Here is a 54,531-nt window from a genome sequence, read left to right on the forward strand (position 1 = left end):
GGATGACGCTCGGCCTCGCCCGGCTGGACGCGCCGCCGCACGGCCCGCTGGCCGCCCGCCTCGCCGAGGCGCACCGCGAGGCGGGCGAGGTGCTGGCCGGGCTGCGGGAGTTGATCAACGGCATCCACCCCCAGGTGCTCACCGACCGGGGCCTGCCGGAGGCCTGCGCGGACGCCGCCGACCGCTCGCCGGTCCCGGCCACCACCCGCTTCGCGCTGCCCGGCCGCCTCCCGGCGCCGGTCGAGTCGGCCGGCTACTTCGCCGTCACCGAGGCCCTCGCCAACATCGCCAAGCACAGCGGCGCGCGCACGGCGAGCGTCCACGGCCGGTACGCGGACGGGCGGTTGACCATCGAGGTGACCGACGACGGCCGCGGCGGCGCCGACCCGGGGCGCGGCACCGGCCTGACCGGGCTGGCCGACCGGGTCGCGGTCGTGGACGGCACACTGACCGTCAGCAGTCCGCCCGGCGGACCGACCCTGGTGCGGGTGGAGATCCCCTGCACCCCGGCCGACGGAGGAGCGGGACGATGGGCCTGAGGATCGTGCTCGCCGAGGACGGCGTGCTGCTCCGCGAGGGGCTGGTCGGCCTGCTGGCCCGGTTCGGGCACCGGGTGGTGGCCGCCGTCGGTGACGCCGGGGCGCTGCGCACGGCGGTCGAGGGGCACGAGCCGGATCTCGTGGTCACCGACGTCCGGATGCCGCCCGGCCAGAGCGACGAGGGGCTGCGCGCGGCCGTCGCCCTGCGCGAGCGGCGACCCCGCCTGCCGGTCCTGGTGCTCAGCCAGTACGTGCAGCGCTCCTACGCGGCGGAGCTGCTGGACTCCGGGGACGGCTCCGGCGTCGGCTACCTGCTGAAGGACCGGATCGGCCAGATCGAGGAGTTCACGGCGGCGGTCGCCGAGGTGGCGGCCGGCGGGACGGTGGTCGACCCGGAGGTGGTCCGCCAGCTGCTGCGCCGCCGCCGGGACCCGCTGGAGCGGCTGACCCCGCGTGAGCGCGAGGTGCTGGCGCTGATGGCCGAGGGCCGGTCGAACGCGGCGATCTGCCGGGAGCTGGTGGTGTCCGAGGCGGCGGTGGGCAAGCACATCGGCAACATCCTGATGAAGCTGGACCTGCCCCCGGCGGAGGAGACGCACCGCCGGGTGCTGGCGGTGCTGGAGTTCCTGCGGTCCTAGGGCGCGACCGCCTCACGGAGCTCGGCGAACTCCGCCGCCAGCGCGTCCAGGGTGTAGTGGGCGTTGAGCCCGCTGGGGTTGGGCAGTACCCAGACCTCGGTGTCCCCGACGGCCTGCTCCTGCCGCCCGATCGACGCCGTCCGCCGGCCGAAGGCCGTGCGGTAGGCGCCGATGCCGAGCACCGCCAGCACCCGGGGACGCAGCCGCAGCACCCGTTCGGTGAGCGCGGCGCCGCCCGCGCGCAGCTCGTCGGCGGTCAGCTCGTCGGCCTTGGCGGTGGCGCGCGGGGCGACGTTGGTGATGCCGAGGCCGAGGTCGAGCAGCCCGCGCTGCTCGTCCGGGCGGAACTGGCGGGGCGTGAAGCCGGAGCGGTGCAGGGCGGGCCAGAACCGGTTGCCCGGGCGGGCGAAGTGGTGGCCGGTGGCCCCGGACCAGAGCCCGGGGTTGATGCCGCAGAACAGGACGCGCAGACCGGGGGCGGTGACGTCCTCGATCGTGGTGTCGCGGGCGGCGAGCAGCTGTTCGGCGGTCGGCCTCGACGGAGCGGGCGGCTTCTCGGTCACCGCTCCAGTGTGCCGGTGGACGCGGCCGCCCCCACGCCCGCCCCCGGCTCTGCCTCGACGCCCGCCGGCACATCCGCCCCCGCAGCCGCCGGCACGGCCGCCGCCGCCCGGCTCGCCGTCAGCGACCTGGCCCGGCGCCGCTCCCGCAGCCACCGCACGCCGTACACCGCCGCGGCCGCGTACGCCCAGCCGACGAAGACGTCCAGCAGGAAGTGCTCGGCCCCGTACACCAGGGCGAAGGTCATCGCCAGCGGGTAGGCGACCAGCAGCACCCGCACCCACCGCGCGGCCGTCGGCCAGAAGAAGAACAGCAGCATCGCCGGGTACGCCGAGTGCAGCGAGGGCATCGCGGCGACGTCGTTGGCGAACTGGCTGCCGTTCTCGAACACCGACGCGGCCCGCGGCAGCCCGCTCTCGGTGAGCACGTCCGAGACCACCCGGGTGAGGGCCGGCAGGTGCCCCTCCTGGGAGGACAGCCACGGCGGCACCGCCGGGTAGAGGATGTACGTCGCGAAGCCGGCGAAGGTCAGCACCAGGTAGCAGGTGAGCAGGTGCCGGAACCGGTCGTGGCGGCGGCGCCACAGCACCGCGAGGATCGTGAAGACCGCGAAGAAGTGCGACATGTAGACGGTGACCGAGGCGTAGTCCCACCACTGCGGCGAGCCGGGCGTGTAGAGCCCGTGCTGGAGCCGGACGGTGAGCGTCTCGCCGAAGCCGAGGATCTCGTCGAAGCGCTGCTGCGGCCACAGGTACGGGCCCCAGGGGGTGTGTGCGCCGTAGCCGCGCAGCAGCGAGTACGTCCAGACGACGGCCATCACCGGGACCCAGTCGCGCAGCACCAGCAGGAAGCCGCGCGCGCCGTGCCCGCTGTGCACACCGGCGGCCACCAGGGCGCCCATCAGCCACAGGAAGACCAGGTCATTGGTGTACGGCAGGCCGTAGGTGCGCAGGTACCACAGCAGGGCGGCGAGGTAGAGCGGCCACGCCAGCAGCCGGAGCCGGGCCAGGGCGCCGGTGCGCGCGCCGGTCGGGGAGCCGGTCGCCGGGCGCAGCCGCCCGGCGCTCGCGGGAGGGGTGGGCGGCGCCGGGCGGAGCATTCTGGTCATGCCGGTCGAAGCTAGCAAGGCATTCTTGGAGAACTCTCGGTGCGAACGGCGGTCCGTTCAGGAAGGGCTCAGAATTGCCCCGGCCGGCGCAGCGAACGCGGCTCGGGGGTGACTCAGGACACGATGCCCAGCTCGTGCGGAGTGTTGTTGAACCGCCGCCCGCCCTGCTCGGTGACCGTCACGATGTCCTCGATCCGCACCCCGAACCGGCCCGGCAGGTAGACGCCCGGCTCGATCGAGAAGCACATGCCCGGCACCAGCGGCCGCTCCTCGCCCTCGACCAGGTACGGCGGTTCGTGCGTGGTGATGCCGATGCCGTGGCCGGTGCGGTGGATGAAGAACTCGCCGTACCCGGCCTCGGTGATGACCCGTCGGGCGATCCGGTCGATCTCCTGGCAGCTCACCCCGGGCCGGACGGCCTCGAACGCGGTCTGCTGGGCCTGCCGGACGACGTCGTGGACCTTGCGCACCTCGTCCGGGACGTCGGCGCCGACGTGCACGGTGCGGGTGGTGTCGGAGCCGTAGCCGTCCTTGAGCCCGCCGAAGTCCAGCACGACGGTGTCGCCGGTCCCGATGACCCGCTCGCCGGCCTCGTGGTGCGGGTCGGCGCCGTTGGGGCCGGAGCCGACCACGGTGAAGTCGACCTGGCTGTGCCCGTACTGGATGAGCAGGGCGGCGAGGTCGGCGGCGACGTCGGTCTCCCGGCGGCCGGCGAAGGTGACCTCCAGGATGCCCCGGTAGGCGGCGTCGGCGGCGCCGCCGGCCGCGGCCAGGCGTTCCAGCTCGTCCGCGTCCTTGACCGCGCGCAGCATCGGCAGGGTCTCGGTGAGCGAGGTCCAGCCGGTGCCGGGCAGGGCGGCCTGGAGGCCGAGCAGGTGCATCGCCCAGGCGTTGTCGGAGATCCCGTACCGGCCGGAGCGGTCGATCAGCGGGACGGCGGCGGCGTACGGGTCCTGGCCGTCGGTCCAGTCGACCAGCCGGACGGCGGGGGCGCCGACGGCCTTCTCGGCGTCGGGGCGCTCCAGGGCGGGGACGATCAGGGCGGGCTCGTGGCCGGCGGTGAGGACGAGGGCGGTGAGCCGTTCGGTGATCGCGGTGGGCCGGTAGCCGGTCAGGTGGAGGAGGTCGGGGCCGGGGGCGACGACCAGGCCGGCCAGCCCGGCGTCCGCGGCGGCGGCGGTGGCCCGCTCCAGGCGGGCGCGGTAGTCCTCGGTGGTGAACTCTCGGGGCATGCGGGGTCTCCTGGTGGGGGAGCTCGGCGATGACTGTGCCTGGGGGTGCTTCAACTCCATCATGGGCGGCGGGAGTTGGCGTAGTGTCGGAGGAACAGTGCCTCGACGTGGGCCATCTGCTCGATCTCGCCGGGGTCGACGCTCTCGTTGGGCGCGTGGATGAGGCAGCGCGGCTCCTCGACGCCCATCAGGATGATCTCCGACTCCGGGAAGGTCGTGGCGAACACGGTGCAGAGCGGGATCGAGCCGCCCTGGCCGAGGAAGGACAGCGGCCGGCCGTAGACCTCCTGCGTGGCCTTGTCGAGCGCCGCGTACGCGGATCCGCCGGTGGCGGCGCGGAACGGCGAGCCGACGCTCTCCGGCGCCACCGCGATGCGCACCCCCCACGGGGCCGCGGCCTCCAGGTGGGCGCCGAGCGCGGCCTGGGCGGCGCGCGCGTCGGTGCCGGGCGGGACGCGCAGGCTGACCCGGGCCCGGGCGGTGGCCGGGATCGCGGCGGCGGAGCCGACCACCGGCGGGCAGTCGATGCCGAGCACGGTGACGGCGGGCCGGGCCCAGAGCCGGTCGGCGACGGTGCCGGAGCCGGTCAGCCGCACGCCGTCCAGGACGCCCGCGTCGGCGCGGAACCGCTGCTCGTCGTAGCCGACGCCGCTCCAGGTGCCGTCGTTGTCCAGACCGTCGATCCGGGTGCCGCCGTCGGCGTCGCGCAGCGAGTCGAGGACGCGGATCAGCGCGGCCAGCGCGTCCGGGGCCGGGCCGCCGAACATGCCGGAGTGCATGTCGCCCTGAAGCGCGGAGACGGTGACCACGACGTTGGTGACGCCGCGCAGCGAGGTGGTGGCGGTGGGGACGCCGACCGCCGCGTTGCCGGTGTCGCAGACCAGCAGCGCGTCGGCGTGCAGCTCGCCGGCGTGCGGCGGCACGTAGGCCTCCAGCCCGCCGGTGCCCTGCTCCTCCGAGCCCTCGACGACCAGCTTGAGGCCGACCGGCAGGTCGTCGCCGAGCGCCCGCAGCGCGGTGAGGTGCATGACGATGTTGCCCTTGCAGTCGGCGGCGCCGCGCCCGTACCAGCGGCCGTCGCGTTCGGTGAGCTCGAACGGCGGGGAGGTCCAGGCGGCGTCGTCGAGCGGGGGCTGGACGTCGTAGTGCGCGTAGAGCAGGACGGTCGGCGCGCCGGGCGGGGGCGGGCGGTGGCCGACCACGGCGTGGCTGCCGTCCGGGGTCTCCTCCAGGTGGACGTCGCGCAGTCCGGCGTCGGCGAAGGCGGCGGCGACCCACTCGGCGGCCTGGCGGCACTTCTCGGGCGGGTACTGGCGGGGGTCGGCGACAGAGGGGATGGCGACCAGCTCGGCCAGGTCGGCCTTGGCCTGTGGCATCAGGGCGGCGATCCGGCGGGCGAGTTCGTCGGTCATGGTGACGGCTCCTCTGGGAACTGTGGGCCGGGGCGTCAGTGGCGGACGGCGTCGATGGCGCCGGTGTCGGTTGCGGACGGTGTCGGTTGCGGACGCTGTCAGTTGCGGACGGTGTCCTCGAGCTTGAGGTCGTCGATCTTGTCCTTGATGGCGGCGAGCTTGTCGGGGCAGTAGACCGAGAGCACGATCGCCTCCGCGAAGATCACCTCGCGGTCGGAGAGCACCGGCCGCTGGCCGGGGCCGCCCGCGCCGTTGGCCATGCCGTACTTCCACTGCGCCTGCTGCAGCGCGCCGGCCGGGTCGTCGCAGACGGCGCCGCCGTCCTGGCCCAGGGTGTGCACGATCTGGTCCTGGGACGGCACCGGATAGCCGGCGGCGGTCAGCGCCTCGGAGAGCTGCTTGGCCTTGCGGTTGGCCTCGTTGGTGTCGCGCAGCTGGGTGTAGGTGAGCAGGCCGGTGATCAGCATGCCGATCAGCAGGACGATCGCGCCGAGGTAGATCCAGCGGTGGCGGGAGGCCATCAGGCTGCGGGTCATGCCGCACCCCCTTCCCGCTCGGTGCCCTCCGCCGCCGCACGTTCGGCGGCCTCCTGGGCGGCGAGCTCGGCCTGCGCGTCGGGTGAGCGCCACTCCGGTTTGCGCAGCCGCAGGAACAGATAGGGGATCACCAGGCCCAGGATCACCAGGCCGCCCCCGACGATCGCGAGGTACGACCAGACCGAGCCGCTGCCGAACTGCGAGGAGGGCACGAACCCGATCGCCATCGCCGCCGCCGAGGCCACCAGGCCGGTGACGGCGATCGGCACCAGTGCGGGTGCCCGGTAGCCGCGCGGATGGTCGGGCTGGGTGCGGCGCAGCCGGACCGCGGCGGCGAACATCAGCAGGTAGACGATCAGGTACACCTGCGTGGTGATCACCGAGAAGATCCAGTAGGCGCTGGAGACGTTCGGGATCAGGGCGTACGCGAGGGCGATCACCGTGGTGACCACACCCTGGGTGACCAGCAGGTTCTGCTGGATGCCCTCCTTGTTGAGCCGTTGCAGGAACGGCGGGAGGTAGCCCTCCTGGCGGGAGATCATCAGCAGGCCCTTGGACGGTCCGGCGAGCCAGGTGAGCATGCCGCCGAGCGAGGCGGAGACCAGCGCCACCGCGATCACCGGGGTGAGCCAGCCGATGTGGAAGTACTGGAAGAAGGCGTCGAAGGCCTGCATCACGCCGGCCGTCAGGCTCAGCTCGCTGGACGGCACCACCCAGCTGATCGCCAGCGCGGGCAGGATGAAGATCGCCAGCACCATCCCGGAGGCGGTGAACATCGAGCGCGGGAACTCCCGGGCCGGGTCGCGCAGCGAGGAGACGTGCACCGCGTTCATCTCCATGCCGGAGTAGCTGAGGAAGTTGTTGACGATCAGCACCAGGCTGGCCAGGCCGGTCCACTCCGGGAACAGGTGCGCGGCGTTCATCGGGGCGGCGGACTCGTTGCCCTGGCCGAGGAAGACGAAGCCGAGCACGACCAGCAGCGTGCCGGGGATCAGCGTGCCGATGACCAGGCCCGCCGAGGAGAGGCCGGCCACCGCCTTGGTGCCCCGGGAGGAGACCCAGACGCCGGTCCAGTACAGCACCATGATCACGATCGCGGTGTACGGGCCGTTGCTCGCCAGGGAGGGGTTGACCACGTAGGCGATGGTGGAGGCCACGTAGGCGAGCAGGGACGGGTAGTAGAAGATCGTCATCGCGAACTGGCACCAGACGGCCAGGAAGCCCAGCGGCTTCGACAGGCCCTCCGACACCCAGCGGTAGACGCCGCCCTCCCAGCCGGACGCCAGCTCGGCGGAGACCATCGCGGTCGGCAGCAGGAAGACGACGGCCGGGAGCAGGTAGAGGAAGACGCAGGCGAGGCCGTAGACCGCCATGGTCGGGGCGGAGCGGAGGCTGGCCACCGAGGCGGTGGTCATGAAGGCCAGCGTCAGCCAGGACATCCGGGGCGCGTTCGCCAGCCTGGTGGCCGCCGCGCCGGTGCGTTCCCGGGCGGCGGACTCCTGGCCGCCGCCGGCGGCGGCTCCGCCTCCGCCGGGGCCGCCGGGGCCGCCAGGGCTGTCCTGGCCGGACGACGGTATGTCCATCGAACTCATGCGTCCTCCTGGGGTGGCCCGTCGGCGCTGGGCCGTACCCGGCCAGTTCACCCGGTTGGCGATGGGGCCGCATGCGGCGTGCACCCGCACGGGTGAGCGAACGTCAGGAGGGCGGGGCGGGAGCGGGGGCCTGCTCGGGCGCCGGGGCCTGTTCGGGTGCCGGGGTCTGTTCGGGCCTCGGGCCCTGTTCGGGCGTCGGGGTCTGCTCCGGCCAGCCGGCGCGGCGCAGCGTCCGGCCGGCCGTCGCCGGGACCAGGCCCACCGCGAGCAGCGCGGCCACCGCGCCCAGCACCGCCGCGGGGGAGAAGTGGTCGAGCAGCAGCCCGCTGCCGACCATCCCGGCCGGCATCCCGACCGTGAACATCGTCATCGTGGCGGCGACCACCCGCCCGCGGAGCCCGTCGGGGACCCGGCTGAACACCAGCAGGTCGATCATCACCCGCAGCGTCGGCGTCCCCAGGCCCACCGTGAACAGCGCCGCGAAGACGGCGACCGCCCCGCCCGGCAGCAGCGGCGCGAGCAGCACCGGGACGGTCAGCCAGGACACCGCGAGCAGCAGCACCCCGGGCCCGGCCAGCCGGTGCAGCCGGCTCACCAGCAGCGCGCCGGCCAGTGCCCCGACGGCCTCGCCGGCCAGCGCCAGGCCGATGCCGGCGCTGGAGGTGCCCTGGCCGCGGAGCAGGACCATCACCGGCAGCAGCATCGCGGTGCCCGCGACGTTGATGAGCAGGACGACGGCGAGGATCGGGCGGAGCAGCGCGTTGCGGGACAGGTAGCGGTAGCCGGCCAGGGCGCCGCCCGCCGCGGCGTCGGCCCGGCCCGTCCCGGACTCCGGCCGGCTCGGGAAGCGGACGAGCAGCGCGGCGGTCAGCGCGAGCAGCGAGGTGACCGCCGTGCCGACGAACGGCGCGCCCCGGCCGAGCCCGAACAGCGCGCCCGCCAGCGGCGGCCCGACCAGGCCCGCCCCGCTCATCCGCGCCTCGTCCTGCGCCAGCGCCTGCCGCAACTGCTCCGGCGGGACGACCGAGCGCACCGCGATCAGCCGGGTCGGGCCGGTGTAGGCGATGGTCGCGCCGATCACCACGGCCACCAGCAGGGTGTGCGCGACGGTCAGCCGGTCCAGTGCCAGGGCGAGCGGGACGCTGGTGCAGGCGAGCAGCCGGACGGTGTCGCCGACGATCAGCACCAGGCGGCGGTCGTAGCGGTCGGCGGCCGCCCCGCCGTGGAGACCGAAGAGGACGGCGGCGCCGATCTGCAGCGCCCCGAACGCCCCGGCGATCGTCGAGGAGCCGGTGAGCGCGAGCAGCAGCAGCGGGTACGCGGTGTCGGCGAGCTGCAGGCCGAGGGTGGAGCCGGCCTGTCCGGCCCAGAGCGCCTGGAAGCGCCAGTTGCGCCGCAGCGGGACGGGCGGCTCCGCCGCCTCCGGCGTCCTGCTCGCGGTTGCTGTGTCCGTCGTCATCCGCTGTCTCCCCCTCGGCCAACGCTCACCATGGCATCATCATTCATGCTTTCGTGAATGATGACGTTGGTGTGATCGGTCGCGCAAGGGTGAATGTGCGATTGCCCGGGTCGGCGGCCATCTGCGAGGGTGGGCCCGTGGTCGAGAACGCCGAGAGTGCCGTGAACGCGGAGAGCGCCGTGAACGCCGTGAGCGCCGACGAGGGCCCCGTCGCCCCCGCCGTCCTCAAGGAACGCCGGGTGGAGGACGCCGCCACCCTCAAGGCCCTGGCCGACCCGCTCCGCCTGGCGATCCTCGACGTCCTGATGGCCGCCCTCGGCTCCGGACCGCTCACCGCCAAGGAGATCGCCGCCGCGCTCGACGAGCCGCAGACCAAGCTCTACCGGCACATCAAGCAGTTGGAGAAGGTCGGCCTGATCCGCGTCGCGGGCACCCGCCTGGTCTCCGGCATCGTCGAGAGCCGCTACGCACCGGCCCAGGACTCGCTGCGGCTCGCGCCCGAGATCTTCTCGCCCGGCTCGCCGACCCGGGGCGACGCCTACGGCGCCATGCTCGCCGCGATGGACCGCGTCCGCGGCGAGTTCCGTGCCCATGTGATGGCCGACCGCATCGACTTCACCACCTCGCGGGACGCCTCGGCGGTCGGCCTGCCCGGCATGTTCTCGCACTTCACGTACCGGCTCACGCCCGAGCGGATGCTCCGGCTGCGCCGTCAGCTCGACGAGATCTTCCACGAGTTGACCGCCGAGGGGGAGAGCGACGCCGAGGACGCGGTGGAGGCGACCCTGTTCACCCTGCTCTACGGCGTCCGCCCCGAGCGGGAGGCCGACTCTCGGACTGATACCCGACCGGGCACGGAATCGTAAACGCCGGGCGGACTGTCGGTGCCATGGTTCACGATGACTGAATGTCATACGAACTTCAGGCGCTGATCGGCCCGGCGGAGCTGGTCGCGGTGGCGGCCGCCGAGGTTTCGGCGGCCCGCCCGCGACCGCTCGCCCAGGGCCTGGCGCTGATCCCGGCCACCCCCGAGTTCCTGGCGGCCCTCCGGTTCGGCGACGAGGGGCCCGCCTCCCCGGGCGCCGCCGGCTTCGGCTGGTTCTCCGACGGCCTCGAACGCCGGCTCGCCGCCTGGTCCAAGGCCGGCCCGATCGCCTGCGTGGAGGCCGAGTACTTCGGCGGCGACGGCACCCAGCGCGCCGCCCTCTGGGCCGACGGCCGACTCGCCCTCGGCCCGCTCACCAGCGCCGAGCTCGAACCCTTCCCGCCCGAGGGCAGCCCGATCTCCCACGTCCTGCGCCGCCTCGGCGTCCGCCTGGCCGACACCGACCCCGCCGCCCACGACGAGTTCGAAGCGGCCGGCCTCGGATCCCACCGCACCACCGCCGCCTGGGCCGCACCCCGCTGACGGCCCCGAGAACGACGGCGGCCCCGGTCGGAAGCCCTCTCCGGGGCTTCCGACCGGGGCCGCCGCTCGGCTCAGCGGTAGTTCACGAACTGGATCGCGAAGTCCAGGTCCTTGCCCTTGAGCAGCGCCTGGACAGCCTGGAGGTCGTCACGGCTCTTCGAGGTCACCCGGAGCTCGTCGCCCTGGACCTGGGCCTTCACGCCCTTCGGACCCTCGTCCCGGATGATCTTCGCGATCTTCTTGGCATCGTCCTGGGAGATGCCCTCCTTCACGTCCGCGAAGATCTTGTACTCCTTGCCGGACAGCTGCGGGTCCTTGGTGTCCAGCGCCTTCAGCGACAGGCCGCGCTTGATGAACTTGCTCTGCAGCACGTCCAGGATGGCCTTGGCGCGCTCCTCGCCGTTGGCCTTCATCTCGATCGTCTCGCCGGAGCGCTTGATGTCGGCGCCGACGTTCTTGAAGTCGAAGCGCGTGGCGATCTCGCGGGAGGTCTGGTTGATCGCGTTGTCGACCTCCTGCCACTCGACCTTCGAGACGATGTCGAAACTGGAGTCGGCCATGGGTGTTGGTCTCCTTGATGCTCTGGCTGCACTGACACGGCCCGCCCCACCGGACGCCCGCCGCCCCAGCCTATCCAGCCCACCCCCGCCCCCGCCCCGGACAGCCACGCCACACCCGTCGATCCCGCCCCAAGAACCGGGTGGCGAACCACCCCCCGGCATCGGGTAAGGTTTACCCAGTCGAACGGGGCAAGCCCCCCGGGAGGCAAACATCCTGGCTGGTTGCCCGAGCGGCCAAAGGGAGCAGACTGTAAATCTGTCGCGCAAGCTACGCAGGTTCGAACCCTGCACCAGCCACAGGATAGAGAAACAGCCCCTGACATGCGGAAACGCACGTCAGGGGCTGCTTTCGTTTATTCGAACACTCGCGGCGCCCCTGTGGCCGTTTCGCGAGGTTTGTCCCACCTGTTCCCGCCCGGATCCCGACGCTGACCAGCGGTTCCGGACCAGGCTCGGACCAGGGTCAGCCGGGCCGGCGCTGGAGGCGTTCGGCGATCAGCCGGTTGGCGTGGTCTTCGTCACCGTGGATGCACTTCGCGTAGACGCGGAGGAGGACGGCGATGCTGTGCCCGGCGCGCCGCGCGCACTCGGCGGGCGCCACCCCGGAGGCCAGCCACAGCGAGATCCCGGCGTGCCGGCCGTCATACGGCCGCTTCGCCAGCGGAGTGGCCTGCTCGTCCGGGCTCAGCACCTCGGCCCGGGCGGCGGCCCAGACCACCCCGTAGCCGCTCTCCTGCACCATGCCGTCGCGGAAGGTCCGGAACAGTCGGCCGTCCGGCGCCGTGCCGTACGCCTCGATGTGCTCCCGCAGCAGCGCCACCAGCTCCGGCGGGATCGGGACCGGGCGGGTGGCCTTCTCCGCGCGGTGCTTCAGGCCCCGGGGGTCGTGTGAGGCGCCGGTGTCCGTCCAGGCCGACCCGACCCGGGGGCTGTTGCCGTTGAGGTTGAGCTTCCCCCACCCCTCTGCGGGCAGCACGCAGCGGTCCCTACGCAGGTGGACGACCTCCCCAGGGCGCATCCCCGCGTAGTAGATGCACGCGAAGAACGCCACCAGCCGCGGCCCGCGCCGCCCCTGGCGCCTGACCGCCTCCAGCATCGCGGCGGCCTGCTCCGGGCTCATCACGTACTCGGGGTCGACCTCCTCCTCGACCTGCGGCGGCTGCCACTGGACCAGCGGCAGCGGATTGGCGGTCAGCAGCCCGTCCTCGACGGCCCGGCCGATGACGTGGTGGACGATCCGGCGCTTGCGCAGGACGGTGGACGCGGCGGCCTTCGTACCGTCCAGCTTCACGGACAGTGCGGAGAGCAACTTGCGGACCACCTTCGGGTCCTCCAGCGCCGAGACGTCCACCGAGTGCCGCGCGACCCACGCGAGCGCCCTGGCGACCTCGGCCGGCGGCTCCTCCGTCCACCGGTTCACGTTGAACGCCCAGCCGTACAGCGCCCGCCGGACGACCCGCTTGTCCGGCATCCCGACCTTGCTGCTGACCAGCTCGAACGTCACGCTGGCCAGCGCGTCGGCCCACGTCGTCCGCGTCTTCGCCGGAGCCCCGTCCCACCGGGCCTCCACGTAGTTCCGGCCGTGCTGGTACCAGGTGACGGCGTTCTCCTCCTGCTGGCGCTTCCGCAGCTCGGCCAGCGGCAGCCCCGTCTCGACGTCGAACGGCTGGTGCGAGGCGACGGCGACCAGCAGCTCGGCCTTCCTGCCGTCGGCCTGGGTCTTCGTCAGGTACGACTCGGAGAACTCCCGGCCGGCCACCGTCCACCGCACCATCCACGGCGTCCGCCTGTCCGGCCGGTGACGGTGCTCCCAGAACTTCACCTTGTACGAGGTGGGCATCAGGCGGCGACCTCCTGCTCGGCCCACCACGCGTCGAGGGCGCTGCGGCGGACGCGGATCTGGTTGTTGGGGAGCTTCATGAGCTTCGGGCCCTTCCTGCGGGCGACCATGCGGTAGAAGGCGGAGCGGGACATCTCCAGCTCTTCGAGCACCTCGGCGAGCTTGAGCTTCGGGTCCTGCGTGGGCATGGCGGCGACTCCATCGGCGGGTGCGAATGGTGGTTGCGGAGTGTTACTGGCCCTCTCGCGGACGGAGACGGAGGGCGGAAAGTGTCAGGGATGTCAGGGAAAATCGCTGACCTGCGACTTTGGCTCCTGGCAGAGCGTCAGGGATTGTCAGGGATGTCAGGGAAATTCGGCGTTTCCCTGACATCCCTGACGTGCCCTGACAGGCCGTCCGGCGGTGTTTTGGCTGGTCAGGGATTTCCCCTGACATCCCTGACGGTTACGGGGCTTCGGCCCCGTCCGTGGGGGTGCTCACGGCCGGGTGGACACGGAACGTGATAGCCGGGGTCCGGCCGCGCTGGCCGCCGGCGGGCGGCTGGTCGGTGCGGAGCCAGCCGTGCTGTTCGAGGAGGGCGAGGGCGGGTTCGACGTCGGCGACCTTCTTGAAGCGGCGGCTGCTGGCGACGGCGTCGTGGGCCTTGATGTGGGTGCGGTGGGTGCCGTCCTTCTTCGGGCGCTGGAGCCACTGGAGGAGGGTATGGGCGTCGTCGGTGGCGGGGTCGGCGGCGATGAGGTCGAAGACGGCGAGGGTGTGGGCGGTGTAGTAGTCGGCGATCTCGGCGGCCCGGTTGACGACGTCGGCCTGCAGGTCGGCGCGCCAAGCGTTGCTGTCCTGGTCGCTGGCGATGTGGTCGGCGAGGTGGAGCAGGACGGCGATGCGGGCGATGTGGCCGACGAGCTTGCCGGCCCAGTCCTTGATGTGGGCGAGCGGCTGGTCGGGGCGGAGCTGGACTTCGACGCGTTCCTGCAGCTTCTCAATGGCGAGGTCGGCGGCCTGGTCCATGACGACGATCACGGGTTCGGGGAGGTCGGTCATGGCGCGGAGCAGGCGGGTCAGGTTGCGGTCGTAGGCGTTCGCGACCTTGTCGGGGATCGGGTCGGTGCGGACCTTGCGCCAGCCGAGGTTGGAGGGCGGCAGGGAGTACAGGAAGCGGGCGAGCAGGCCGCGGTCCCGGGCGCCGGGGGCGGCGCCGAGCTCCTGCAGGACGGCGGGCTGCGGGGTGACGCCGATGGTGAGGGCGGGCTTGTCGGCGGTGGGCTGCTCGCGGGTGATCCGGTCGGCCTGCAGTCGCTCGCCCTTGTGGGCCTGCAGGAACACGCCCAGGTTCGGCTTGCTGCTGTAGCGGCCGACGATGCTGTCGAACAGGTCGCCCTCGGGGGAGAGCGCGGCCAGGCAGCGGTGCACGCCGAGCTGGTGGGTGACGGTTTCCGGGGTGATGTCCCCGGACAGCGTTAGACGCGGGTTCGGTGGGACGACGATCTGCTCGGCGAGCAGCTTCGCGGCGGAGATCTCCGCGACGAGCTGGGTGCGGTCGGCGTCGGGGTTCTTGCGAGCCTTGGCCATCAGGGCCTCGACCTCGGCCAGGGCGGTGTCCCGGGTGGTCTCGGCCTCGATGATCGCGGCCCGGGCGTCTGCCTGCTGCTGGGCCTCGACCTTGTAGACCGGGCCCATGGTGAACGCGAAGACGTCGGACTTGCGGCTGGCCGGCGGCATCGCGCAGGTCAGGTAGAGGTTGGACTGCTCGCGCCAGCCGGGCCGGATCTCCACGCCGACCCGCCCGCCGGCCGCGGTCGAGAGCGCGGCGAGTGCCATGGTGGCGGCGGCGTCGGGCGGGGTCTGCGTGAACTCGGCGACTGCGTCGACGTAGGCGCCGACCCACCGGGGCAGGGCCTTGACGGGGAAGGTGGGCAGGCCGGTGTGGGAGCCGAGGGGAACGGGGTCCAGCCAGCTCTCGCCGGTGGCGAGGTCGGCGAGCGCGGCCAGGGCGGCGGCGCGCACGTCGTCCAGGTCGGCCGCTCCGTCGCCGGCCATGTGGGCCAGGCGGCTGGTGGCGGTGTTGATCCGGCGCCGCTCGGCGGCGACGCGCACGATCTCGGCGTAGTAGTCGCCGTTCGCCGCGGTGGGGGTGGCCTCGATGCAGGTGTGCAGGTAGCCGGGGCCGCCGATGCGCCCGAGGTCGCCCTGCGCACGCAGGACACCGGTCAGCAGCAGCGGGTCCACCGGCCGCTCACCGTTGGCCATACGGGTGATGGCCCGCCAGATCGTCTCGTGCGCGGGGTGGTAGAACGCCCCGGGGCCGCCGAGCTGGACGGCGAGCGCGGGGATCTGGACGGGGTCGAGCAGGGCTGCGCCGATGACGGCCTGTTCGGCGGCCTTGATCTCGGCGGGCTCGGGCCGGAACGGGATCACGTTCGGGTGCGCGGACTCAGCGCTCAAGATGGGCTCCTTTCGTACGGAGCTGGCGGCCCGCGCCCTGGCGGTGCCGGGTGCGGGCCGCGAGAGGGCGGGAGGTCAGAACAGGGCGTCCGGCTCGGCGGCCGGGGCGGTGGCCTGCCGGGCGGCACGGGCGCGGCGGCGGGTGGCGTCGTGGCAGGCCGGGCACCACGCGGCCAACTCCCGCTTCGGCAGGGCGGCGGCGCGGTGCGCGGGCAGCAGCAGGCCGTCCGGGTCGGCGGGTGCGGCGAGCAGGTGCACGGGGCCGGTGCCGTGGCGGGCGTAGCCGCCGTGGACGGCGGGGCAGCGCCCGCCGTCCTTGTCGTGCTCCTTGCCGCAGGTGCCCCGGCACTGGCAGCGGCCGGCGGCTGCGGCGAGGACGGCCTGCCACAGGCCGCCGGTGTCGCCGAGCGGCGGGGTCCGCTCGGTCACCGCTCGTCCTCGGCGAACGGCTGGTGGTGGTCGAGCCAGGCGAACGCGGAGGTGGCGCGGGAGAGTTCGCGGACCTCGGTGTCCGCGCCGGGGACGCTGCCGGGCAGCACATGCGCGTCGGTGAGGCTGGCGTGCAGGCGGATGCCGTGGGGCACGCAGGCCTTGGTGGAGTGGCCGTGGCGGTCGACGACGGTCACGGCGTCGCGCGGGCCCTCGCAGGGGCTGGGGTCGCCGAGGTCGACGGCCTCGCAGATGGGCTGCGGGCCGGGGGCGTTTCCGGGCATGCTTGTCCTCTGGTCTCTATGAAGGGATCGGATTGCCCCGCACCAGCCGTCTCTCTGCCAAGGTCGGCGGCTGGTGCGGGGTTTGTGTTACGCGGGGCGGGTTCAGCCGGTGGCGCCCTCATCGGGGCCGGTCCCGGCGTTGCGGGTCAGCTCCTCCAGCGCCGGATAGGTGGACGACGAGGCGTCCTCGCCGCGCAGGGGAAGCCCGGTGTCGCGTCCGATCAGGAGGGTGTGGACGGCGGCGGCGATGCTGGCGGGGGTGGCGACTAGGGCGAGGAGCAGGGGCTGCTCGTTGGAGTGGCGGCCGTCGCTCGTGCCGCGCATCCACAGCCAGCCGGTGACCTGGTTCCAGAACAGGCCGAGGCCGTGCGGGTAGCCAGCGGCGTCGGCCCGGTTGTCGTCGAGCTGGATGAAGATCTCGGCGAGCATCTGCTCGCCGTCGTCGTTGCAGTACTGGGCGAACGACTCGGCGGGGTCGGCGTTGGCGCCGAGCGCGGTCAGGACGTCCTCGAAGTACGGCGTGTGCGGGTCGGCCATGTGGTGCCTCCGGGGTGTGCGGATCCGGTCTGTCCGGTCCCCGCGCCGTCCGCGCCCCGGGCCGCTGGCTGCGGCAGGGATGCGGACGGCACGGCCGACCGGGCGGGCCTGGTCAGTCCCGGTGGGTCTCGCAGGTGCCGTCGCAGTCGTAGTAGCCGCAGCCGCCGCACTCGGGGCAGTGGTCGTAGTCGACGGTGACGACGTCGCGGACGTCGTGGTCCCAGGCCTCGTCCTCGTAGCCGCCGCCGGATCCGTGGCAGCCCTCGCACATCTCGGTGTGACCGGGCTGCGGGCCGGCGGCCTGCTCGGCCTCGAAACGGCGCTGTTCGTCGGCGACGTCGAGGGCGATCTCGTACGCCTTGTCCTCGGCGCGCGTCGGCCCGTCGATGTCGCCGTCGTCGTCCCAGGTGTCGTACGGGTCTTCGTACTCGGTGGTCATTCAGTTCTCTTCCAGGCGGTGGGTCAGGCCTGGGCGGCGGCGATCAGGTCGTCGGTGGCCCGGACGGCGGTGGCCCGGCGGGTCTCCAGGACGTCGGCGTCGTGGGCGCCGCGGATGGCGTAGGTGGCGTTGACGGCGGCCTGTGCGGCGGGGGCGAGGTCGGGGGCGAGGATCGCGAGAGTGGTGTGCGGGGTGGTGACGGCGGATCGGGTTCGGTGGCTGCGCTCCCGGGCGGCGGCGTAGACGGGGGAGTCGACGCCCCAGCCGAGGAGGGCTTCCTCGCGCAGGACCATCGCGAGGCGGTGATCGGCGAGGGCGGTCAGGAGCGCGGTGACGGCCTGGGCGCGCTGGGCGCGGGCGGCGTCGGCCCGGCCGACCTCCCGCTCGGCGCGGGCGCCGCGCTGCTGGACCAGGCCGGTGGTGACGGCCCCGGCGAGGGTGCCGACGATCGCCACGATGCTCTGCCACATGGTGCGGTTCTCCTTTTGGGGAGGCGTAGTCGGGGGTGTAGTCGGCGTGTTGTCGGGGGTGTTGTCGTGTTGTTGTCGCAGGTCAGCGAACGGGTGTAGTCGGGCGGGAAGAGGTCTGGGGTGGGGTAGGGGAGAGGGGCCGAGAAGGGGCACACAGAGGTCCGGGAGAGCCCCCGCCCGGCGGGTGCGGACGGGGGACTCTGGACGGGTGCCGACCGGGGGTCAGACGGCGGCGGGGGTGTGGTCGGCGACCGCCTCGGGCGGGAGCCGGGGGGTGTGCCCGAGCCGGTCTTTCAGGCCCGCTGCCGTGAGGCCGACGGAGACCCCCTTTCCCTTTACCCGGACGCCCTTCTCGATGGGCAGGCCGACGGCCCGCACGAGGGCCCCGAAGTCGCGGGAGTCGAACCCGTCGTAGAGGCCGTGGCGCTGGAGGCTGGCGAGGACCTCGGCGAGGTGGACCTTCCCGGCGCCGCCGTCGCTCAGCGCGCGGATCGCCACCATGCGCTCGATGGCGGTCACCAGCTGGTCGGGGGAGAGAGTGGTGGAGGGCGGCTCGGGCTGGTCCTGGTCGGCGTCGTCGGCCAGGGCGTCGAAGTCCTCGTCCACGTCCTTCCCGGTGTTGGCCTTGGACGGGGTCTTCGCCGAGGCCGGGGCGTGGATGAGTGCGGCGATCCACCACCCTCCTATGAGCAGGCCGATCCCGGGCCTGACCCAGGGGCCGACGAGGGACCAGACGAGCGGGCCGCCGACGATCAGCATCAGGGCCGCCGCGCCGGCGGCGTCGCCGAGCTTGCCGCGCTTGGCCTTGCGGTCGGCCCTGGCACGCTCCAGCTCCAGCTGGCGGGCCGCCACCTGCGCCGCTTCCTGGGTCTGGATCATCGCGGCACGCTTGACCGGGTCGGCCTCCGCCGCGACCTTCTTGGCGAACGCGGCCTCGGCGGCCTCGGCGATCTGGGCGGTGATCTCGTCCTGCTTGGCATTGAGGGCGGCGGCCTCGGCGCGCTGCTTGCGCTGCGGGGCCATCAGCCGGCGGACCAGGACCGGGGTGCCGGTGGCCAGGCCGGTGAACGGCCACAGGATGCTGGGGATGATGGTGGGGAAGATCTTCTCGCTGGTCATGGCCATCAGCCGATGAACGAGTTGATCAGGCCGCTGAGGACGGACGCGGGGATGGCCCAGAGCCCGCCAGCGGCGGCGTAGAGGGACGGGGCGATGGCGCCGCACAGGGCGTCCTTCCACGGCCTGGGCTTGAGCCCGAAGACGGCGATCGTCAGGAGGGCGGCGGTCGCGCCGGTCTGCCAGTCCCCCAGGGCCTCGTTGCCCTGGAACGAGGCGCCCAACTGCTCGCCGATGCCGCTGAGCTGCTGGAACGCGGTGCCCGCGTTGGCGCTCAGCAGGCCGATCCCGAACGCCCAGTAGGGGACCTGGTCGTCCGCGATGTCGATCTTGTTCTTGCCGCGGATGCCGACGTACAGGTACATCGTGGTGACGGTGGCGGCGCCGCCGGCGCCCATCGCGATGAGGCTGCTCATGGTGGCTGATCTCCCTATCGGTAGAGGGGGAGGGCGGAGAGGGCGGGGCCGATGCCGAGGGCGACGGCGATGCCGGAGGCGACCGGGACGCGCAGGACGATCAGGAGCGCGAGGGGTCCGGGGCCGTGGACCTCGGAGACCCGCAGGCGGCCCCGGTCGCGGGCGAGCAGGTCCAGGCCCCAGCCGCAGGCGGCCAGCAGCAGGCCGACGAAGGGTCCGCCGGGGCTGATCAGCGGCACCAGGCCGGTGACGTAGCCGCCGGTCGCGCTGATCGCGGTGAGGGTGCACCAGCGGCGGAAGCGCCGGGTGCGGGCGGAGGGACCGGCGAGGCGGGCGGCGCGGCGGCGCTGGCGGCGGGCCCGGGTGCGGGCCTCGCGCCGGTCGGTGAGCTGCTGGCGGCGGTGGCGGCGGGTGCGCTGCTCGGGGGTCTCCCCCCGGGCGGCCAGCTCGGCGTCCTGGCGGGCGCGGGCCCGCTGGCGGTCCAGCTCCTGTTCGGCCTGGCGGCGCTGGGCGCGTTCCTCGGGGGTCTCGCCGATGCGGTCGGCGAGCAGGTCGACCAGGCCGACGAGGTCGTCCCGACGGTGGTCGGGGGTGAGGATCTGCTCGACGCGGTGGCGCTCGGCGCGCTGCTCGGGGGTTTCGCCGGCGGCGGCGAACTGGGCGTCGCGCAGGGTGCGCTGGGAGTTGATAAGGGCCTCGTACTGGACCTGCTCGCGGGCGTGCCGCTGGGCCTCGGTCTCGGTGAGGAGCTGTCCGACCTGCTGGCCGACCTGCGAGGCGATGTGCGGGACCTGCTCGGTGAGGATCCGGCCGACCGGGGCCCAGAACGCCTGGGCGGCGGCCTCGATGGACGGCCGGGCGCCCTGGTCGCCTTGGCCGCCGCCGAGCGGGATGGGGGTGCGCACGGGAGTCGGGCCGGACTTGCGCCACCACTCGGGCTCGGCGGAGGCCGGGACGGGCGGGGCCTGGGGCGGGACCGTCGGCGGCGTCGGCGGCATCGGCGGCGCGGAGGGCACCGGCGGAACCGGCGGTGCGGCGGACCCGCCGGGGGCGGGAGGGGCGAGGGTGACGAGCCTCTGCAGGATGTCGGCCAGGTCGTCGTCCCAGTCGCCGTTATGCGGGGTCGTCATCGGTTCGACCCCCGGCGGATCAGCTCGCGGAAGGCGACGCCGGCGATCGCGGCGTCGATCAGAATGAGGAACAGGCTCAGCAGGTAGCCCATGAGTTCTCCCAGGTCGGAGAGGGTGCGCGCCCCGCACGCCGGAGGTGTGCGGGGCGCGCACCGGGGAGGGGTCAGGAGGAGCGCCACCAGGCGCGGGGGGACTCGGCGCGGTGCCAGGCGGTGGTGGACCGGCTGGTGCGGTGGGAGTCGATCTGGCGCTGCCCGGCGCGGTCCGCCTCGCGGACGGCCTTCGCGCGCCGCTGCTGGCCGGACTTCGGCGGCTTCGGGTCGCGGCCGAACATCAGCGGCCGATCCGGCCGACGAGGACGAACGGCTCGCCGTCGACCACGCACATCGCGGTGAACTCGCCGGGGCCGTCGCCGCTGCGCTTGGCGTCGGTGACGACCAGGCGCGAGCACCACGGCTCGCGGATCAGACCGCTGACCACGTCCAGCGGCACGGGGTCGGCGACGCGGTAGGCGATGCCGTCGCGGCGGACGGTGCCGACCAGCGGCAGGGAAGTGATCGCCTTCACTTCTGCTCGCCCTCCCAGGCGGCCTTCGCGGTGAGGAAGGCACGGTGGATCGGGTCGCCGACCGGGCACGGCTGCCCGTCCTGGCACGGCTCGCAGGCGGCGGTGTGCTCCGTGGCGGCCCGGAAGGCGGCCATGTAGGCGATGAACTGCGGGTCGGACACGGGCATGGTCACGATGCCTGCTCCTCAGCGGTCGTGGTGGGGACGGCGTGCAGGGCGGGCCGGGCGACGGGGTGTTCCTTGTAACGGGCGGCGATCCAGCCGACGGACCAGCCGGTCAGCTCCACTGCCTGGCGCTGCGGCAGTCCGGCCTCGATGGCGGCCTTGACCACCTCGCGGGCCCGCTCCTCCGGCAGGCGCTCGTCGGCGGGACCGGCGGACAGCAACTCGGCGCGGGCGCGCTCGGCGTCCTCCCGCTCGCGCCGCACGGATTCGGCCCGGGCGGCGCGCTCACGCTCGCTCGCCTCGCGCTCACGGCGCTCACGCTCACGCCGTTCGTGCTCACGGCGCTCACGCTCGGCCCGCTCGGCGGCCTCCCGCCGAGCCTTCTCGTCGCGCTCCGCCGCCTCGCGGCGCGCGGTCTCCGCGCGCTCCTCACGGACCATGCCCGCCTCGTGCTCACGCTGCTCGCGGGCCACGCTCGCGTCGTGCTCACGGCGCTCACGGTCGGCCCGATCGGCGGCCTCGAACCGGGCGAGCCGATCGACCCGCTCCTCCTGCCGGCGTGCCTCGGCCCGCTGTTCGCGCTGCTCGCGCTCGGCCCGCTCAGCGGTCTCCCGGGCGGCCAGTGCGGCGCCGATCGCCCGCCGGTAGGCCAGCGAGGTCTCCGCCGTGACGATCAGCAGCAGCGGTGCGACCGAGTGGACCGCGACCCCGACCCCGTCCTTGTCCAGGGCACTCAAACCGATGTTGAGCAGCACGGTCATGAGGCCAGTCATCCAGCGCAGCACGACGGGCCAGCGTCCGCCGTCGCCGTTCAGGCGGGCGAGCGTGGCGTCCATCCGCACCACGATCACCACCGCCGCGTCCACGACGATCGGCAGGATCGGCGCCGTCCACTCCCAGCCCGGCGGGGTGTGGCCGGCCATGAGCGGGGTCACCGTGAGCACGCTGTAGAGGACCGCGCCGAACGTGATCGCCCACGTCCCGGCGGTCAACGCCCGCTCGGCCGAACGGATCTGCGCGGGACTCATTGCCGCCTTCATCGCGGCCCCCGAACCAGGCGCCGTGAGCGAGCGGTGACCGTGCTCATAGCGGCCATGAGCGCGGTGAACTCGTTGGCGCTCACGCCGCCACCCGGACGGTGCTCGCGATGCGGCGGATGACCGCCGGGCGCCGCAACGGCACCGGCGCCCACCGCAGCAGGCGCTCGGCGTAGGCGGCCAGCTCCGGGTCCTCCCGGCGAAGGTCCGCCAGCATCGCGTGCGCCGCGTCCAGCCGGGCCGCGCGCTCGATCTCGCCCTCGCCGGCGACCCCGGCGAACAACTGCTCGTCCACGCCGAGCGCCAGCTCGGCGAACTCGTCGTCGTCCGCGGCCGTCTGGCCCGCGATAATCAGCCTCATGGGCCTACCTCTTCTCTGGGGTGTGGGCCCATGAGGGGCCGCCGCGCTCCGGCCAAGGAAGGCGCGGCGGCCCCGTTCTCACGGGCCCGACCAACGTTGATCAACAGCACTGGCTGCCCCGGTTGCCCAGGGCGGCCAGCAGGTCTGCGCCCTTGAAGGCGGGCGCGGCCTTTTTGATCTAGGTCTCCGATCTGACAAGGCGCCGGGATGCCTCGGCCCGATCTGTCCCGGGCCCCTTCGCCCTGGGCGCGGCGGAAGGCCGGCCATCTACGGGCGCATTCGTGCAGGTCAGAGCAGCCCAAAGAAGGCCCCTCTGTGTCACCCCTGTCTCACTCGGTGCGACACTCACAACATAGAGAACCTGCTTAGGCAGGTCAAGAGAGTTGGGTTTCTCGCGCCTGTTGGGCACCTGCCCTAGCATTGGTCCATGGCCTTGGACCCGGACGACTCGCGCCCCCCGTATCAGCAGGTCAGCAGCTCTCTGCGGGCCTCGATCCTCACCAAGAAGCCGGGCTTCGAGACCGGCGACAAGCTCCCCTCGGGCCCCGAGCTGGCGAAGCACTTCGGCGTGGCGCGCGGCACGGTGGACAAGGCGCTCGACCTGCTCCGCACCGAGGGGCTGATCGTGACGCGGCAGGGGAGCGGCTCCTTCGTCCGGGAGCGGACGTCCCGGCCGGTCGGGCTGCGGCCTCACCTCGAAGCCGCCTTCGAGCAGCAGCAGGTGACCCTCGACTTCGCCGGCTTCTCCAGCGAGACCCTGCACAACGCGCTCCAGGAGCCGCTCGACAAGGTCCGCTCCGGCCGCCTGGCGCCGGAGTCCATCACGGTCCGCCTGCTGCTGCCGGACACCACCGCGCCGATGGCCGTGCCGGTGCTCGTCGACGGGCTCCAGGACGAGGCCGCCCTCCGGCAGCGCGCCCGCAGCATCGCCCTGACGAACGCCGGCGGCATCGCGCACTCGGTGGAGATGCTGGCCGAACTGGGCCTGGTCCAGAAGGCGAGCGTCCAGGTCAAGGTCCACCGGGCGTCCAGCCTTTTCAAGCTGTACATCCTGAACCGGCAGGAGGCGTTCTTCGGCTTCTACCCGCTCCGCGAGCGCACCGTGGCGATCGACGACACCGACCACACCTTCTACGACGTGACCGGCAAGGACACCACCCTGTTTCACCACGCCGCCGGCCCGGACGACGCCTCGCTCGGTTCGCAGTACGTCCAGCAGGCCCAGATGTGGTTCGACAGCGTGTGGAGCACGATCGCGTACGAGCGGCAGTCATGACCGCCACGCTTCAGCAACTCGCCGACGTGCTGAGGCCGGTGAAGCACGTACTCCTCGACTTCGACGGCCCGGTGTGCTCGGTCTTCGCCGGCCTCCCCGCTCCGGAGGTTGCACGGCGTCTCCGTGAGGGCCTGCTTGCCGCGGGCGAGCGGGCCCCGGCCGGGGCGGATGAGAAGAACGACCCGCTTGCCTTGCTCCGGCTGATCTCGGACGCCCGGCCCGATCTCACGGAGAGGACGGACACCGCGCTGGCTGCGCTGGAGACCGAAGCCGTCCGGGCCGCCCGCCCGACCCCAGGTGGAGAATCGGTTCTGCTTGCTTGTGCCCGCTCGGGCCGCCTTGTCTCGGTGGTCAGCAACAACGCGGGCGTGGCCATCGAGGCATACCTCACTGAGTACGGCCTCAGCGACTATGTGGCCGGCGTCTTCGGACGCGCCCCGGGCGACCCCTCCTCCATGAAGCCGAACCCGCGCCTCCTGCTCGAAGCTATGGAAGCCGCAGGCACCGAGCCGGAGCACTGCATCTTCATCGGCGACGCAGCCCGCGATGTCGAGGCCGGGGAGGCCGTCAGCGTCCCGACGATCGGCTACGCCAACAAGCCGGGGAAGCATGCCAAGCTGGCTGCTGCCGGCGCTGTGGTGATCGTGGAATCCATGCAGCTCATCGCCGATGCTCTGACCTGACGTTCAGGCTCCTGGTGCGGTGCCCGAAACGTCGAGAAGTGAGCGACATCTTGGCGAAACGTCCGTTGCCGTTGTCCCCCGATAAATCATCTGCCATCTGAGTCTGCCTCTGATGAGCCGTGATCACTCGCCAGCGCGGCTCTTGACGGGTTGGTCGATCTCCTGATTCTGCAGACATGCTGCACGTGCGGTGACAGAATTGATGAATTGGCCGAGCTGTACGAGAGGAGAGTAGTGAGCCAGCGAGAGCTAGTTTCCTATTTCAAGCAGGCCACCATGGAAATGCAGCTCGAATACGAGCGAATCCGCGCACGTGCCATGGAAGATCCAGGGACCGCCGGGGATGAAGGCGAAGAGAACTGGGCATCACTCTTAAGGAAGTGGCTCCCCGGAGATTTGCAGATCGCCACGAAGGGCCGAGTTCTCTGCGGCAATGGACAAGCGACTGATCAAGTCGATATCGTGGCCCTCTCTCCTCTGTATCCGTATGGAATGCTGACCAAGAAGATGCATCTCGCTTCAGAGGTGATGGTCATCTTTGAGTGCAAGTCGACCTTGAAAGCGCAGCATATCGAGAAGACGATCGTAAGCGCCAGCCATGCAAAAGAGGCTATTTATAGGGCGCATGGAAAGGAAGTAATTTACGGGCTAGTTGCTCACTCGCACTCGTGGCGGGCCGACAAGCTGAAGGTGGTGGACGTGATCTCAGGAATGCTTGCAGGGGCTGATGAGACCCATGTTGGCCATCCAAACAATTCGCTCGATTTCTTGTGCATTGCAGATTTGGGGACATGGGTTCTTCGCGCGGAGTCGGATGAGGATATCTACGGCCCGGGAGTTGTTAGCTACTATTCCGGCCCATCGTTTACTGGATTTGGTGGAAAAAGTGTTGATACGTCTTCCATTGGAAGGATGATCACATATGTACTCCGGCGCCTTTCCTATCTAGATGGCAAGTATAATGGGTTGGCTGGATATTTCGGAATGGCGGGCCTCGAAGGGCCGGGATCTTACAATTCGAAGAATCTTCGAAAGTGGAAGAATTTCGAAAGCGGGCGTCGGCATGTCGATCTCTTCCTTTGAGGTAGCGATCGTCCCGCATGGAAGCCGCAGGTATCGAGTCGGAGTGCTGCATCTTCATCGCCGGCGCAACCTGCGATGTCGATGCTGGGTAGGCTGTCGGAGTTCCGACAATCGGCCACGCCAACAAGCCGGGGAACAGTGCCAGGCTGGCCGTTGCCAGGGAGATAGCCATAGTCGACGCCATGTAGAAGATTGCAGACCCTTTGAGCTTAAGAAATCCGCAGCCCGGGCTAGGCGGTTGAAGCCGCCTGGCCCGGGCTCGGGGATTTCTCTGGAAATCGCGCCTACTGGCGTGCCAGGAACCCTGCAAGCTGCGCATGACGCTTAAGGGTGACCCGGATCGCATCTTTAATGGATGAGGGGCGGGTGTTCTCGGTTGAAAAGGCTTTCAGTTCGATAATTACCGAATCCTGCTGGCTGCCTGGACGCTGCACGAGTACATCTGCCCGCACCTTGCTGTTCGGGGTTCGGATCTCTCTTTCCGAGTGGGCGTCAAACCCGAGAGCTCGGAGGCACAGTGCAATCCTCGCCCCGAGTTGGGTGGGCTTGGTTGTCACTCCCTCGTACCACTCGCGTGCATTTTTCGCTCGTTCAGATTCACGTTCCCTCAATGGGCTGAACGTGCTTGGGTCCCATTTCTCGCCAACGATTGAAATGAAATGAGACTTCTCAAACCGGTCGAGATACGAGCGGCTGGGATCGACCACTTCCTTGTCGAGATCTTTGCATAGCGGGTGAAGATCGGCCGCCGCAATGGGTACTAGTCGAACATCGAAGTAGAGCCTTGCCCGGTTGAGCTCCGACAGGGGAAGTGACTGGCGGTCGTCCTCGTTGAGCTCTCGATAGAATGCGTTCCAGTCCAGCTTGTAGCCGTCGCGTGCGCTAGTAAATCCCGCAACCCGAGTGATCCGCAGGCCGTCGGTCACAGGCCACAGCATGACAACCTGGTAGCGGGAAATATCGTGGAGCTTCGTTGTGTAGCTCGCAAGCTTCTCAGCTACTGCCTCAATCGCGGCGCCGATGGTCGGGGATTTGTCCGAGATCTCTTCTACGTCGCTGGTTAGGACTTCGAAATCTGCGAGTGGTTGGTTCCTGTTGTGGAAGGCAAAGGTTTCTTCCACGATTTCGGCCCAGTTGCTTCGCTGAGGGCCGGTGAGTTCGAAGTCGCGCGCCAGCAGGATTCGCTCGTTGCGGGAAGTCGCGGCAGCTAGGTCTGCTTGGAATTCTCGACTCGTTGTAAGCCAGATGAAGAGGACAGGGCGCTGTCGGAGTTCACCTCGGTCTAGGAGGCTCAGCCTTTCGACAAACTGTGAGGGGAGGGCCGTCTTCTCTGCGACTCGCTCCTCGAATTGATCGATTACCGCAATAATCAGCTGGGACTGATTTCTGTATCCATCAACAGCCCTGAGCTCTTCAAGTAGGGCCGCCTCTGAGGCGATTGCCGAGCGGGTCAGTTCTACAACTTTGCACTCGGGGAGATGTGTCGCAAGTTCTCGGGCTGCAGAGCTCTTTCCGGACCCGCTTCGACCGAAAATTGGAAGGAATCTAATCCCTCCTGTGATCTGCATGCTGGCATGAGCACGCTGGACCTGTTCCAGGAGCGGTCGATCTGGACGCAGGCGCCCGCGAAACGCCGGGTCCAGATCTTCGTAGCGCGAGGGGAGGCGAGCCGACATGGCTGGATTGTACTCCTATCGGCGGAATCTCCTAGGGGCTATTTGGAATTCGGTATCCAGACTGTGGGCCCTTGCATGTCAAGACGTCCAGGGTCGGAGGTTCGGGCCGAGCGAGAGGTATGACGTCCGTGCGCTGCCCGCCGACAGTGTGACGTGCAGTTTGGTCTGGAGTGGGAGACTGATGCGCTGCCGGTCGGCGGTGAGGTCACTGTGAAGGTGTCACCTCTTTTGTGGGGTGCATGGCGCCGGTAGGTTCTGGGCGGTGATTACTCAGATCGTCACGCTGGTGGGCGTCCTGCTGGGGGCGCTCACGTCGTTCGTGGCTACCGGGTGGGCGGAGCGGGTCAAGCGCCGGCGGGTGATGGCCGCGCGGTGGGATGAGCGAAAGCTCGACACCTACGTGCAGTACGCGACCTGCGTGAAGGAGATCGACTCGGTCGCCAAGCGGGCTAGGCAGGCTGAGGCGGGCTCGACGGCGCGGGCGGAGTTCCTGGCGACGATGGAGCAGGCGGAGATCCGGCGGTCGGCGCTCTTCGAGACGCTCGTTCTGCTCGCGAGTCCGGCCGCGGTGGAGGCGGCGAAGGCGGTGAACGCCGCGTTGTGGGAGTCGGAGATCGCTGCCCGTGAACACGCCAGCGTGCCCAACGGCGCCGCCCTGGTCGAGTTGCTCAACGTCTACCATGCGCAGGCCCGGCTCGACCTCGGCGTCGGAAGCTCGGCTGGCGGAGCGTGATCAGGAACACGGAAGGGCCGGGTTCGGGTAGTGGAGATGCTACCGGGCCCGGCCCTTTGGGCGGTCGCCGCGGTGGGGCGGTATGGCGTCGTCGAGACCATGATCCGGACCAGTGGCGGACCAGATCTGGGCCGGGAGTAAGAGTCCGCAGGTCAGAGCGCCTCTGGTCAGCGGTCTGTAAATCTGTCGCGCAAGCTACGCAGGTTCGAACCCTGCACCAGCCACAGGATAGATGGAAGGCCCCCGATTCACGGAGACGTGGATCGGGGGCCTTTTGTCATTTCTGGGGTCATCGGGGGAGGGAGAGGAGGAGGGTGGCGGCGGTGGGGGTGTCGGGGGCGGTGTGGGTGGGGGTGGGGTGGGACGGGGGGAGGGACGGGGGTGGGGTGGGGGTGATCCAGATGGAGCGGATGCCGGTGGCGTGGGCGCCGCAGAGGTCGGTGGCGGGGTTGTTGCCGACCATCCAGTCGGTGGGGGCGAGGGTGCGGCCTAGGCGGGCGGCGGCGAGGTGGAAGATCGCGGGGTCGGGTTTGCGGACGCCGGCCTCCTCGGAGACGCAGACGGCGTCGACGGCGGGGAGCAGGCCGGTGCGGGCGAGTTTGGCGCGCTGGATGTCGGCGCGGCCGTTGGTGACGACGGCGATGGTCCAGCCGGCCGCGCGGAGGGCGGCGAGGGCTTCGGGGACGCCGGGGATCAGGTGGGTGCGGCCGGCCTCGTGGGTGACGTGCTCCTCCCAGAGGGTGGCGCCCGAGTGGGGGAGGCGGAAGCGGGCGCCGATGCGGCCGAGGCCGGTGGGGGAGCGGTCGGCCTGGAAGAGGGTGCGGACGACGAGGGCGGCCTCGGGGGGCAGGTCGTGGGCGGCGCAGAAGGCGGGGGCCCAGGCGTCGGGGTCGCCGTCGCGTTCGACCAGGGTGTGGTCCAGGTCGATGAGGAGGAGGGGCGAGGCGGGAGTCGGAGGGTAGTTGAACATGTGCGGAGGGTAGTGGACGGCGGGGGGTGGAGGTTATTGCGAATGACTTGCAATTACCTGGGGCAGGCAGCACAGTGGTGGAGCAGGGGTGGGGTCGGACCGTTCAGCTTGGCTGCCGAGCAGTCCCGGCCGTGCGCGAGCGCGGCGGGAGTCCTCCGTAAGAGCTGATCGTCTTCCCAACCGGCGCCCGCCGGGACAGCGGTCCACCCACCCCGCCCAGTCGGCCCGGCCGCCGTCAACGGCCCGTCAAGAGCGGGCGACGGCGCGTCAGGAACGCGTAGGGGCCATGGGGTGGTGCCGGTCGCCGCCCGCAGGATCGGAGCAACCGATCGACTGCGGAGGTTCCGTCCGATGTCCAGCCCCCTCGCCCCGGCCGTCACCGCCGAGCCCGAGCCGCCGGATACCGGCGGGAGCGCCGCGGACCGGTACCGGTTGACCGCGCTGGGCGGTCTGGCGGCGCTGTCACTGGATGCGATGGCCTCGGTGGCGTACGGGCCGGAGTCCGTGGTGCTGGTGCTCGCCGCGGCGGGGGCGTACGGCCTCGGGTTCACGCTGCCCGTGACGGCGGCGATCGCGGTGCTGCTGGCGGTGCTGGTCGCCTCGTACCGGCAGGTGATCGCGGCGTTCCCGGACGGTGGCGGCTCCTACGCGGTGGCCAAGGCGCACCTGGGCCGGCGGACGGCGCTGACGGCGGCGGCCTCGCTGGTGGTCGACTACGTCCTGAACGTGGCGGTGTCGGTGACGGCCGGCGTGGCGGCGCTCACCTCCGCCGTGCCGGGCCTGTACGAGGACCGGGTGTGGCTGTGCCTGGGTGTGCTGGCGCTGGTGACGGCGGTGAACCTGCGCGGGATCGCCGAGTCGGCCCGCTGGTTCATGGCGCCGACCGCCGTCTTCGTGCTGTCGATCCTGGCGATCGTCGTGGTCGGCCTGTTCCGGGACGCGCCGGTGAGCACGGCGGCGGCCGACGGGCACGCCTCCGCCCTGGCCGGCGACGCGACCGCGGTCGGCGCGCTGCTGCTGCTCAAGGCCTTCGCGGCCGGCTGCTCGGCGCTGACCGGTGTGGAGGCGGTGGCGAACGCCGTCCCGTCCTTCCGCGCGCCGGGCGTGAAGCGCGCGCAGCACACCGAGGTCGCGCTCGGCGCGCTGCTCGGCGTGATGCTGATCGGACTGGCGGTGCTGATCGGCCGCTTCCACCTCCAGCCGGTCGAGGGCGTCACCGTGCTGGCCCAACTGGCCGACGCCTCGCTCGGCCACGGCGCCGGCTTCTACCTGGTGCAGTTCGCCACCGTCGTCCTGCTGGGCCTGGCCGCCAACACCTCCTTCGGCGGCCTGCCGGTCCTGCTGCACCTGCTGGCCCGCGACCACCACCTCCCGCACGTCTTCGCCCTGCGCGCCGACCGCCAGGTCCACCGCCACGGCGTGCTCTTCCTGGCCGCCGTCTCCGCCCTCCTGCTGGTCGGCTCGGGCGGCGACGTCAACAGCCTGGTCCCGCTCTTCGCCATCGGCGTGTTCGTCGGCTTCACCGTCTGCCAGGTCGGCATGGTCCGCCACTGGTACCTGCACCGGCCCGCCCACTGGAAGGCCAAGGCGGCGCTCAACGGCTTCGGCGCGCTGCTCACCGGCACCGCCGCGCTCGTCGTCACCGGCACCAGGTTCACCGAGGGCGCCTGGGGCATCTGCCTGGCCCTGCCCCTGCTCGTCCTGCTGTTCGAGGCGGTGCACCGCGGCTACGCCCGGATCGGCGAGCGCCTCGAACTGGGCCGCGTCCCCGGCCCGCTCACCCCGCAGCGCAGCCTGGTCGTCGTCCCCGTCACCGCCATCACCCGCCTCACCCGCGACGGCCTCTCCGCCGCCCTCTCGCTCGGCGACGAGGTCATCGCCGTCACCGTCGTCCACGAGCCGGACGAGGCCGAGGCGCTGCGCCGGGACTGGGAGCTGTGGCGGCCCGGCGTGCCCCTGATCGAGATCCCCGACGCCCACCGCCGCCTCGGCCCGCCGATCGCCGCCTTCGTCAACGACCTCGCCGCCGAGCACGCCTACGACCGCCTCACCGTCCTGATCCCCGAGGTCGAACCGGTCCGCCCCTGGCAGCGCGCCCTGCAGAACCGCCGCGGCGCCGTCATCGACCGGGCGCTGCGCCGGCACACCGATGCGGTGGTCTGCCGGCTCCGGATGCGGATGTGAGGCGCGGATGCGAGGTGTGGATGCGAGATGCGGATGTGAGGTGCGGGACGCGGGTACGGGGGCGAAGCCGAGCAGCCGAACAGCCCGATAATCACCCCCCCCTGATGGAATTGCGGTGATATGCCCCATATAAATGGCCTGATCGTCATATCTTGACGATGTCTTAACGGCCCCTCTTAACGCCTTCGAAACGCCCCCACCCCACCCGGCATGCCCCGCTCGTAGCGGCTCCGACCTGCGAAAACATCCCGCCCCTCCGTCGTCCGGGACGACCCGGGCACGCCGGAACGGCCCATTGCGCGCCCGTCGCACACGCTTACGCTCGCCGATGTGTTCAACGTGCCCCAGGCGCTCAAGCGCCTCGTGATCGGCAGGGCGATGCGCAGCGAGGAGCTCGGGGAGACCCTGCTCCCCAAGCGCCTGGCCCTGCCGATCTTCGCCTCCGACCCGCTCTCCTCGGTCGCCTACGCGACCCAGGAGATCCTGCTGGTGCTCACCGTCGGCGGCACCGCCTTCCTCTACCTGACCCCGTGGGTCGCGGCCGGCGTGGTCGCGCTGATGGCGGTCGTGGTGATGTCCTACCGCCAGGTCGTGCACGCCTACCCGAGCGGCGGCGGCTCCTACGAGGTGGTCTCCCGCAACCTGGGCGCCAACTCGGGCCTGGTGGTGGCCGCCTCGCTGCTGGTCGACTACGTGATGACGGTCGCCGTCTCGGTGGCCTCCGGCGTGGACAACATCATCTCGGCGCTGCCCTCGCTGGCGGACCACCGGGTGGAGCTGGCGCTCGGCTTCGTCGTGCTGCTGATGGCGATGAACCTGCGCGGCGTCCGCGAGTCCGGCAAGGCCTTCGCCGCGCCGACCTACCTGTTCATCGGCGCGATCCTGCTGATGGTGGTCACCGGTCTGATCCGGGTGGTGTTCGGCGACGCTCCGGTGGCGTCCAGCGCCGCGTACGGGGTCGTGCCGGAGGACGGCAAGGACACCCTGGCCGGGCTGGGGCTGCTGATGCTGGGGCTGCGGGCGTTCGCCTCCGGCTGCACGGCGCTGACCGGCGTGGAGGCGATCTCCAACGGCGTGCCGGCGTTCCGGGCGCCGAAGTCGAGGAACGCCGCCGCCACGATGGCCGTGATGGGCACCACGGCCGTGGTCATGTTCGTCGGCATCACCTCACTGGCGCTGATCTCCAAGGTCCACATCGCCGACGACACCTGCCACCTCAGCGGCTTCCCGGGGGACTGCGCGAGCGCGCCGCAGCAGACCGTGATCGCCCAGCTGGCGGCGGCGATCTTCGGCGGCGACCACAGCGTCCTCTTCTACGCCGTGCAGGCGGTCACCGCGCTGGTGCTGATCCTGGCGGCCAACACGGCGTTCAACGGCTTCCCGCTGCTCGCCTCGATCCTGGCCGAGCACCGCTACCTGCCCCGCCAGATGCACACCCGCGGTGACCGGCTGGCCTTCTCCAACGGCATCATCGCGCTCGCGGTGGTGGCCGGCGGGCTGCTCTGGCTGTACGACGCGGACGTCACCAGCCTCATCCACCTCTACATCCTGGGCGTCTTCACCTCCTTCACGCTGTCGCAGATCGGCATGGTGCGGCACTGGAACCGGGCCCTGGCCACCGAGACCGACCCGTCGGTGCGCGGCGCCGCCCAGCGCTCCCGCGCGATCAACTTCTTCGGCGCGGTCACCACGGCGCTGGTGCTGGTCGTCGTGCTGCTGACCAAGTTCACCCAGGGCGCCTGGCTGGCCGTGGTCGCGGCGGTGGTGCTGTGGCTGATGATGCGCGGCATCCGGCGGCACTACGACGGCGTCGCCGAGGAACTGGCGGTGGAGGACGGGCCGGCCGAGTCGGTGCGGCCGTCCAAGGTGCACGGCATCGTGCTGGTCTCCAAGATGCACAAGCCGACCCTGCGGGCGCTCGGCTACGCCCAGGCCTTCGCGCCGGACTCGCTGGAGGCGCTCACCGTCGCGGTGGAGCAGGACGCCACCGGGGAGCTGGAGCGCCGGTGGCGGGAGCTGGACGTCCAGGTGCCGCTGAAGGTGCTGGACTCGCCCTACCGGGAGATCACCAAACCGGTGGTGCAGTACGTGCGGGACCAGCGGCGGAGCAGCCCGCAGGACGCGGTCGCGGTGTTCATCCCCGAGTACGTGGTCGGCCACTGGTGGGAGCACCTGCTGCACAACCAGTCGGCGCTCTGGCTGAAGAGCCGGCTGCTGTTCACGCCGGGGGTGATGGTGATCAGCGTGCCGTGGCAGCTGACCTCCTCCAACCGGGCGAACCGGCCCTCGCGGCGCGCCCCCGGCGCGGTCCGGCGCGGCGAGCCCGAGCAGCGCGCCGAGCGGGAGAAGACGGCGGCCCCCGAGCGCGGGTAGGCGCCCGCGCACGGGAACGAGGCCCCGGACGGCACCCGCCGTCCGGGGCCTTCGCGCACCCGGTCACGGCCCGGACAAGGGCCCGTATGGAGCCCGTCAACAATCGAACGGGCGCCGTATGGAGGGCGTCAAGAGAGCCGTTGACGCTCCGTGAGCGCGGTTGGCTGGCCTTGCCGGCCCGCCGCCGGCGCCGCACCCCGCGCTCCGACGCGGGCGACGCGGCCACCTCCGAACCACCGTGGTGGAGCCATGTCCGATCTCATCTACGTCGCCGTCACGCTTGCCGTGTTCGGCGTCATCGCCCTGATCGCGCGGGGGGTGGAGAAGCTGTGAGCGCGGAGAACGTCGTGGGTCTCATCGTGGCCGTCGCGCTCGTCGGCTACCTCGTCGTGGCGCTGATCTACCCGGAGAAGTTCTGACATGGGCTCGACTCTCGCGGGCTGGTTGCAGGTCCTCGCCCTGGTGGGCGCGTTGGCCCTGTGCTACCGGCCCCTGGGCGACTACATCGCCCGCATCCTCACCACTTCCAGGCACCTGAGAGCGGAGAAGGCGCTCTACAAGGTGATCGGCGTGGACGCGGACGCCGACCAGCGCTGGTCGGTGTACCTGCGTTCGGTGCTGGCGTTCTCGGCGGTCTCCGTCCTCTTCCTCTACGGTCTGATCCGTCTCCAGCAGTGGCTGCCGCTGGGGCTGGGCGTGGAGCAGATGCCGGGCCACCAGGCCTGGAACACCGCGATCTCCTTCGTGGCCAACACCAACTGGCAGTCCTACAGCGGCGAGGCCGCGATGGGGCACCTGGCCCAGATGGCGGGCCTGGCGGTGCAGAACTTCGTGTCCGCGGCCGTCGGCATCGCCGTCGTCGCGACGCTGATCCGCGGTTTCACGCGCAACCGGACCGACCGGGTCGGCAACTTCTGGGTCGACCTGACGCGGGTCAGTGTGCGGCTGCTGCTGCCGGTGGCGGTGGTGTTCGCGCTGGTCCTGGTGGCGAGCGGCGTGGTGCAGAACTTCCACGGCTTCCACGAGGTCACCACCCTGGTGGGCGAGCCGCAGGCGGTTCCGGGCGGGCCGGTGGCCTCGCAGGAGGTCATCAAGCTGCTGGGCACCAACGGCGGCGGCTTCTACAACGCCAACTCGGCGCACCCGTTCGAGAACCCGAGCGGCTTCTCGAACCTGGTCGAGGTCTTCCTGATCCTGTTGATCCCGTTCGCCCTGCCGCGCGCGTTCGGCCGGATGGTCGGGGACCACCGCCAGGGCTACGCGATCGTCTCGGTGATGGCGCTGTTCTGGATCGCCTCGACGGCGCTGGTCACCTTCTTCGAGTCGCAGCACGCGGGCAGTGCCCTGCAGGCGGCCGGCGGGGCGATGGAGGGCAAGGAGCAGCGGTTCGGTATCGCGGCGAGCTCGATGTTCGCGGCGTCGACGACGCTGACGTCGACGGGGGCGGTGAACTCGTTCCACGACTCGTACACGCCGTTCGGCGGGGGTCTGACGATGTTCGACATGATGCTGGGCGAGATCGCGCCCGGCGGTGTGGGCTCGGGCCTGTACGGGATGCTGGTGCTGGCGGTGGTCGCGGTGTTCGTGGCCGGTCTGATGGTCGGGCGCACTCCGGAGTACCTGGGCAAGAAGCTGGGCGGGCGGGAGATGAAGTTCGCCTCCCTGTACATCCTGACGACGCCGACGATCGTGCTGGTCGGTACGGGTGTGGCGATGTCGTTGCCGGGTGAGCGGGCCGGGATGCTGAACTCCGGTGCCCACGGCTTCTCCGAGGTGCTGTACGCGTTCACCTCGGGTGCGAACAACAACGGTTCGGCGTTCGGCGGTATCACCGTGAACACGGACTGGTACGACACGGCGATCGGTCTGGCGATGGTGTTCGGCCGGTTCGTGCCGATGGTCTTCGTCCTGGCGCTGGCGGGCGCGCTCGCGCAGCAGCAGCCGGTCCCCGCCACCCCGGGCACCCTGCCCACCCACAAGCCGCTGTTCGTGGGCCTGCTGTCGGGCGTCGTCCTGATCGTCGTCGGCCTCACCTACTTCCCGGCCCTGGCTCTCGGGCCGATCGCGGAAGGTCTCTCCTGATGTCGTCCACCCTTACCGAGAAGACCGAGAAGCCGGCCCCGCAGCCGGAGACGGCGTCCGCCGAGGCGGCGCACAGGGCTTCCGGCGGCCTGCTGGACCCCAAGCTGATCCTGGCGTCCCTCCCGGACGCGGTGAAGAAGCTCGACCCCCGGGTGATGGTCAAGAACCCGGTGATGTTCGTGGTCGAGGTCGGCTCGGTCGTCACCACCGTCTCCGCGATAGCCGACCCGTCGGTGTTCGCCTGGTCGATCACCGTGTGGCTCTGGCTGACCACCGTCTTCGCCAACCTGGCCGAGGCCGTCGCCGAGGGCCGGGGCAAGGCGCAGGCGGACACCCTGCGCCGCAGCAGGACCGACACCACGGCCCGCCGCCTGACCGACTGGCCGGCGTCGCGGGCCGAGCAGGAGGTGCCCGGGACCGCGCTGCGGCTCGGCGACCACGTGGTGGTCGAGGCCGGGCAGACCATCCCGGGCGACGGCGACGTCGTCGAGGGTGTCGCCTCCGTCGACGAGTCGGCGATCACGGGCGAGTCCGCGCCGGTGATCCGCGAGTCGGGCGGTGACCGCTCCGCGGTGACCGGCGGCACCAAGGTGCTCTCCGACCGGATCGTCGTGAAGATCTCCTCCGAACCCGGCAAGACCTTCATCGACCGGATGATCGCCCTGGTCGAGGGCGCCGCCCGGCAGAAGACGCCCAACGAGATCGCGCTCAACATCCTGCTGGCCTCGCTGACCATCGTCTTCCTGATCGCGGTCGTCACCCTGCAGCCGATGGCGACCTACGCGGGCGCCCCGCAGTCGATGATCGTCCTGGTCGCGCTGATCGTGGCGCTGATCCCGACCACCATCGGCGCGCTGCTCTCCGCGATCGGCATCGCGGGCATGGACCGGCTGGTCCAGCGCAACGTGCTGGCGATGTCGGGGCGCGCCGTCGAGGCCGCCGGCGACGTCAACACCCTGCTGCTCGACAAGACCGGCACCATCACCCTCGGCAACCGCCAGGCCGCCGAGTTCCAGCCGGCCGAGGGCGTGACGGTCGACGAGCTCGCGGACGCCGCGCAGCTCTCCTCGCTGGCGGACGAGACGCCGGAGGGCCGCTCGATCGTCGTCCTCGCCAAGACGGCGTACGGCCTGCGGGCCCGCGTCCAGGGCGAGTTGGCCCACGCCACCTGGGTGCCGTTCACCGCCCAGACCCGGATGTCCGGCGTCGACCTCGACGAGGCGGACGGGGTCCACCAGGTCCGCAAGGGCGCGGCCGCGGCGGTGTCCTCCTGGGTCACCGGCAACGGCGGCACCGTCACCGACGAGGTCTCCTCCCTGGTCGACGGCATCTCCGCGGCCGGCGGCACCCCGCTGGTCGTCGCGACGAAGACCGGCGACGCACCCGCCCGGGTCCTGGGTGTCATCCACCTCAAGGACGTGGTGAAGGAGGGCATGCGGGAGCGGTTCGACGAACTGCGCCGGATGGGCATCCGCACCGTCATGATCACCGGCGACAACCCGCTGACCGCCCGGGCCATCGCGCAGGAGGCGGGCGTGGACGACTTCCTCGCCGAGGCCACCCCCGAGGACAAGATGGCCCTGATCAAGAAGGAACAGGCCGGCGGCAAGCTGGTCGCGATGACCGGCGACGGCACCAACGACGCCCCCGCCCTCGCCCAGGCCGACGTCGGCGTCGCCATGAACACCGGCACCATGGCGGCCAAGGAGGCCGGCAACATGGTCGACCTGGACTCCAACCCCACCAAGCTGATCGAGATCGTCGAGATCGGCAAGCAACTCCTCATCACCCGCGGCGCCCTGACCACCTTCTCCATCGCCAACGACGTCGCGAAGTACTTCGCGATCATCCCGGCCATGTTCGCGGCCGTCTACCCGGGCCTGGACAAGCTGAACATCATGCACCTGCACAGCCCGCAGTCCGCGATCACCTCGGCCATCGTCTTCAACGCCCTGGTCATCATCGGCCTCATCCCCCTCGCCCTGCGCGGCGTGAAATACCGCCCCACCGACGCCGGCAGCCTGCTGCGCCGCAACATCGGCCTCTACGGCTTCGGCGGCCTGGTCGTCCCGTTCATCGGCATCAAACTGATCGACCTGGTCGTCCAGTTCATCCCCGGCCTCAACTAGCAAGAGAGGAGAACGCATCATGTCCAAGCCCCTGCCCACCGCCGTACGCACCCACCTCACCGCGCTGCGCGCCCTGCTGGTCCTGACGGTGCTCCTCGGCATCGCCTACCCGCTGCTGGTCACCGGCGTCGCCCAGGCCGTCTTCACCGACAAGGCCAACGGCTCGATCGTCGAGGCCGACGGCAAGGAGGCCGGCTCCAGCCTGCTCGGCCAGAACTTCAACCTGCCCAAGCAGAACCCGGACGACCCGGACGAGGCCCCCCGCCCCGACCCGCGGTGGTTCCAGCCGCGGCCCGGCGCCTACGACCCGAAGGCCTCCGGCGCCTCCAACCTGGGCCCCAACAGCGAGGACCTCACCACGGCGGTCGAGGAACGCCGCCAGGCCGTCGCCGCGTTCGACGGCGTCGACCCGGCGAGCGTCCCGCCGGACGCGGTCACCGCCTCCGGCTCCGGCCTCGACCCGCACATCTCCACCGCCTACGCCGAGCAGCAGGTCCAACGGGTCGCCAAGGCCCGCGACCTGCCCGCCGACACCGTCCGCAAGCTGGTCGACACCTACACCGACGGCCGCCCCCTCGGCTTCCTCGGACAGCCGGGCGTCAACATCGTCCTGCTCAACAGGGCGCTGGCGGAACAGAGGTGACGGCCGTTCGGCTGAGCGCCTGAGACGGGCCGATCCGGGCCGGGGGACCACCCCGGGCCCGGATCGGCCCGCCCTCCGTCCCCGTCCCTCCGTACGCCGCAGACGACGAAAGAGCAGCGCCCATGGCCCGCGACCTCACCCCCGGCACCGGCCACCGACGCGGCCGGCTGAGGGTGTACCTCGGCTCCGCCCCCGGTGTCGGCAAGACCTACCGGATGCTGGACGAGGCACGGCGCAGACAGGACCGCGGCGCGGACGTCGTCGTCGGCTACATCGAGTGCCACGGCCGCCGGCACACCGAGGCCATGCTCGACAGCCTGGAGGTCCTGCCGCGGGTCCACCGCTCCTACCGGGACACCGACTTCGAGGAGATGGACCTCGACGCGGTGATCGCGCGCAGGCCCACCGTGGTGCTGGTCGACGAACTCGCCCACACCAACATCCCCGGCGGGCGCAACGGCAAGCGCTGGCAGGACGTCGAGGACCTGCTGGACGCCGGGATCGACGTCATCACCACCGTCAACATCCAGCACCTGGAATCGCTGAACGACGTCGTCCGCAAGATCACCGGCACCCCCCAGCGCGAAACCGTCCCGGACGAGGTGGTCCGCCGGGCCGAGCAGATCGAACTCGTCGACATGGCCCCCCAGGCGCTGCGCCGCCGGATGGCCCACGGCAACGTCTACAGGGCGGAGAAGGTGGACGCCGCGCTCTCCCACTACTTCCGGGTCGGCAACCTCACCGCCCTGCGCGAACTCGCCCTGCTCTGGGTGGCCGGGCGGGTCGACGAGGGCCTGCGCGACTACCGGGCCAGCCACAACATCGACCGGGTCTGGGAGACCCGCGAGCGCGTCGTGGTCGCCCTCACCGGCGGACCCGAGGGCGAGACGCTGATCCGCCGCGCCGCCCGCATCTCGGACCGCACCGCCGGCGGCGACCTGCTCGCCGTGCACGTCACCCGCAGCGACGGGCTGGCCGGCGCCTCCTCCGGCGCGCTCGCCCAGCAGCGGCAGCTGGTGGAGAGCCTCGGCGGCAGCTACCACGTGGTCGTCGGCGACGACATCCCCACCTCGCTGCTCGCCTTCGCCCGCGCCCACGACGCCACCCAGCTCGTCCTCGGCACCAGCCGACGCGGCCGGATCACCCGCTTCCTCACCGGCCCCGGCATCGGCGAGACCACCGTGGACGCCTCCGAGGACATCGACGTCCACATGGTCACCCACGAGTTCACCGGCCGCGGCCGGCTGCCCTCGCTCGGCCGCCGCCACTCCCGGCGGCGCACCGTCGCCGGCTTCCTCTCCGGCCTGGTGGTGCCCTGGCTGCTGACGGCGCTGCTCTCGCAGTTCCACGAGACCGTCAACCTCACCACGGACGCGCTGATCTTCCAGCTCGGCGTCGTGGCGGTGGCCCTGCTCGGCGGCGCGACCTCGGCGCTGGTGGCCTCACTGGTCGCCTCGGTGCTGCTCAACTACTTCTTCATCCCGCCCGTCCACAACTTCACCATCGGCGAGACCAACAACATCATCGCCCTGGTGGTCTTCGCCGCCGTCGCGCTGACCGTCTCCACCGTGGTCGACCACGCCACCCGGCTCACCGCCCGGGCCGCCCGGGCCACCGCCGAGGCCGAGACCCTGTCCACCCTGGCCGGCAGCGTGCTGCGCGGCGCCGACGCGCTGCCCGCCCTGCTGGAGAAGTCCCGCACCGCCTTCGGCATGCGGACCGTCGCCCTGCTGGAGCGCACCGGCGGCGAGGTGCTGGCCTCCTGCGACGGCGGCGGCGAACCCGGCCCGGGGCAGGCCGACGAGCCCACCGAGGTCCCGGTCGGCCCCGACGCCGTCCTCGTCCTCACCGGCCGCCGGCTGCCCGCCGCCGACCAGCGGGTGCTCACCGCCTTCGCCGCGCACGTCGCCGCCGCCCTGGAACGCGACCGGCTCGCCGTGGTCGCCGCCGAGGTCGAACCGATCAAGGCCGCCGACCGGATGCGCACCGCCCTGCTCGCCGCCGTCAGCCACGACCTGCGCACCCCGCTCGCCGCCGCGCTCGCCTCGGTCGGCTCGCTGCGCAGCCCCGACGTCGAGTTCTCGCCCGAGGACCAGGCCGAACTGCTCGCCACCGCCGACGAGTCGCTCGTCAAACTCACCCGTCTGGTGGACAACCTGCTCGACATGAGCCGCCTCCAGGCCGGGGCGCTCACCCTCCACCTCGCCGAGACCCACCTCGACGAGATCCTGCCGCGCGCCCTCGACTCGCTCGCCGACCCGTACGCGCCCGTCCAGCCGCTCGACCTGGAGACCGTGCCGCCCGTCCTCGCCGATCCGCCGCTGCTGGAGCGCGTCCTCGCCAACGTGATCACCAACGCGCTGCGGCACAACGCCCCCGGTGCGCCCGTCCTGGTCGCCGCCAGCCACCACGCCGAGCGGGTCGAGCTGCGGGTGATCGACCGCGGCCCCGGCATCGCCCCCGAGGACCGTGACCGGGTGTTCCTGCCGTTCCAGCGCCTCGGGGACACCGACAACACCACCGGCGTCGGCCTCGGCCTCGCCCTCTCCCGCGGCCTGGCCGAGGCCATGGGCGGCAGCCTGGAGGTCGAGGACACCCCCGGCGGCGGCACCACCATGCTGCTCACCCTGCCCGCCGCGAAGCCGCCGTCCGACTTCCCGCCGTCCGACTTCCTGCTGTCTGGGCGCCCGCCGTCCGAGGACCCGGGGGAGGCCCCCGCATGAGTGAGATCCTCGTCGTCGACGACGAGCCCGCGCTGCTGCGCACCCTGCGGATCAACCTGGGCGCCCGGCAGTACGCCGTCCGCACCGCGGCCACCGGCGGCGAGGCCCTGGACCGCGCCGCGCACCACAGCCCGGACGCCGTCCTGCTCGACCTCGGCCTGCCCGACCTGGACGGCATGGACGTCCTGCGCGGTCTGCGCCGCCGCAGCGCGGTGCCGATCATCGTGCTGTCCGGCCGCTCCGGCGCCGCCGACAAGGTCGACGCGCTGGACGCGGGCGCCGACGACTACCTCACCAAGCCGTTCCTGATGGAGGAGCTGCTGGCCCGGCTGCGGGCCGTGCTGCGCCGCCCGCCGGTCGCCGGCCCGGCCGGGTCCGCGCCGGTGATCGGCGACCACACCGTGGACCTCGCCGCCGGCACGGTGACCGGCCCGGACGGCCCGGTGCGGCTCACCCCGACCGAGTGGCGGATCCTCGCCCTGCTGCTGGCCAGCCCCGGCCGGCTGGTGCCCGGGCGGCAGATCCTGCGCGAGGTGTGGGGGCCGGCCCAGGAGCAGCACGGCAACTACCTGCGGGTCTACCTGGCCGGTCTGCGGCGGAAGCTGGAGCGCGACCCGGCCCGGCCGCGCCATCTGATCACCGAGCCCGGGATCGGCTACCGCTACGAGCCCTGACGACCCGCGCGTCAACGAGCCGTCAAGGGCGGCCGCTCCGCCGCCAACAACGCGTCAAGAGCCACCGGAACCGGCCGTTCGCGGGCGTAGCGTCAGCGGTGAGGAAGCGGCCCCGCTCCATGTGGGGGATGCACGGGGCCTGTCTTCGACAGGCCCCCCGGGGCCGCTTCGCCGCTCCGGCGGCCAGCCAGTGGGGGAGGGGCGCGCGGCGCCATGCCGCGCGCCCCGATCACTCGTTCGGCCCGCGCCCGTCCGTGCCGTCCGCCTGCCGGGGCAGCGCCAGGGCCACCGTGTCGGCGAACTCGCGCACCGCGCTGGTCCGGCTGACCACCCGTCCGCTGTGCACCACGAGCCGGCTGTGCCCGCCCGCCAGCGCCCCGGCCAGGCTGTCCCCGCGCACCGCCAGCAGCTCGGCCGGGAAGCCGGCGTCCACCCGTACCGGCGGCAGCCCGAGCGCCAGCCGCGCCTGGTTGGACACCGCGTCGTAGGCCGCCTCCACGTCCAGCACGCCGTTCGCCGCCAGCAGATAGGCGGCCTCCAGCGGATCGGCCCGCCCGACCGGATTGGCGCCGTCCCGCAGCGATCCGCTGCCGGCCGCCAGCGGCACCCGGGCCCTCACCAGCTCGCGCAGCAGCGCCGGCCGCAGCCCGGAGGCCAGGCCCTCCAGCCCCGCGCAGCCGCCGTTCTGCGGCAGGCAGACCACCCGGATCCCGGCGTTGGCCAGCACCGTCGAGGCGCCCGGTGCGAGCGACCCGCACGGCCCGAGCACCACCCGGGGCCGCAGCGGGGCGAGCGCCCCGGCCAGCCGGGCCAGCCGGCCCGGGTCGGCGGCGGCGGTGTGCAGGTCCACCGGACAGTCCGCCTCCCGGGCGGCCTCCAGCAGCAGCTGGACGTAGCCCGCCGGGTCGGGGTCCAGCTCGGGGCAGCCGCCCGCCGCGGTGGCGCCGAGCTTGAGCGCCTCCCGCAGCTGGGCCCGGCCGTCCGCCCCGGCCCGGCCGGTGAGCAGCCGGGGCATCGCCACCGCCTGCAGCTCGGCGAGGCCGCGCAGCGCCTGCTGGGCCGTGAGCACCGCCTCCAGCCGGCGCAGCCCGTGCACGTCGCCGATCCGGACGTGGGTGCGCTGGGCGGTCGCGCCGTAGCCGAGCGAGGTCAGCGCGGCCTCGGTGACCCGGCGGGTGAGGTCGGTGGGGCTCTCCGGCGGGGGCGTGGGCAGCGCGGCGGAGAAGGCCACGTCGTAGTGCGCGTGCGCCTCGGCGGGGGCGGGCAGCAGCAGGTAGCCGCGCAGGTCGATCCGGGCCCCGGTGGTGACGGTGGGGGCGCCGGGCAGGGCCGGCAGCGGGCCGAGTCCGCCGGCGGTGCCGACGGCCTGGATCCGGTCGCCGCTGATCCGCACGTCCACCACCCGGCCGTCCGCCAGCCTGGCCCCGGTGAGCAACAGGACGGGTCCGTGCCCGAGCGGGTTGGCGGCCGGGCCGCCTCCGGGCTGCGGTCCGTCGGCGGCTGCGCTGTCCATCGCCCGGCTCCTTCTCGCGTCCGGCTCCTGCTCGCGTCAATGAGCGACGAGCCTACGGGCGGCGGGCCCGGGGTGCCGGGAGGCGGGCAATAGTCGTATCGGGTCGGGCCGCGGCCGCGGAGGCCGGTCGAACGCCCGGCCTTCGATCGATCGGCCGTGCGCGTCGCGGACCTGCGGACTTCGCCGCCGGATACGGATTTCACCTCTGGGCGCGGAACGTGTAATCTCTTCCTCGTTCGCCCCTATAGCTCAGTCGGTAGAGCGTCTCCATGGTAAGGAGAAGGTCTGCGGTTCGATTCCGCATGGGGGCTCTGGTGAGAGGGAGTCGGCTTCGGCTGTGCTCAGGATCACCGTGGCGGTGTAGCTCAGTTGGTAGAGCAAGCGGCTCATAATCGCTGTGTCACCGGTTCAAGTCCGGTCACCGCTACCCCGCGTAGTCGGTCGGGAGATCGCACTCCCGGTCGGCTACTCTTGTCTGTGTTCTTATTCATTGTCCAAGGAAGGCACTCCCGTGGCTGCCACCGATGTCCGCCCGAAGATCACGCTGGCCTGCGTGGAGTGCAAGGAGCGGAACTACATCACCAAGAAGAACCGGCGTAACGACCCGGACCGTCTTGAGATGAAGAAGCACTGCCCCCGCTGCAACTCGCACACTGCGCACCGCGAGACCCGCTGACCCTCTCGTAGGGCATCGGGCCTGTGTGAATTCAGGTCTCCGACTCCGGGCCGCATCCCTCACTGGGTTGCGGTCCGGAGTTTTTTTCGTTTGTCCACCGCGTTTCCGAGGAGCTCGCCGATGGCACTCGACCCCTCCTTCATCGGGCGGACGTATCCGCCCACCGAGCCCTACGAGGTCGGCCGCGAGAAGATTCGCGAGTTCGCCGTCGCCGTGGGTGACGCCAACCCGGCGTACACCGACCCCGAGGCGGCCAAGGAACTCGGCCACCCGGACGTGATCGCGCCGCCGACCTTCCCGATCCTGCTCAGCATGCGGGCCTCCGCCCAGGTGGTCCAGGACCCCGAGCTCGGCCTCGACTACAGCCGGGTGGTGCACGGCGACCAGAAGTTCAGCTACACCCGCCCGGTGCGGGCCGGCGACCGGCTGACCGTCGCGGTCACCGTCGACAACATCAAGTCGCTGGCCGGCAACGACGTGCTCACCGTGCGCGGCGAGATCGCGGACGAGTCCGGCGAGCACGTGGTGACGTCCGTCATGACCCTGGTGGCCCGGGCCGCCGACGAGAAGACGGGGGAGTGAGCCCGATGACGGTCAGCTACGACGAGGTCGAGGCCGGCACCGAGCTGCCGGCGCAGTCCTTCCCGGTGACCCGCGCCACACTGGTGCAGTACGCGGGCGCCTCCGGCGACTTCAACCCGATCCACTGGAACGAGAAGTTCGCCCTGGAGGTCGGCCTGCCCGACGTCATCGCGCACGGCATGTTCACCATGGCCGAGGCGATCCGGGTGGTCACCGACTGGGTCGGCGACCCGGCCGCGGTGGTCGAGTACGGCGTCCGGTTCACCCGCCCGGTGCCGGTGCCCAACGACGGGGTCGGCTCGGTGATCGAGGTCACCGGCAAGGTCGCCAAGCTGCTCGACGACCGGAAGGTCCAGGTCGACCTGCTGGCGACCTACGGCGGCCAGAAGGTGCTCGGCCTGTCCCGGGCGGTCGTCCGGCTGGCCTGAGCGCGCCCCGGCCCGGGCGGGGGAGCGTACGGGACCCCCGTACGCTGGGGGCGTGCTGGAAGAACTCGACGCCCCCCTCGCCCCGCTGACCACCCTGCGGCTCGGCGGCCCGGCCCGCCGCCTGGTGACCGCGCACACCGATGACGAGGTGATCGCCGTAGTCCGCGCCGCGGACGCGGCGGGGGAGCCGCTGCTGGTGATCGGCGGCGGCTCCAACCTGGTGATCGGCGACGCCGGCTTCCCCGGCACCGTGCTGCGGATCGCCACCACCGGCTTCGCCCTCGACGGCACCGCGCTGGAGCTGGCGGCCGGCGAGGTGTGGGCCGAGGCGGTGGCCCGCACCGTGGACGCGGGCCTGGCCGGCCTCGAGTTCCTGGCCGGCATCCCCGGCTCGGCCGGCGCCACGCCGGTGCAGAACGTCGGCGCGTACGGCCAGGAGGTCGCCCGGACGGTCACCGAGGTGGTCGCCTACGACCGCCGCTCCGGCGGGACCGTCACCCTCGGCAACGAGGCCTGCGCCTTCTCCTACCGGCACAGCCGCTTCAAGGCGGAGCCGGACCGCTATGTGGTGCTGCGGGTCCGCTTCGCGCTGGAGGACGCCGCCGGGCGCTCCACCCCGGTCCGCTACGCCGAGGTCGCCAAGCACTTCGGGGTGGCCCAGGACGAGCGGGTCGGCCTGCGCGAGGCGCACGACGCGGTGCTCGGCCTGCGGGCCGGCAAGGGCATGGTGCTGGACGCGGCGGACCACGACACCTGGTCGGCCGGCTCCTTCTTCACCAACCCGGTGCTGAGCGCCGGGCAGTACGCCGCCTTCCTGGCGGTGGCCGCCGGGCGCGAGCTGACCGCCCCCGCCTACCCGGCGCCGGACGGGGGCACCAAGACCTCGGCCGCCTGGCTGATCGACAAGGCCGGGTTCGGCAAGGGCTACGGCAGCGGCCCGGCGACCCTCTCCGGCAAGCACACCCTGGCGCTCACCAACCGCGGCGCCGCCACCACCGAGGACCTGCTCGCCCTGGCCCGGGAGATCCGCGACGGCGTGCGGGCCGCCTTCGGCGTGGAGCTGGTCAACGAGCCGGTGATGGTGGGCGTCAGCCTGTAGCGGCCGCTCAGGCGGTCAGCCAGGCGTCGACGTCGGCCAGCAGCTCCTTCTTCACGCTCGCGGGCGCGCACGAGCCGCGCACCGACTGGCGGGCCAGCTCGGCCAGTTCCTGGTCGGAGAAGCCCAGGACGTCGCGGGTCAGGTCGTACTGGGCGGCGAGCCGGGTGCCGAACAGCAGCGGGTCGTCGGCGCCGAGCGCGAGCGGCACCCCGGCGTCGAACAGCCGCCGCAGCGGGACCTCCTCGGGGTGCTCGTAGACGCCGAGCGAGACGTTGGAGGACGGGCAGACCTCGCAGGTGATCTGACGGTCGGCCAGCCGCTGCATCAGCCGCTCGTCCTCGGCCGCCCGCACGCCGTGGCCGATCCGGCCGGCGCCGAGGTCGTCCAGGCAGTCCCGGACGGACTCCGGGCCGGCCAGCTCGCCGCCGTGCGGGGCGGCCAGCAGCCCGCCGTTGCGGGCGATGTCGAAGGCCCGGTCGAAGTCGCGGGCCAGGCCGCGCCGCTCGTCGTTGGAGAGGCCGAAGCCGACCACGCCCCGGTCGGCGTAGCGGACGGCGAGCCGGGCCAGGGTCCGGGCGTCCATCGGGGACTTCATCCGGTTGGCGGCGACCAGGACCCGGATGCCGACCCCGGTGGCCGCGGCGGCGTCGTCCACCGCGTCCAGGATCAGCTCCAGGGCGGGGATCAGGCCGCCCAGCCGGGGCGCGTAGGAGGTCGGGTCGACCTGGATCTCCAGCCAGCGGGAGCCGTCCCGCCGCTCGTCCTCGGCGGTCTCCCGGACCAGCCGGCGGATGTCGCTCTCGTCGCGCAGGCAGGAGCGGGCGGTGTCGTAGAGGCGCTGGAAGCGGAACCAGCCGCGTTCGTCGGTGGCCCGCAGCTTGGGCGGCTCGCCGGAGCTGAGCGCCTCCGGCAGCCGGATCCCGTGCTTGTCGGCCAGCTCCAGCAGGGTGGCCGGGCGCATCGAGCCGGTGAAGTGCAGGTGCAGGTGGGCCTTCGGAAGGTCCCTGACGTCTCGCGGGTTCAGCAGGCGTTCCATTCACGAATCCTGCCGCATCAGGGGGGTCCACGGGAACCGCCCTCTTCCCGTCCCCCGAAGGGGTGGAAAGAGGGCGGTCGGGTCAATCACGGTTGACGCGAGCCCGGGCGAGCGAGCCGAAGGGCCGCGCCGGTGTCGAAAGGGAGAAGCGAGGACGCCGTGACGAAGTCGCGGCGTTGGAGCGCCGACCGTCGGCACCGGGTCCGAGCGGCCCGGAGGCGAGCGAGCCTCAAAAGATCAGTCGCGGGCCTCGCCCAGCAGCTTCTGGACGCGGCCGACGCCCTCGGCGAGGTCGGCGTCGCCCAGCGCGTAGGAGAGCCGCAGGTAGCCGGGGGTGCCGAAGGCCTCGCCGGGGACGACCGCGACCTCGGCCTCGTCCAGGATCAGCGAGGCCAGCTCGGCGGAGGTCTGCGGGCGCTGCCCGCGGATCTCCTTGCCCAGCAGGGCCTTGACCGACGGGTAGACGTAGAAGGCGCCCTCGGGCTCGGGGCAGACCACGCCGTCGATCTCGTTGAGCATCTTCACGATGGCGCGCCGGCGCCGGTCGAAGGCGGTGCGCATCTCGTGGACGGCGGAGAGGTCGCCGGCGACGGCGGCCAGGGCGGCGCGCTGGGCCACGTTGGAGACGTTCGAGGTGGCGTGCGACTGCAGGTTGGTGGCCGCCTTGACGACGTCCTTGGGGCCGATCACCCAGCCCACCCGCCAGCCGGTCATCGCGTAGGTCTTGGCGACGCCGTTGACCACGATGGTCTTGTCGGCCAGCTCGGGCAGCAGGGCCGGCAGCGAGGTGAACTCGGCGTCGCCGTAGACCAGGTGCTCGTAGATCTCGTCGGTGAGCACCCACAGCCCGTGCTCCAGGGCCCAGCGGCCGATCGCCTCGGCCTCGGCCCGGGTGTACACCGCGCCGGTCGGGTTGGACGGCGAGACGAACAGCACCACCTTGGTGTTCTCGGTGCGGGCGGCCTCCAGCTGCTCGACCGAGACCTTGTAGCCGGTGGTCTCGTCGGTCACGACCTCCACCGGCACGCCGCCGGCCAGCTGGATCGACTCCGGGTAGGTGGTCCAGTACGGCGCCGGGACGATGACCTCGTCGCCCGGGTCGAGGATCGCGGCGAACGCCTCGTAGATCGCCTGCTTGCCGCCGTTGGTCACCAGCACCTGGGAGGCGTCCACCGCGTAGCCGGAGTCGCGCAGCGTCTTGGCCGCGATCGCCTCCTTGAGCTCCGGCAGGCCGCCGGCCGGGGTGTAGCGGTGGTTCTTCGGGTCGCGGCAGGCCTCGACGGCCGTCTCGACGATGTAGTCCGGGGTGGGGAAGTCCGGCTCGCCGGCGCCGAAGCCGATGACCGGACGGCCGGCCGCCTTGAGGGCCTTGGCCTTGGCGTCCACGGCGAGGGTGGCGGACTCGGCGATCGCGCCGATCCGGGCGGAGACGCGGCGGTCGGCGGGGCGGACGGAACTGTCGGGCTGCGGGGTGGAAGCGCTCATGCCTGCATGGTCGCAGACCGCACACGGCGCGGGCATGGCGGTTTCACGATATGTACGGGGCCGTCCACATGGCGGCCCGGTGGGACCCGAAGTGACAGCAGGAGAAGAAGGAGAAGAAGAGGTTCGACCAAACGCCCTCCGACCACGTACACTCACTGCTCGACGGCCACCGAACGAACCGGAGCCTCCGCCGCCGTACAGAACCTGTACGGGGATCGGTGGAAGATGCGGTAGGTTGGTGGTCGCTACTGGGGCCGCGAGGTTCCGTAGGGCAATAGCTCAATTGGTAGAGCACCGGTCTCCAAAACCGGCGGTTGGGGGTTCAAGTCCCTCTTGCCCTGCTGCTTGATCCGTACTCAGCCCGTTCGCTCCGCAGAGCGAGCGGGCTTGATGCGGAGAGGGCGCCGATCAGCACCGTTAGCCGGCCGCTCGTGCCCTTTTCGGGCACGCAGTCGACGTCCGGCAGGACCCGGATTCAGGTGAGGACGAGTGACGGAGACCACGGGCTCCACCGCAACGCCTGAGAGCGGCAACCCCGAGGGGACCGACGGCGCTGCCGAGACCACGCCCGCGGAGGGCGAGTCGCGCCGCAAGCGCTCTGGCGACAAGAAGTCCGGCAAGCGCGGCAAGAAGGGCGTCTTCGCCCGGCTCGCGCTGTTCTACCGGCAGATCATCGCCGAACTCCGCAAGGTCGTCTGGCCGACCCGCAACCAGCTGATGAGCTACACCAGCGTCGTGGTCGTGTTCGTCGTGGTCGTGATGGCCTTCGTGTGGGGCCTCGACTACGGCTTCTCCAAGGCCGCCATCTGGATCTTCGGCTGACGCAGCCGTTCACCTTCGAATCAGCTTCCCCGACCCGGGCCGGTCCTCGGCCCGGGTCGAGCTGTCTGCGTCGGCGGGATGGGGCCGCTACCGTTGACTCGGTACTGTTGAAGTCTCCGAGGCGAACTTCCGGCGACCGCGTGAGCGGAGCGTCGCCGGCTTGTCGCGGAGCGCGCCACCTTCACCATCTCCAGGAAAGAAGCAGCCACCGTGTCTGAGTCCCCCCTGTACGACGCCGACGAGACCGTCCGCGAGGCGGATGTCGCCGCCGAGGACGCGGCCGAGCTGGCTGACGACGTCGAGACCGACGAGCAGCAGATCGTGGACGCCGTCGACGCCGACGAGGACGAGGCCGAGGCGCACGACGAGGCCGAGGCCGGGGAGTCGGCCGAGGAGGCCGCGCTGCACGTGGAGTCCGACGAGGAGCCGGCCGAGGAGGCCGCCACCGAGGAGACCGCCGCCGAGGAGACCGAGGCCGAGTCGGCCGAAGAGGTCGAGGAGGTCGACCCGGTCGCCAAGTTCCGCGAGGACCTGCGGTTCATGCCGGGCGAGTGGTACGTGATCCACACCTACGCCGGCTACGAGAACCGGGTGAAGCAGAACCTGGAGCAGCGCGCGGTCTCCCTCAACGTCGAGGAGTACATCTTCCAGGCCGAGGTGCCGCAGGAGGAGGTCGTCCAGATCAAGAACGGCGACCGCAAGACCATCCGCCAGAACAAGCTCCCCGGCTACGTCCTGGTGCGCATGGACCTCACCCCGGAGTCCTGGGGCGTCGTGCGCAACACCCCCGGTGTCACCGGCTTCGTCGGCAACGCCTACGACCCGTACCCGCTGACCCTGGACGAGGTCGTCAAGATGCTCGCCCCCGACGTCGAGCGCCAGGCGGCCAAGGAGGCCGGCAAGCCCTCGCCGGTCAAGCCCAGCGAGATCCAGGTGCTCGACTTCGAGGTCGGCGACTCGGTCACCGTCACCGACGGCCCGTTCGCCACCCTCCAGGCGACCATCAACGAGATCAACCCGGACTCGAAGAAGGTCAAGGGCCTGGTCGAGATCTTCGGCCGGGAGACCCCGGTCGAGCTCTCCTTCGACCAGATCCAGAAGAACTAGTCCCACCGTCTTCGGATTCGGGGCGGGCCTGCGGGCCCGCCCCGAATCCGTTTTGGTCCAGCGACGCCGAGGCGTTAGCCTGGTCCGATGTGTGTGCTGGCGACCGGGTGTCGCCCCGGTTCCGCGCACACCAGCAATCACCTCTCGGAAGGACCCGGAGAGACATGCCTCCCAAGAAGAAGAAGGTCACGGGGCTTATCAAGCTCCAGATCAACGCCGGTGCGGCCAACCCGGCCCCGCCGGTCGGCCCCGCGCTGGGTCAGCACGGCGTCAACATCATGGAGTTCTGCAAGGCCTACAACGCCGCGACCGAGTCGCAGCGCGGCATGATCGTGCCGGTGGAGATCACGGTCTACGACGACCGTTCCTTCACCTTCATCACGAAGACGCCGCCGGCCGCGCGCCTCATCCTGAAGGCCGCCGGCATCGAGAAGGGCTCCAGCGAGCCGCACAAGACCAAGGTCGCCAAGCTCAGCAGCGCCCAGGTCCGCGAGATCGCCACCACCAAGATGCCCGACCTGAACGCCAACGACCTGGACGCCGCGGAGAAGATCATCGCCGGCACCGCCCGGTCGATGGGCATCACCGTCGAGGGCTGATCACCCCTTCTCGTCCCCCGTGGTAGGGCCTGCGCTGGCCCGTGAATACCACAACTCCCATCACCATTCAGGAGCAGCTATGAAGCGCAGCAAGGCCCTGAAGGCCGCGGACGCCCAGGTCGACCGCGAGCGCCTTTACGCCCCCCTCGAGGCCATCCGCCTCGCCAAGGCGACCAGCACCAGCAAGTTCGACGGCACCGTCGAGGTCGCCATGCGTCTGGGTGTCGACCCGCGCAAGGCCGACCAGATGGTCCGCAGCACCGTGATCCTCCCGCACGGCACCGGTAAGACCGCTCGGGTCCTGGTCTTCGCGACCGGCGAGCGTGCCGAGGCCGCGCGTGCTGCGGGTGCCGACATCGTCGGTGCCGACGAGCTCATCGACGAGGTCGCCAAGGGCAAGCTGGACTTCGACGCCGTCGTCGCCACCCCGGACCTCATGGGCAAGGTCGGCCGCCTCGGCCGCGTGCTCGGTCCCCGTGGCCTGATGCCGAACCCGAAGACCGGCACCGTCACCCCCGATGTCGCCAAGGCTGTCAACGACATCAAGGGCGGCAAGATCGAGTTCCGCGTCGACAAGCACTCGAACCTGCACTTCATCATCGGTAAGGCCTCCTTCACCGACGAGCAGCTGGTCGAGAACTACGCCGCCGCGCTGGACGAGGTGCTCCGCGCCAAGCCGTCCGCCGCCAAGGGCCGCTACATCAAGAAGACCGCGTTCTCGACCACCATCGGCCCCGGCATCCTGGTGGACCCGAACCGCACCCGCAACCTCCTCGTCGAGGAGGACCCGGCCGCGGTCTGATCGCAGCTGTCGTCCGTACGGCGGGCCCGTACCCCCTTCGCCGGGGGTGCGGGCCCGCCGTCGTTTCCCGATCGATACCCCCGGCGTGGCGAACCGGTGCGCGGTCCGTCGTACGCTCGCCCGGTCCGCCCGCGTGCTCCCGCCCAGGGGGCCGCCGCCGTCCGACCGCCGGAGAGTGTTCGTGCCCGCCCTTCGCCCCGCCGCCAAGGGGGCGGCCCTGCTGCTGCTCGCCGCCGGCCTGACCGCGTGCAGCGTGCTGGCCGTGTCCGGCGACCGCACCCCGATCAGCGACCGCCCCACCCCGCGCCCGCCCCGGCAGGTGCTGCTGTCCGCCTCCCAGCGGCTGGACGACGCCGGCGGGGCCCGGGTCCGGGTGGTCCAGGAGGGCCCGGCCGGGCGGCGCGGCGCCGACGGAACGGTGTCCTGGGGCGCCCGCGACGCGGCCGAGCTGACCGTCACCGACGAGCTGGGCACCGGGCGGCTGCGCGGCCAGGACGGCTTGCTGGAGCTGGACCACCCGGGGGCGGCCCCCAGGACGGCGGACCGGGGCCGGGCGGAGTCGCTGGACCCGCGGGCGGCGGCCGCGCCGGGCGGGGCGGGCGGATGGGCCGGCGGCTGGATCACCGGCCTGCTGTCCAACCCGGGCGGACCGGCGCACACGATGGCGCTGGGCGGCCGGCTCACCCCGCTCGGCGGCGAGGAGCTGAACGGCGAGACGGTCGCGCACTACCGGGGCACCGCCTCGCCGGCGGACTACTACGGCGCCGAGGAGGGGCTGAGCCCCGCGCGGCTGACCGAGCTGCTGGGCTACTACGAGCGCAACGGGGTCGGCACGCTGGAGTACGACTTCTGGGTGGCCCCCGGGGACCGGCTGCTGCGGGTGCGCTCCACCGTGCGCGGCACGGCCGGCGCGGTGGTGACCACGACGGACATCGCCGAGGGCGCCGAGCCCGCCACCGACCCGTCCGCGGACCCGTCCGCCGGGCCGTCCACCGCGCCGACGCCCTAGGGCCGCGCGAGGGCCGTGCGGCCGAGTGGCGGGGGGTGCCACCGGGTCGGGAGAGGCCGGGTGGCAAGGTGGGCGGGAGCGGACGCTCCGGCCTGTGCGGGCGTCCGGCGTGAACGGATCGGGCGGATCGGGCGGATCGATCGGACGGGGAGGCGTGGATGGCGGTGCGGCAGCGGCTGGCGGCGGTGGTCGCCGTCGCGGTGCTGGCGGCCGGACCGGCCGGGTGCAGTTCGGCCGGCGGCCCGGCGCCGTCCCCGTCGCCGAGCACGCCCGGCGAGGCCACGCCGACGCCCAGCAGCGCCTCTCCGACCTGGCCGGCCAAGCCGACCGACCGCTCCCCGCACGGGGTGCTGCTCTCCTCCCAGCTGGCCATGCAGACCGCCCGCCGGGCCAAGGTCAGCTACCGGCTGGGAGCGGACGCCGGCTCCGGACCGCTGTTCTGGCAGCCGAAGACCGCGCTCCAGGTCAAACGTTCCACCCCGGCCGCCGCCGAGCAGCTGATCGTCGTCGACACCGTCGCCTACGAGGGCGGTGACGCGGCCACCGCCGCCCGGCAGGGCGGCCGGCACTGGGAGCGGTTCGCCGGGCCGACGGGGTCGGACGGGCACCGGGAGATCCCGTACGCCGGGCTGATCGACCTGCTCAACCCGGTGGTGGCGCTGGCCGCCGCGACCGCCGAGGGGATCACCGCCCAGTACGTCGGCGAGGAGAAGTTCGAGGACTCGACGGTCGAGCACTACCGGGTGACCACCGACGCGGCCCGCTACGCGGCGGCGCAGACCCAGCTCACCCCGGCCCGCCGGGAGGGGCTGCGGACGGCGCTGACGCCCGGCGGCTCGGCCTCGCTGACCCTGGACCTCTGGCTGAACGACAAGGACCAGCTGGTCCGGATGGAGCGGACCGGGACGGGGGACGGCGGCCGGCTGGACGACTCGGTGGTCTACACCGACCCCGGCGGCTCGCTCTCGGTGCAGGCCCCGGCGGAGGCGGACACCGTGGACACCGGCGCCCGCACCGTCTCCCCGCTGGCCCGCTGAGCCGGCTCGGCAGGGCGCCGGCCGGGGGCGATTTGCCCCGGACGGCGGCGTCCGGCTAGTGTGGCGGAAGCCAAAGACCGCTGGTTGTCGCTGTGCCCCCGCAAGGGAGTACGTGACCGAAGGACCCGCGCTTCACGCGCGGGCAGCCCGCGCAGGACTGTTTGGAGCTTTGACCTCCGGGTCGCGTGCCCCGCACGTGGATCCGTCGAGTTCACGCCGAGCCCCGTGCGCCTGCGCACCGGGGCTCATCTGCTTTTCCGCAGGGGCTTCCTTTCGTCCAGTGGTTCGCGGCGCGAATGGTCGACTCTCGCGGTCGGCCCGACTTCGACATCACGGAAGGAGGCGTAAGCCTATGGCTAGGCCCGACAAGGCTGCTGCCGTCGCCGAGATCACGGAGCTTTTCCGTGGCTCGAACGCGGCCGTGCTGACCGAGTACCGCGGTCTCACGGTGAAGCAGGTCAAGACCCTGCGTCGCTCCCTGGGTGACAACGCCCAGTACGCCGTGGTGAAGAACACGCTGACCAAGATCGCGGCCAATGAGGTCGGGATCACGGAGCTCGACGACCTGTTCGCCGGTCCGACGGCTGTCGCCTTCGTCACCGGTGACCCGGTGGAGTCGGCGAAGGCTCTGCGTGACTTCGCCAAGGAGAACCCCGCTCTCGTCATCAAGGGCGGTGTCCTTGACGGTAAGGCGCTGTCCGCCGACGAGATCAAGAAGCTCGCGGACCTCGAGTCCCGCGAGGTGCTGCTCGCCAAGCTGGCGGGTGCCCTGAAGGGCAAGCAGTCCCAGGCTGCCGCGCTCTTCCAGGCCCTGCCGTCGAAGCTCGTCC

56 protein-coding genes and 4 tRNA genes (2 of these 60 only partly in view) are annotated in these 54,531 nt (G+C 71.8%); 31 read left to right on the plus strand and 29 right to left on the minus strand.

Annotated features, from left to right (window positions below; all coding sequences use genetic code 11):
• Both ACFCLZ_RS22290 and ACFCLZ_RS22295 read left to right on the plus strand, forming a co-directional pair.
• Positions 1 to 539, plus strand: partial view of a sensor histidine kinase gene (locus ACFCLZ_RS22290; protein WP_380278602.1) — the 3' portion only. It extends 751 nt beyond the left edge of the window; the window shows 539 of its 1,290 coding nt (coding positions 752-1,290); the start codon falls outside the window, past its left edge; its stop codon occupies positions 537 to 539.
• Positions 530 to 1,177 (plus strand): response regulator, encoded by a 648-nt coding sequence (locus ACFCLZ_RS22295; RefSeq protein ID WP_380278604.1) that lies wholly within the window; start codon positions 530 to 532, stop codon positions 1,175 to 1,177. Before ACFCLZ_RS22290 ends, ACFCLZ_RS22295 begins: the two co-directional genes overlap by 10 nt.
• Here ACFCLZ_RS22295 and mug read toward each other — a convergent pair.
• The 7 genes from mug to ACFCLZ_RS22330 all read right to left on the minus strand — a co-directional run bounded on the left by mug (position 1,174) and on the right by ACFCLZ_RS22330 (position 9,077).
• A complete protein-coding gene (mug, locus tag ACFCLZ_RS22300; RefSeq protein ID WP_380278606.1) occupies positions 1,174 to 1,740 on the minus strand; it encodes a G/U mismatch-specific DNA glycosylase in 567 nt (188 codons plus the stop codon). The two genes, ACFCLZ_RS22295 and mug, sit on opposite strands and share 4 nt — an antisense overlap.
• Positions 1,737 to 2,846 (minus strand): phosphatase PAP2 family protein, encoded by a 1,110-nt coding sequence (locus ACFCLZ_RS22305; protein WP_380278608.1) that lies wholly within the window; start codon positions 2,844 to 2,846, stop codon positions 1,737 to 1,739. The genes mug and ACFCLZ_RS22305 overlap by 4 nt, the downstream gene beginning before the upstream one ends.
• A gap of 113 nt (positions 2,847 to 2,959) precedes the next feature.
• Positions 2,960 to 4,078: a M24 family metallopeptidase gene (locus ACFCLZ_RS22310; RefSeq protein WP_380278609.1), complete on the minus strand. Its 1,119-nt coding sequence runs from the start codon at positions 4,076 to 4,078 to the stop codon at positions 2,960 to 2,962.
• Positions 4,079 to 4,137: 59 nt separating this feature from the next.
• Positions 4,138 to 5,490: a dipeptidase gene (locus tag ACFCLZ_RS22315; RefSeq protein WP_380278611.1), complete on the minus strand. Its 1,353-nt coding sequence runs from the start codon at positions 5,488 to 5,490 to the stop codon at positions 4,138 to 4,140.
• Between the two features lie 98 nt (positions 5,491 to 5,588).
• Positions 5,589 to 6,026, minus strand: coding sequence for a hypothetical protein (locus ACFCLZ_RS22320; protein WP_380278612.1), 438 nt, complete (start codon positions 6,024 to 6,026; stop codon positions 5,589 to 5,591).
• A complete protein-coding gene (locus ACFCLZ_RS22325; protein ID WP_380278614.1) occupies positions 6,023 to 7,618 on the minus strand; it encodes an APC family permease in 1,596 nt (531 codons plus the stop codon). Before ACFCLZ_RS22325 ends, ACFCLZ_RS22320 begins: the two co-directional genes overlap by 4 nt.
• Before the next feature lie 103 nt (positions 7,619 to 7,721).
• Positions 7,722 to 9,077: an MFS transporter gene (locus ACFCLZ_RS22330; protein WP_380278616.1), complete on the minus strand. Its 1,356-nt coding sequence runs from the start codon at positions 9,075 to 9,077 to the stop codon at positions 7,722 to 7,724.
• 137 nt (positions 9,078 to 9,214) lie between these two features.
• Between ACFCLZ_RS22330 and ACFCLZ_RS22335 the strand changes: the two genes are divergently transcribed.
• Both ACFCLZ_RS22335 and ACFCLZ_RS22340 read left to right on the plus strand, forming a co-directional pair.
• Positions 9,215 to 9,943, plus strand: a complete 729-nt coding sequence (locus tag ACFCLZ_RS22335; protein ID WP_380278618.1) for an ArsR/SmtB family transcription factor — start codon at positions 9,215 to 9,217, stop codon at positions 9,941 to 9,943.
• A gap of 41 nt (positions 9,944 to 9,984) precedes the next feature.
• Complete coding sequence (locus ACFCLZ_RS22340; RefSeq protein WP_380278620.1) at positions 9,985 to 10,485, plus strand: hypothetical protein; 501 nt, start codon at positions 9,985 to 9,987, stop codon at positions 10,483 to 10,485.
• 71 nt (positions 10,486 to 10,556) lie between these two features.
• On the opposite strand, the gene ACFCLZ_RS22345 is transcribed toward ACFCLZ_RS22340, so the two are convergent.
• On the minus strand, positions 10,557 to 11,045 hold the full coding sequence (locus tag ACFCLZ_RS22345) for a YajQ family cyclic di-GMP-binding protein (protein ID WP_380278622.1): 489 nt from the start codon (positions 11,043 to 11,045) through the stop codon (positions 10,557 to 10,559).
• Between the two features lie 216 nt (positions 11,046 to 11,261).
• On the opposite strand from ACFCLZ_RS22345, the gene ACFCLZ_RS22350 reads away from it, so the two are divergent.
• Positions 11,262 to 11,342 (plus strand) — tRNA-Tyr (locus ACFCLZ_RS22350).
• 166 nt (positions 11,343 to 11,508) lie between these two features.
• On the opposite strand, the gene ACFCLZ_RS22355 is transcribed toward ACFCLZ_RS22350, so the two are convergent.
• From ACFCLZ_RS22355 to ACFCLZ_RS22430, 16 genes are all read right to left on the minus strand, one after another.
• The gene (locus tag ACFCLZ_RS22355) at positions 11,509 to 12,885 is read right to left on the minus strand and encodes a tyrosine-type recombinase/integrase (protein ID WP_380278624.1); all 1,377 of its coding nucleotides are present in this window, start codon (positions 12,883 to 12,885) and stop codon (positions 11,509 to 11,511) included.
• Positions 12,885 to 13,073, minus strand: a complete 189-nt coding sequence (locus ACFCLZ_RS22360; RefSeq protein WP_380278626.1) for a helix-turn-helix transcriptional regulator — start codon at positions 13,071 to 13,073, stop codon at positions 12,885 to 12,887. Before ACFCLZ_RS22360 ends, ACFCLZ_RS22355 begins: the two co-directional genes overlap by 1 nt.
• Positions 13,074 to 13,329: 256 nt before the next feature.
• Positions 13,330 to 15,327 carry a DUF3987 domain-containing protein gene (locus ACFCLZ_RS22365; RefSeq protein WP_380278627.1) on the minus strand — a complete coding sequence of 666 codons (1,998 nt, stop codon included), beginning with the start codon at positions 15,325 to 15,327 and terminating at the stop codon, positions 13,330 to 13,332.
• A 75-nt stretch (positions 15,328 to 15,402) separates the two neighbouring features.
• Positions 15,403 to 15,756 (minus strand): hypothetical protein, encoded by a 354-nt coding sequence (locus ACFCLZ_RS22370; RefSeq protein ID WP_380278628.1) that lies wholly within the window; start codon positions 15,754 to 15,756, stop codon positions 15,403 to 15,405.
• Positions 15,753 to 16,040 (minus strand): hypothetical protein, encoded by a 288-nt coding sequence (locus tag ACFCLZ_RS22375; protein ID WP_380278630.1) that lies wholly within the window; start codon positions 16,038 to 16,040, stop codon positions 15,753 to 15,755. The genes ACFCLZ_RS22370 and ACFCLZ_RS22375 overlap by 4 nt, the downstream gene beginning before the upstream one ends.
• Before the next feature lie 102 nt (positions 16,041 to 16,142).
• Positions 16,143 to 16,577, minus strand: coding sequence for a hypothetical protein (locus ACFCLZ_RS22380; RefSeq protein ID WP_380278632.1), 435 nt, complete (start codon positions 16,575 to 16,577; stop codon positions 16,143 to 16,145).
• A 112-nt stretch (positions 16,578 to 16,689) separates the two neighbouring features.
• Positions 16,690 to 17,016, minus strand: coding sequence for a hypothetical protein (locus ACFCLZ_RS22385; protein ID WP_380278634.1), 327 nt, complete (start codon positions 17,014 to 17,016; stop codon positions 16,690 to 16,692).
• A gap of 23 nt (positions 17,017 to 17,039) precedes the next feature.
• The gene (locus tag ACFCLZ_RS22390; protein ID WP_380278636.1) at positions 17,040 to 17,486 is read right to left on the minus strand and encodes a protein kilB; all 447 of its coding nucleotides are present in this window, start codon (positions 17,484 to 17,486) and stop codon (positions 17,040 to 17,042) included.
• A gap of 222 nt (positions 17,487 to 17,708) precedes the next feature.
• The gene (locus tag ACFCLZ_RS22395) at positions 17,709 to 18,605 is read right to left on the minus strand and encodes a hypothetical protein (RefSeq protein ID WP_380278638.1); all 897 of its coding nucleotides are present in this window, start codon (positions 18,603 to 18,605) and stop codon (positions 17,709 to 17,711) included.
• A gap of 5 nt (positions 18,606 to 18,610) precedes the next feature.
• On the minus strand, positions 18,611 to 19,018 hold the full coding sequence (locus ACFCLZ_RS22400; RefSeq protein ID WP_380278640.1) for a hypothetical protein: 408 nt from the start codon (positions 19,016 to 19,018) through the stop codon (positions 18,611 to 18,613).
• Positions 19,019 to 19,032: 14 nt separating this feature from the next.
• Positions 19,033 to 20,148, minus strand: a complete 1,116-nt coding sequence (locus ACFCLZ_RS22405; protein ID WP_380278642.1) for a hypothetical protein — start codon at positions 20,146 to 20,148, stop codon at positions 19,033 to 19,035.
• Between the two features lie 163 nt (positions 20,149 to 20,311).
• Positions 20,312 to 20,482: a hypothetical protein gene (locus ACFCLZ_RS22410; RefSeq protein ID WP_380278644.1), complete on the minus strand. Its 171-nt coding sequence runs from the start codon at positions 20,480 to 20,482 to the stop codon at positions 20,312 to 20,314.
• Positions 20,482 to 20,715, minus strand: coding sequence for a hypothetical protein (locus ACFCLZ_RS22415; RefSeq protein WP_380278646.1), 234 nt, complete (start codon positions 20,713 to 20,715; stop codon positions 20,482 to 20,484). Before ACFCLZ_RS22415 ends, ACFCLZ_RS22410 begins: the two co-directional genes overlap by 1 nt.
• The gene (locus tag ACFCLZ_RS22420; protein WP_380278648.1) at positions 20,712 to 20,888 is read right to left on the minus strand and encodes a hypothetical protein; all 177 of its coding nucleotides are present in this window, start codon (positions 20,886 to 20,888) and stop codon (positions 20,712 to 20,714) included. The genes ACFCLZ_RS22415 and ACFCLZ_RS22420 overlap by 4 nt, the downstream gene beginning before the upstream one ends.
• Positions 20,885 to 21,907 carry a DUF2637 domain-containing protein gene (locus tag ACFCLZ_RS22425; protein WP_380278650.1) on the minus strand — a complete coding sequence of 341 codons (1,023 nt, stop codon included), beginning with the start codon at positions 21,905 to 21,907 and terminating at the stop codon, positions 20,885 to 20,887. Before ACFCLZ_RS22425 ends, ACFCLZ_RS22420 begins: the two co-directional genes overlap by 4 nt.
• Before the next feature lie 91 nt (positions 21,908 to 21,998).
• Positions 21,999 to 22,277 (minus strand): hypothetical protein, encoded by a 279-nt coding sequence (locus tag ACFCLZ_RS22430; protein ID WP_380278652.1) that lies wholly within the window; start codon positions 22,275 to 22,277, stop codon positions 21,999 to 22,001.
• A gap of 427 nt (positions 22,278 to 22,704) precedes the next feature.
• Here ACFCLZ_RS22430 and ACFCLZ_RS22435 point away from each other — a divergent pair, with 427 nt between their 5' ends.
• From ACFCLZ_RS22435 to ACFCLZ_RS22445, 3 genes are all read left to right on the plus strand, one after another.
• Complete coding sequence (locus ACFCLZ_RS22435) at positions 22,705 to 23,553, plus strand: GntR family transcriptional regulator (protein ID WP_380278654.1); 849 nt, start codon at positions 22,705 to 22,707, stop codon at positions 23,551 to 23,553.
• On the plus strand, positions 23,550 to 24,236 hold the full coding sequence (locus ACFCLZ_RS22440; protein WP_380278656.1) for an HAD family hydrolase: 687 nt from the start codon (positions 23,550 to 23,552) through the stop codon (positions 24,234 to 24,236). The genes ACFCLZ_RS22435 and ACFCLZ_RS22440 overlap by 4 nt, the downstream gene beginning before the upstream one ends.
• Positions 24,237 to 24,443: 207 nt before the next feature.
• Positions 24,444 to 25,319 carry a DUF6602 domain-containing protein gene (locus ACFCLZ_RS22445; protein WP_380278658.1) on the plus strand — a complete coding sequence of 292 codons (876 nt, stop codon included), beginning with the start codon at positions 24,444 to 24,446 and terminating at the stop codon, positions 25,317 to 25,319.
• A gap of 284 nt (positions 25,320 to 25,603) precedes the next feature.
• On the opposite strand, the gene ACFCLZ_RS22450 is transcribed toward ACFCLZ_RS22445, so the two are convergent.
• Complete coding sequence (locus ACFCLZ_RS22450) at positions 25,604 to 26,887, minus strand: hypothetical protein (protein WP_380278660.1); 1,284 nt, start codon at positions 26,885 to 26,887, stop codon at positions 25,604 to 25,606.
• A gap of 370 nt (positions 26,888 to 27,257) precedes the next feature.
• Here ACFCLZ_RS22450 and ACFCLZ_RS22455 point away from each other — a divergent pair, with 370 nt between their 5' ends.
• On the plus strand, positions 27,258 to 27,728 hold the full coding sequence (locus ACFCLZ_RS22455; protein WP_380278662.1) for a hypothetical protein: 471 nt from the start codon (positions 27,258 to 27,260) through the stop codon (positions 27,726 to 27,728).
• 289 nt (positions 27,729 to 28,017) lie between these two features.
• Here the strand turns inward: ACFCLZ_RS22455 and ACFCLZ_RS22460 are convergent, their stop codons facing one another.
• Positions 28,018 to 28,698, minus strand: a complete 681-nt coding sequence (locus tag ACFCLZ_RS22460) for an HAD family hydrolase (protein WP_380278664.1) — start codon at positions 28,696 to 28,698, stop codon at positions 28,018 to 28,020.
• 351 nt (positions 28,699 to 29,049) lie between these two features.
• Here ACFCLZ_RS22460 and ACFCLZ_RS22465 point away from each other — a divergent pair, with 351 nt between their 5' ends.
• The 8 genes from ACFCLZ_RS22465 to ACFCLZ_RS22500 all read left to right on the plus strand — a co-directional run bounded on the left by ACFCLZ_RS22465 (position 29,050) and on the right by ACFCLZ_RS22500 (position 41,506).
• Positions 29,050 to 30,882: an APC family permease gene (locus tag ACFCLZ_RS22465; RefSeq protein WP_380278666.1), complete on the plus strand. Its 1,833-nt coding sequence runs from the start codon at positions 29,050 to 29,052 to the stop codon at positions 30,880 to 30,882.
• 378 nt (positions 30,883 to 31,260) lie between these two features.
• Positions 31,261 to 33,255 (plus strand): APC family permease, encoded by a 1,995-nt coding sequence (locus ACFCLZ_RS22470; protein ID WP_380286243.1) that lies wholly within the window; start codon positions 31,261 to 31,263, stop codon positions 33,253 to 33,255.
• Between the two features lie 329 nt (positions 33,256 to 33,584).
• Entirely contained in the window at positions 33,585 to 33,674 is a 90-nt protein-coding gene (gene kdpF, locus ACFCLZ_RS22475; RefSeq protein ID WP_344342429.1) for a K(+)-transporting ATPase subunit F, read from the plus strand.
• Position 33,675: 1 nt separating this feature from the next.
• Positions 33,676 to 35,337: a potassium-transporting ATPase subunit KdpA gene (gene kdpA, locus ACFCLZ_RS22480; RefSeq protein ID WP_380278668.1), complete on the plus strand. Its 1,662-nt coding sequence runs from the start codon at positions 33,676 to 33,678 to the stop codon at positions 35,335 to 35,337.
• A complete protein-coding gene (gene kdpB / locus ACFCLZ_RS22485) occupies positions 35,337 to 37,466 on the plus strand; it encodes a potassium-transporting ATPase subunit KdpB (RefSeq protein ID WP_380278670.1) in 2,130 nt (709 codons plus the stop codon). Before kdpA ends, kdpB begins: the two co-directional genes overlap by 1 nt.
• Before the next feature lie 19 nt (positions 37,467 to 37,485).
• Positions 37,486 to 38,109: a potassium-transporting ATPase subunit KdpC gene (gene kdpC / locus ACFCLZ_RS22490; RefSeq protein WP_380278672.1), complete on the plus strand. Its 624-nt coding sequence runs from the start codon at positions 37,486 to 37,488 to the stop codon at positions 38,107 to 38,109.
• Positions 38,110 to 38,231: 122 nt separating this feature from the next.
• Positions 38,232 to 40,832 carry an ATP-binding protein gene (locus ACFCLZ_RS22495; protein ID WP_380278673.1) on the plus strand — a complete coding sequence of 867 codons (2,601 nt, stop codon included), beginning with the start codon at positions 38,232 to 38,234 and terminating at the stop codon, positions 40,830 to 40,832.
• Entirely contained in the window at positions 40,829 to 41,506 is a 678-nt protein-coding gene (locus ACFCLZ_RS22500; RefSeq protein ID WP_380278675.1) for a response regulator, read from the plus strand. The genes ACFCLZ_RS22495 and ACFCLZ_RS22500 overlap by 4 nt, the downstream gene beginning before the upstream one ends.
• 229 nt (positions 41,507 to 41,735) lie before the next feature.
• On the opposite strand, the gene ACFCLZ_RS22505 is transcribed toward ACFCLZ_RS22500, so the two are convergent.
• Positions 41,736 to 43,019 (minus strand): hydrolase, encoded by a 1,284-nt coding sequence (locus ACFCLZ_RS22505; protein ID WP_380278677.1) that lies wholly within the window; start codon positions 43,017 to 43,019, stop codon positions 41,736 to 41,738.
• Positions 43,020 to 43,257: 238 nt separating this feature from the next.
• Between ACFCLZ_RS22505 and ACFCLZ_RS22510 the strand changes: the two genes are divergently transcribed.
• From ACFCLZ_RS22510 to ACFCLZ_RS22535, 6 genes are all read left to right on the plus strand, one after another.
• A tRNA-Thr gene (locus tag ACFCLZ_RS22510) sits at positions 43,258 to 43,330 on the plus strand.
• A 43-nt stretch (positions 43,331 to 43,373) separates the two neighbouring features.
• Positions 43,374 to 43,446, plus strand: a tRNA-Met gene (locus ACFCLZ_RS22515).
• 84 nt (positions 43,447 to 43,530) lie between these two features.
• Entirely contained in the window at positions 43,531 to 43,695 is a 165-nt protein-coding gene (rpmG, locus tag ACFCLZ_RS22520) for a 50S ribosomal protein L33 (protein ID WP_006604855.1), read from the plus strand.
• Positions 43,696 to 43,815: 120 nt separating this feature from the next.
• Positions 43,816 to 44,277 carry a MaoC family dehydratase N-terminal domain-containing protein gene (locus ACFCLZ_RS22525; RefSeq protein WP_380278679.1) on the plus strand — a complete coding sequence of 154 codons (462 nt, stop codon included), beginning with the start codon at positions 43,816 to 43,818 and terminating at the stop codon, positions 44,275 to 44,277.
• 5 nt (positions 44,278 to 44,282) lie between these two features.
• Positions 44,283 to 44,705 (plus strand): MaoC family dehydratase, encoded by a 423-nt coding sequence (locus ACFCLZ_RS22530; protein WP_380278681.1) that lies wholly within the window; start codon positions 44,283 to 44,285, stop codon positions 44,703 to 44,705.
• 55 nt (positions 44,706 to 44,760) lie between these two features.
• Positions 44,761 to 45,804: a UDP-N-acetylmuramate dehydrogenase gene (locus ACFCLZ_RS22535; RefSeq protein ID WP_380286244.1), complete on the plus strand. Its 1,044-nt coding sequence runs from the start codon at positions 44,761 to 44,763 to the stop codon at positions 45,802 to 45,804.
• Between the two features lie 7 nt (positions 45,805 to 45,811).
• Here the strand turns inward: ACFCLZ_RS22535 and ACFCLZ_RS22540 are convergent, their stop codons facing one another.
• Both ACFCLZ_RS22540 and ACFCLZ_RS22545 read right to left on the minus strand, forming a co-directional pair.
• Complete coding sequence (locus ACFCLZ_RS22540) at positions 45,812 to 46,840, minus strand: adenosine deaminase (RefSeq protein WP_380278683.1); 1,029 nt, start codon at positions 46,838 to 46,840, stop codon at positions 45,812 to 45,814.
• Between the two features lie 237 nt (positions 46,841 to 47,077).
• On the minus strand, positions 47,078 to 48,325 hold the full coding sequence (locus tag ACFCLZ_RS22545; protein WP_380278685.1) for a pyridoxal phosphate-dependent aminotransferase: 1,248 nt from the start codon (positions 48,323 to 48,325) through the stop codon (positions 47,078 to 47,080).
• Between the two features lie 268 nt (positions 48,326 to 48,593).
• Between ACFCLZ_RS22545 and ACFCLZ_RS22550 the strand changes: the two genes are divergently transcribed.
• The 8 genes from ACFCLZ_RS22550 to rplJ all read left to right on the plus strand — a co-directional run.
• Positions 48,594 to 48,666 (plus strand) — tRNA-Trp (locus ACFCLZ_RS22550).
• Positions 48,667 to 48,814: 148 nt separating this feature from the next.
• Entirely contained in the window at positions 48,815 to 49,147 is a 333-nt protein-coding gene (gene secE / locus ACFCLZ_RS22555; protein WP_380278687.1) for a preprotein translocase subunit SecE, read from the plus strand.
• A gap of 210 nt (positions 49,148 to 49,357) precedes the next feature.
• On the plus strand, positions 49,358 to 50,254 hold the full coding sequence (gene nusG / locus ACFCLZ_RS22560; RefSeq protein ID WP_380278689.1) for a transcription termination/antitermination protein NusG: 897 nt from the start codon (positions 49,358 to 49,360) through the stop codon (positions 50,252 to 50,254).
• 164 nt (positions 50,255 to 50,418) lie between these two features.
• On the plus strand, positions 50,419 to 50,853 hold the full coding sequence (rplK, locus tag ACFCLZ_RS22565) for a 50S ribosomal protein L11 (RefSeq protein WP_380278691.1): 435 nt from the start codon (positions 50,419 to 50,421) through the stop codon (positions 50,851 to 50,853).
• 79 nt (positions 50,854 to 50,932) lie between these two features.
• The gene (gene rplA, locus ACFCLZ_RS22570; protein ID WP_045939618.1) at positions 50,933 to 51,655 is read left to right on the plus strand and encodes a 50S ribosomal protein L1; all 723 of its coding nucleotides are present in this window, start codon (positions 50,933 to 50,935) and stop codon (positions 51,653 to 51,655) included.
• 181 nt (positions 51,656 to 51,836) lie between these two features.
• Positions 51,837 to 52,664 (plus strand): hypothetical protein, encoded by an 828-nt coding sequence (locus ACFCLZ_RS22575; protein WP_380278694.1) that lies wholly within the window; start codon positions 51,837 to 51,839, stop codon positions 52,662 to 52,664.
• A 158-nt stretch (positions 52,665 to 52,822) separates the two neighbouring features.
• Positions 52,823 to 53,701 (plus strand): hypothetical protein, encoded by an 879-nt coding sequence (locus tag ACFCLZ_RS22580; protein ID WP_380278696.1) that lies wholly within the window; start codon positions 52,823 to 52,825, stop codon positions 53,699 to 53,701.
• 352 nt (positions 53,702 to 54,053) lie between these two features.
• Positions 54,054 to 54,531: the 5' portion of a 50S ribosomal protein L10 gene (rplJ, locus tag ACFCLZ_RS22585; protein WP_380278698.1), read on the plus strand. It continues 86 nt past the right edge of the window; only the first 478 of its 564 coding nucleotides appear in the window; its start codon is at positions 54,054 to 54,056; its stop codon lies beyond the right edge, outside the window.

The organism is Kitasatospora purpeofusca, from assembly GCF_042691725.1.
GTDB classification, from domain to species: Bacteria; Actinomycetota; Actinomycetes; order Streptomycetales; family Streptomycetaceae; genus Kitasatospora; species Kitasatospora purpeofusca_B.

Bases quoted from the DNA above. Each gene is read 5' to 3' on its own strand.
- ACFCLZ_RS22295 (WP_380278604.1), top strand. From the start codon at position 530: ATGGGCCTGAGGATCGTGCTCGCCGAGGACGGCGTGCTGCTCCGCGAG.
- ACFCLZ_RS22305 (WP_380278608.1), bottom strand. From the start codon at position 2,846: ATGACCAGAATGCTCCGCCCGGCGCCGCCCACCCCTCCCGCGAGCGCC.
- ACFCLZ_RS22310 (WP_380278609.1), bottom strand. From the start codon at position 4,078: ATGCCCCGAGAGTTCACCACCGAGGACTACCGCGCCCGCCTGGAGCGG.
- ACFCLZ_RS22315 (WP_380278611.1), bottom strand. From the start codon at position 5,490: ATGACCGACGAACTCGCCCGCCGGATCGCCGCCCTGATGCCACAGGCC.
- ACFCLZ_RS22320 (WP_380278612.1), bottom strand. From the start codon at position 6,026: ATGACCCGCAGCCTGATGGCCTCCCGCCACCGCTGGATCTACCTCGGC.
- ACFCLZ_RS22325 (WP_380278614.1), bottom strand. From the start codon at position 7,618: ATGAGTTCGATGGACATACCGTCGTCCGGCCAGGACAGCCCTGGCGGC.
- ACFCLZ_RS22330 (WP_380278616.1), bottom strand. From the start codon at position 9,077: ATGACGACGGACACAGCAACCGCGAGCAGGACGCCGGAGGCGGCGGAG.
- ACFCLZ_RS22340 (WP_380278620.1), top strand. From the start codon at position 9,985: ATGTCATACGAACTTCAGGCGCTGATCGGCCCGGCGGAGCTGGTCGCG.
- ACFCLZ_RS22345 (WP_380278622.1), bottom strand. From the start codon at position 11,045: ATGGCCGACTCCAGTTTCGACATCGTCTCGAAGGTCGAGTGGCAGGAG.
- ACFCLZ_RS22355 (WP_380278624.1), bottom strand. From the start codon at position 12,885: ATGCCCACCTCGTACAAGGTGAAGTTCTGGGAGCACCGTCACCGGCCG.
- ACFCLZ_RS22360 (WP_380278626.1), bottom strand. From the start codon at position 13,073: ATGCCCACGCAGGACCCGAAGCTCAAGCTCGCCGAGGTGCTCGAAGAG.
- ACFCLZ_RS22375 (WP_380278630.1), bottom strand. From the start codon at position 16,040: ATGCCCGGAAACGCCCCCGGCCCGCAGCCCATCTGCGAGGCCGTCGAC.
- ACFCLZ_RS22380 (WP_380278632.1), bottom strand. From the start codon at position 16,577: ATGGCCGACCCGCACACGCCGTACTTCGAGGACGTCCTGACCGCGCTC.
- ACFCLZ_RS22385 (WP_380278634.1), bottom strand. From the start codon at position 17,016: ATGACCACCGAGTACGAAGACCCGTACGACACCTGGGACGACGACGGC.
- ACFCLZ_RS22390 (WP_380278636.1), bottom strand. From the start codon at position 17,486: ATGTGGCAGAGCATCGTGGCGATCGTCGGCACCCTCGCCGGGGCCGTC.
- ACFCLZ_RS22395 (WP_380278638.1), bottom strand. From the start codon at position 18,605: ATGACCAGCGAGAAGATCTTCCCCACCATCATCCCCAGCATCCTGTGG.
- ACFCLZ_RS22400 (WP_380278640.1), bottom strand. From the start codon at position 19,018: ATGAGCAGCCTCATCGCGATGGGCGCCGGCGGCGCCGCCACCGTCACC.
- ACFCLZ_RS22405 (WP_380278642.1), bottom strand. From the start codon at position 20,148: ATGACGACCCCGCATAACGGCGACTGGGACGACGACCTGGCCGACATC.
- ACFCLZ_RS22410 (WP_380278644.1), bottom strand. From the start codon at position 20,482: ATGTTCGGCCGCGACCCGAAGCCGCCGAAGTCCGGCCAGCAGCGGCGC.
- ACFCLZ_RS22425 (WP_380278650.1), bottom strand. From the start codon at position 21,907: ATGAGTCCCGCGCAGATCCGTTCGGCCGAGCGGGCGTTGACCGCCGGG.
- ACFCLZ_RS22430 (WP_380278652.1), bottom strand. From the start codon at position 22,277: ATGAGGCTGATTATCGCGGGCCAGACGGCCGCGGACGACGACGAGTTC.
- ACFCLZ_RS22435 (WP_380278654.1), top strand. From the start codon at position 22,705: ATGGCCTTGGACCCGGACGACTCGCGCCCCCCGTATCAGCAGGTCAGC.
- ACFCLZ_RS22440 (WP_380278656.1), top strand. From the start codon at position 23,550: ATGACCGCCACGCTTCAGCAACTCGCCGACGTGCTGAGGCCGGTGAAG.
- ACFCLZ_RS22450 (WP_380278660.1), bottom strand. From the start codon at position 26,887: ATGCAGATCACAGGAGGGATTAGATTCCTTCCAATTTTCGGTCGAAGC.
- ACFCLZ_RS22460 (WP_380278664.1), bottom strand. From the start codon at position 28,698: ATGTTCAACTACCCTCCGACTCCCGCCTCGCCCCTCCTCCTCATCGAC.
- ACFCLZ_RS22465 (WP_380278666.1), top strand. From the start codon at position 29,050: ATGTCCAGCCCCCTCGCCCCGGCCGTCACCGCCGAGCCCGAGCCGCCG.
- ACFCLZ_RS22470 (WP_380286243.1), top strand. From the start codon at position 31,261: ATGCGCAGCGAGGAGCTCGGGGAGACCCTGCTCCCCAAGCGCCTGGCC.
- kdpA (WP_380278668.1), top strand. From the start codon at position 33,676: ATGGGCTCGACTCTCGCGGGCTGGTTGCAGGTCCTCGCCCTGGTGGGC.
- kdpB (WP_380278670.1), top strand. From the start codon at position 35,337: ATGTCGTCCACCCTTACCGAGAAGACCGAGAAGCCGGCCCCGCAGCCG.
- kdpC (WP_380278672.1), top strand. From the start codon at position 37,486: ATGTCCAAGCCCCTGCCCACCGCCGTACGCACCCACCTCACCGCGCTG.
- ACFCLZ_RS22495 (WP_380278673.1), top strand. From the start codon at position 38,232: ATGGCCCGCGACCTCACCCCCGGCACCGGCCACCGACGCGGCCGGCTG.
- ACFCLZ_RS22500 (WP_380278675.1), top strand. From the start codon at position 40,829: ATGAGTGAGATCCTCGTCGTCGACGACGAGCCCGCGCTGCTGCGCACC.
- ACFCLZ_RS22505 (WP_380278677.1), bottom strand. From the start codon at position 43,019: ATGGACAGCGCAGCCGCCGACGGACCGCAGCCCGGAGGCGGCCCGGCC.
- ACFCLZ_RS22525 (WP_380278679.1), top strand. From the start codon at position 43,816: ATGGCACTCGACCCCTCCTTCATCGGGCGGACGTATCCGCCCACCGAG.
- ACFCLZ_RS22530 (WP_380278681.1), top strand. From the start codon at position 44,283: ATGACGGTCAGCTACGACGAGGTCGAGGCCGGCACCGAGCTGCCGGCG.
- ACFCLZ_RS22540 (WP_380278683.1), bottom strand. From the start codon at position 46,840: ATGGAACGCCTGCTGAACCCGCGAGACGTCAGGGACCTTCCGAAGGCC.
- ACFCLZ_RS22545 (WP_380278685.1), bottom strand. From the start codon at position 48,325: ATGAGCGCTTCCACCCCGCAGCCCGACAGTTCCGTCCGCCCCGCCGAC.
- rplK (WP_380278691.1), top strand. From the start codon at position 50,419: ATGCCTCCCAAGAAGAAGAAGGTCACGGGGCTTATCAAGCTCCAGATC.
- rplA (WP_045939618.1), top strand. From the start codon at position 50,933: ATGAAGCGCAGCAAGGCCCTGAAGGCCGCGGACGCCCAGGTCGACCGC.
- ACFCLZ_RS22580 (WP_380278696.1), top strand. From the start codon at position 52,823: ATGGCGGTGCGGCAGCGGCTGGCGGCGGTGGTCGCCGTCGCGGTGCTG.